General features: G+C 71.7%; 46 protein-coding genes, 2 tRNA genes and 1 pseudogene (2 of these 49 cut by a window edge). 32 read left to right on the top strand and 17 right to left on the bottom strand.

The window, feature by feature from the left end; genetic code table 11:
* On the top strand, positions 1-1,247 hold the 3' portion of the coding sequence (locus DEU36_RS06715) for an alpha-N-arabinofuranosidase (RefSeq protein WP_120263471.1). It extends 274 nt beyond the left edge of the window; only the last 1,247 of its 1,521 coding nucleotides appear in the window; the start codon falls outside the window, past its left edge; its stop codon occupies positions 1,245-1,247.
* 10 nt (positions 1,248-1,257) lie between these two features.
* On the opposite strand, the gene DEU36_RS06710 is transcribed toward DEU36_RS06715, so the two are convergent.
* Genes DEU36_RS06710 through DEU36_RS06695 form a run of 4 tightly spaced genes read right to left on the bottom strand, consistent with a single transcriptional unit; the run spans position 1,258 to position 7,109 of the window.
* Positions 1,258-4,209, bottom strand: a complete 2,952-nt coding sequence (locus DEU36_RS06710; RefSeq protein ID WP_120263470.1) for a glycoside hydrolase family 2 TIM barrel-domain containing protein — start codon at positions 4,207-4,209, stop codon at positions 1,258-1,260.
* Positions 4,206-4,964 carry a glucosamine-6-phosphate deaminase gene (locus tag DEU36_RS06705; RefSeq protein WP_120263469.1) on the bottom strand — a complete coding sequence of 253 codons (759 nt, stop codon included), beginning with the start codon at positions 4,962-4,964 and terminating at the stop codon, positions 4,206-4,208. Before DEU36_RS06705 ends, DEU36_RS06710 begins: the two co-directional genes overlap by 4 nt.
* Complete coding sequence (locus tag DEU36_RS06700) at positions 4,961-5,908, bottom strand: BadF/BadG/BcrA/BcrD ATPase family protein (protein WP_259455255.1); 948 nt, start codon at positions 5,906-5,908, stop codon at positions 4,961-4,963. Before DEU36_RS06700 ends, DEU36_RS06705 begins: the two co-directional genes overlap by 4 nt.
* On the bottom strand, positions 5,901-7,109 hold the full coding sequence (locus DEU36_RS06695) for an ROK family transcriptional regulator (RefSeq protein ID WP_259455254.1): 1,209 nt from the start codon (positions 7,107-7,109) through the stop codon (positions 5,901-5,903). The genes DEU36_RS06700 and DEU36_RS06695 overlap by 8 nt, the downstream gene beginning before the upstream one ends.
* 64 nt (positions 7,110-7,173) lie before the next feature.
* On the opposite strand from DEU36_RS06695, the gene DEU36_RS06690 reads away from it, so the two are divergent.
* From DEU36_RS06690 to DEU36_RS06660, 7 genes are all read left to right on the top strand, one after another.
* Positions 7,174-8,163 carry an aldo/keto reductase gene (locus tag DEU36_RS06690; protein ID WP_259455253.1) on the top strand — a complete coding sequence of 330 codons (990 nt, stop codon included), beginning with the start codon at positions 7,174-7,176 and terminating at the stop codon, positions 8,161-8,163.
* Positions 8,160-10,538: a glycosyl hydrolase family 95 catalytic domain-containing protein gene (locus tag DEU36_RS06685; RefSeq protein ID WP_120263467.1), complete on the top strand. Its 2,379-nt coding sequence runs from the start codon at positions 8,160-8,162 to the stop codon at positions 10,536-10,538. Before DEU36_RS06690 ends, DEU36_RS06685 begins: the two co-directional genes overlap by 4 nt.
* Positions 10,539-10,732: 194 nt before the next feature.
* Positions 10,733-11,857, top strand: a complete 1,125-nt coding sequence (locus DEU36_RS06680) for a Gfo/Idh/MocA family protein (RefSeq protein WP_120264405.1) — start codon at positions 10,733-10,735, stop codon at positions 11,855-11,857.
* A gap of 10 nt (positions 11,858-11,867) precedes the next feature.
* Positions 11,868-13,070: a dihydrodipicolinate synthase family protein gene (locus DEU36_RS06675; protein ID WP_120263466.1), complete on the top strand. Its 1,203-nt coding sequence runs from the start codon at positions 11,868-11,870 to the stop codon at positions 13,068-13,070.
* Complete coding sequence (locus DEU36_RS06670) at positions 13,067-13,951, top strand: sugar phosphate isomerase/epimerase (RefSeq protein ID WP_120263465.1); 885 nt, start codon at positions 13,067-13,069, stop codon at positions 13,949-13,951. Before DEU36_RS06675 ends, DEU36_RS06670 begins: the two co-directional genes overlap by 4 nt.
* 9 nt (positions 13,952-13,960) lie before the next feature.
* Positions 13,961-14,998, top strand: a complete 1,038-nt coding sequence (locus tag DEU36_RS06665; protein ID WP_259455252.1) for a LacI family DNA-binding transcriptional regulator — start codon at positions 13,961-13,963, stop codon at positions 14,996-14,998.
* A 1-nt stretch (position 14,999) separates the two neighbouring features.
* The gene (locus tag DEU36_RS06660) at positions 15,000-16,112 is read left to right on the top strand and encodes a glycerate kinase (RefSeq protein ID WP_120263463.1); all 1,113 of its coding nucleotides are present in this window, start codon (positions 15,000-15,002) and stop codon (positions 16,110-16,112) included.
* Between the two features lie 1,217 nt (positions 16,113-17,329).
* Here DEU36_RS06660 and DEU36_RS16405 read toward each other — a convergent pair.
* From DEU36_RS16405 to DEU36_RS06645, 3 genes and pseudogenes are all read right to left on the bottom strand, one after another.
* Positions 17,330-17,470: pseudogene (locus DEU36_RS16405) on the bottom strand (DapH/DapD/GlmU-related protein); the annotation flags it as partial.
* Positions 17,471-17,805: 335 nt separating this feature from the next.
* A complete protein-coding gene (locus tag DEU36_RS06650; RefSeq protein ID WP_120263461.1) occupies positions 17,806-18,921 on the bottom strand; it encodes a substrate-binding domain-containing protein in 1,116 nt (371 codons plus the stop codon).
* Entirely contained in the window at positions 18,918-20,801 is a 1,884-nt protein-coding gene (locus DEU36_RS06645; protein ID WP_120263460.1) for a heparinase II/III family protein, read from the bottom strand. The genes DEU36_RS06650 and DEU36_RS06645 overlap by 4 nt, the downstream gene beginning before the upstream one ends.
* A 165-nt stretch (positions 20,802-20,966) precedes the next feature.
* Between DEU36_RS06645 and DEU36_RS06640 the strand changes: the two genes are divergently transcribed.
* The 11 genes from DEU36_RS06640 to DEU36_RS06590 all read left to right on the top strand — a co-directional run bounded on the left by DEU36_RS06640 (position 20,967) and on the right by DEU36_RS06590 (position 32,231).
* A complete protein-coding gene (locus tag DEU36_RS06640) occupies positions 20,967-22,985 on the top strand; it encodes a DUF2264 domain-containing protein (RefSeq protein ID WP_259455251.1) in 2,019 nt (672 codons plus the stop codon).
* Entirely contained in the window at positions 22,982-24,265 is a 1,284-nt protein-coding gene (locus tag DEU36_RS06635) for an ABC transporter substrate-binding protein (RefSeq protein ID WP_120263458.1), read from the top strand. Before DEU36_RS06640 ends, DEU36_RS06635 begins: the two co-directional genes overlap by 4 nt.
* Before the next feature lie 92 nt (positions 24,266-24,357).
* Positions 24,358-25,293: a carbohydrate ABC transporter permease gene (locus DEU36_RS06630; RefSeq protein ID WP_120263457.1), complete on the top strand. Its 936-nt coding sequence runs from the start codon at positions 24,358-24,360 to the stop codon at positions 25,291-25,293.
* Positions 25,293-26,213 carry a carbohydrate ABC transporter permease gene (locus DEU36_RS06625; RefSeq protein ID WP_120263456.1) on the top strand — a complete coding sequence of 307 codons (921 nt, stop codon included), beginning with the start codon at positions 25,293-25,295 and terminating at the stop codon, positions 26,211-26,213. The genes DEU36_RS06630 and DEU36_RS06625 overlap by 1 nt, the downstream gene beginning before the upstream one ends.
* Positions 26,214-26,217: 4 nt before the next feature.
* The gene (locus tag DEU36_RS06620) at positions 26,218-26,889 is read left to right on the top strand and encodes a DUF624 domain-containing protein (RefSeq protein ID WP_259455250.1); all 672 of its coding nucleotides are present in this window, start codon (positions 26,218-26,220) and stop codon (positions 26,887-26,889) included.
* A 21-nt stretch (positions 26,890-26,910) separates the two neighbouring features.
* Positions 26,911-28,149: a glycoside hydrolase family 88 protein gene (locus DEU36_RS06615; RefSeq protein ID WP_120263455.1), complete on the top strand. Its 1,239-nt coding sequence runs from the start codon at positions 26,911-26,913 to the stop codon at positions 28,147-28,149.
* Positions 28,146-29,021, top strand: coding sequence for a fumarylacetoacetate hydrolase family protein (locus DEU36_RS06610; RefSeq protein ID WP_259455249.1), 876 nt, complete (start codon positions 28,146-28,148; stop codon positions 29,019-29,021). The genes DEU36_RS06615 and DEU36_RS06610 overlap by 4 nt, the downstream gene beginning before the upstream one ends.
* Complete coding sequence (gene kduD / locus DEU36_RS06605) at positions 29,018-29,782, top strand: 2-dehydro-3-deoxy-D-gluconate 5-dehydrogenase KduD (protein WP_120263454.1); 765 nt, start codon at positions 29,018-29,020, stop codon at positions 29,780-29,782. Before DEU36_RS06610 ends, kduD begins: the two co-directional genes overlap by 4 nt.
* Before the next feature lie 57 nt (positions 29,783-29,839).
* Entirely contained in the window at positions 29,840-30,679 is an 840-nt protein-coding gene (gene kduI, locus DEU36_RS06600) for a 5-dehydro-4-deoxy-D-glucuronate isomerase (RefSeq protein WP_120263453.1), read from the top strand.
* A complete protein-coding gene (locus DEU36_RS06595; RefSeq protein ID WP_259455248.1) occupies positions 30,676-31,614 on the top strand; it encodes a sugar kinase in 939 nt (312 codons plus the stop codon). The genes kduI and DEU36_RS06595 overlap by 4 nt, the downstream gene beginning before the upstream one ends.
* Positions 31,611-32,231 carry a bifunctional 4-hydroxy-2-oxoglutarate aldolase/2-dehydro-3-deoxy-phosphogluconate aldolase gene (locus DEU36_RS06590; RefSeq protein WP_120263452.1) on the top strand — a complete coding sequence of 207 codons (621 nt, stop codon included), beginning with the start codon at positions 31,611-31,613 and terminating at the stop codon, positions 32,229-32,231. The genes DEU36_RS06595 and DEU36_RS06590 overlap by 4 nt, the downstream gene beginning before the upstream one ends.
* 107 nt (positions 32,232-32,338) lie before the next feature.
* Here the strand turns inward: DEU36_RS06590 and DEU36_RS06585 are convergent, their stop codons facing one another.
* Positions 32,339-33,268, bottom strand: coding sequence for an NADP-dependent oxidoreductase (locus DEU36_RS06585; protein ID WP_120263451.1), 930 nt, complete (start codon positions 33,266-33,268; stop codon positions 32,339-32,341).
* 93 nt (positions 33,269-33,361) lie between these two features.
* Here DEU36_RS06585 and DEU36_RS06580 point away from each other — a divergent pair, with 93 nt between their 5' ends.
* Positions 33,362-33,850, top strand: a complete 489-nt coding sequence (locus DEU36_RS06580) for a MarR family winged helix-turn-helix transcriptional regulator (RefSeq protein WP_120263450.1) — start codon at positions 33,362-33,364, stop codon at positions 33,848-33,850.
* 118 nt (positions 33,851-33,968) lie between these two features.
* Here the strand turns inward: DEU36_RS06580 and pgm are convergent, their stop codons facing one another.
* Positions 33,969-35,609, bottom strand: a complete 1,641-nt coding sequence (gene pgm / locus DEU36_RS06575) for a phosphoglucomutase (alpha-D-glucose-1,6-bisphosphate-dependent) (protein ID WP_120263449.1) — start codon at positions 35,607-35,609, stop codon at positions 33,969-33,971.
* A 52-nt stretch (positions 35,610-35,661) separates the two neighbouring features.
* Entirely contained in the window at positions 35,662-36,588 is a 927-nt protein-coding gene (locus DEU36_RS06570) for a LysR family transcriptional regulator (RefSeq protein ID WP_120263448.1), read from the bottom strand.
* Between the two features lie 73 nt (positions 36,589-36,661).
* On the opposite strand from DEU36_RS06570, the gene DEU36_RS06565 reads away from it, so the two are divergent.
* Together DEU36_RS06565 and pheA are read left to right on the top strand one after the other, a co-directional pair.
* Positions 36,662-37,558, top strand: coding sequence for an EamA family transporter (locus DEU36_RS06565; protein WP_120264401.1), 897 nt, complete (start codon positions 36,662-36,664; stop codon positions 37,556-37,558).
* The gene (gene pheA, locus DEU36_RS06560) at positions 37,555-38,517 is read left to right on the top strand and encodes a prephenate dehydratase (RefSeq protein WP_120263447.1); all 963 of its coding nucleotides are present in this window, start codon (positions 37,555-37,557) and stop codon (positions 38,515-38,517) included. Before DEU36_RS06565 ends, pheA begins: the two co-directional genes overlap by 4 nt.
* 285 nt (positions 38,518-38,802) lie before the next feature.
* Here pheA and DEU36_RS06555 read toward each other — a convergent pair whose 3' ends face one another.
* The 3 genes from DEU36_RS06555 to DEU36_RS06545 form a co-directional block, all read right to left on the bottom strand.
* On the bottom strand, positions 38,803-39,849 hold the full coding sequence (locus DEU36_RS06555; protein WP_120263446.1) for an LLM class flavin-dependent oxidoreductase: 1,047 nt from the start codon (positions 39,847-39,849) through the stop codon (positions 38,803-38,805).
* Positions 39,850-39,939: 90 nt separating this feature from the next.
* On the bottom strand, positions 39,940-41,304 hold the full coding sequence (locus DEU36_RS06550; protein ID WP_120263445.1) for a deoxyribodipyrimidine photo-lyase: 1,365 nt from the start codon (positions 41,302-41,304) through the stop codon (positions 39,940-39,942).
* Between the two features lie 62 nt (positions 41,305-41,366).
* Positions 41,367-42,557, bottom strand: coding sequence for a diacylglycerol kinase family protein (locus tag DEU36_RS06545; protein ID WP_120263444.1), 1,191 nt, complete (start codon positions 42,555-42,557; stop codon positions 41,367-41,369).
* A gap of 116 nt (positions 42,558-42,673) precedes the next feature.
* Between DEU36_RS06545 and serS the strand changes: the two genes are divergently transcribed.
* The 3 genes from serS (at position 42,674) to DEU36_RS06530 (ending at position 45,016) form a co-directional block, all read left to right on the top strand.
* Entirely contained in the window at positions 42,674-43,939 is a 1,266-nt protein-coding gene (gene serS / locus DEU36_RS06540; protein WP_120263443.1) for a serine--tRNA ligase, read from the top strand.
* Complete coding sequence (locus DEU36_RS06535) at positions 43,936-44,880, top strand: HAD family hydrolase (RefSeq protein ID WP_259455247.1); 945 nt, start codon at positions 43,936-43,938, stop codon at positions 44,878-44,880. Before serS ends, DEU36_RS06535 begins: the two co-directional genes overlap by 4 nt.
* A 48-nt stretch (positions 44,881-44,928) precedes the next feature.
* Positions 44,929-45,016: transfer RNA gene (locus DEU36_RS06530), tRNA-Ser, on the top strand.
* Positions 45,017-45,074: 58 nt separating this feature from the next.
* On the opposite strand, the gene DEU36_RS06525 is transcribed toward DEU36_RS06530, so the two are convergent.
* Together DEU36_RS06525 and DEU36_RS06520 are read right to left on the bottom strand one after the other, a co-directional pair.
* Entirely contained in the window at positions 45,075-45,929 is an 855-nt protein-coding gene (locus DEU36_RS06525; protein WP_147374367.1) for a hypothetical protein, read from the bottom strand.
* 303 nt (positions 45,930-46,232) lie between these two features.
* Entirely contained in the window at positions 46,233-48,641 is a 2,409-nt protein-coding gene (locus DEU36_RS06520) for an acyltransferase family protein (protein ID WP_120263441.1), read from the bottom strand.
* 119 nt (positions 48,642-48,760) lie between these two features.
* Between DEU36_RS06520 and DEU36_RS16310 the strand changes: the two genes are divergently transcribed.
* The 5 genes from DEU36_RS16310 to DEU36_RS06500 all read left to right on the top strand — a co-directional run bounded on the left by DEU36_RS16310 (position 48,761) and on the right by DEU36_RS06500 (position 53,824).
* Positions 48,761-49,519 carry a hypothetical protein gene (locus DEU36_RS16310; protein ID WP_259455246.1) on the top strand — a complete coding sequence of 253 codons (759 nt, stop codon included), beginning with the start codon at positions 48,761-48,763 and terminating at the stop codon, positions 49,517-49,519.
* A gap of 4 nt (positions 49,520-49,523) precedes the next feature.
* A complete protein-coding gene (locus DEU36_RS06515) occupies positions 49,524-51,155 on the top strand; it encodes a RecQ family ATP-dependent DNA helicase (RefSeq protein ID WP_259455245.1) in 1,632 nt (543 codons plus the stop codon).
* A gap of 273 nt (positions 51,156-51,428) precedes the next feature.
* On the top strand, positions 51,429-52,739 hold the full coding sequence (locus DEU36_RS06510; RefSeq protein ID WP_259455244.1) for an LCP family protein: 1,311 nt from the start codon (positions 51,429-51,431) through the stop codon (positions 52,737-52,739).
* 91 nt (positions 52,740-52,830) lie between these two features.
* Positions 52,831-52,922 (top strand) — tRNA-Ser (locus DEU36_RS06505).
* Positions 52,923-53,020: 98 nt separating this feature from the next.
* Entirely contained in the window at positions 53,021-53,824 is an 804-nt protein-coding gene (locus tag DEU36_RS06500) for a sugar nucleotide-binding protein (RefSeq protein ID WP_120263439.1), read from the top strand.
* Here the strand turns inward: DEU36_RS06500 and DEU36_RS06495 are convergent.
* Positions 53,805-54,422: a TetR/AcrR family transcriptional regulator gene (locus tag DEU36_RS06495; protein WP_120264398.1), complete on the bottom strand. Its 618-nt coding sequence runs from the start codon at positions 54,420-54,422 to the stop codon at positions 53,805-53,807. The two genes, DEU36_RS06500 and DEU36_RS06495, sit on opposite strands and share 20 nt — an antisense overlap.
* A gap of 62 nt (positions 54,423-54,484) precedes the next feature.
* Between DEU36_RS06495 and DEU36_RS06490 the strand changes: the two genes are divergently transcribed.
* Complete coding sequence (locus tag DEU36_RS06490; RefSeq protein WP_120263438.1) at positions 54,485-56,542, top strand: beta-galactosidase; 2,058 nt, start codon at positions 54,485-54,487, stop codon at positions 56,540-56,542.
* Positions 56,543-56,561: 19 nt separating this feature from the next.
* Positions 56,562-57,551 (top strand): squalene cyclase, encoded by a 990-nt coding sequence (locus DEU36_RS06485; protein WP_120263437.1) that lies wholly within the window; start codon positions 56,562-56,564, stop codon positions 57,549-57,551.
* Here the strand turns inward: DEU36_RS06485 and DEU36_RS06480 are convergent.
* Positions 57,530-57,671, bottom strand: the 3' end of a protein-coding gene (locus tag DEU36_RS06480) for a glycosyltransferase (RefSeq protein WP_120264397.1). 1,148 nt of this gene lie beyond the right edge of the window; 142 of the gene's 1,290 nt are visible here — the last part of the coding sequence; its start codon lies beyond the right edge, outside the window; it ends in the stop codon at positions 57,530-57,532. The genes DEU36_RS06485 and DEU36_RS06480 overlap by 22 nt on opposite strands.

Here is a 57,671-nt window from a genome sequence, read left to right as displayed (position 1 = left end):
TCGACCTCGCGTGGCACTCGACCGAGACCAACGAGGTCGGGCTCCACGAGTTCTCGGACTGGCTCGAGCTCGTCGGCAGCGACCTCATGCTCGCGGTGAACCTCGGCACGCGCGGTACCCAGGAGGCGTTGGATCTCCTCGAATACGCCAACGTCGACGCCGACACCGCTTGGACCCGGAAGCGGGCGGAGCACGGTCGCCCCGAACCCCTCGGCGTGCGGATGTGGTGCCTGGGCAACGAGATGGACGGGCCGTGGCAGCTCGGTCACCGCAACGCCGACGACTACGGCAAGCTCGCTTCCCGCACCGCCAAGGCGATGCGGATGATGCAGCCCGACCTCGAGCTGGTCGTCTGCGGCTCGTCGGGGAGCGGAATGCCGACCTTCGGGTCGTGGGAGCGCACGGTGCTCGAGCACACCTTCGAGGACGTCGACTTCATCTCCTGCCACTCCTACTACCAGGAGCGCGGCGGCGACGCCCAGGAGTTCCTCGCCTCCGGCGTCGACATGGCGCGCTTCATCGAGTCGGTCGTCGCGATCGCCGACTCGGTCGCCGCGACCAAGCGCAGCGACAAGCGCATCATGATCTCGTTCGACGAGTGGAACGTCTGGTACCTCTTCGACGAGAACGGCGAGCAGGACGACAAGCCGGAGGAGGCGGGCTGGCCCGTCGCGCCCCGTCTGCTCGAAGACCGGTACCACGCGCTGGATGCCGTCGTCTTCGGTGACCTGCTGATCACGCTGCTGCAGCACTCCGACCGGGTGCGCTCGGCGTCCCTCGCGCAGCTCGTCAACGTCATCGCACCGATCATGACGGAGCCCGGCGGGCCGGCCTGGCGCCAGACGACGTTCTTCCCGTTCTCGATCACCTCGCGCCTCACGGGCGAGCGGGTGGTGCGTGTTCCGCTCGACGGTGCGACCGTGACGAGCTCGCGCTTCGGGGAGATCCCCGCGCTCAACGCCGTCGCCACGGTCGGCGAGCAGGGGACGAGCGTCTTCGTCGTCAACCGTTCCGTCGGCGAGGCGGCGACCCTCCGTCTCGATGTCTCCGCGCTGATCGCGGAGCTGGGCCGCGAGCCGCGCATCGTCGAGTCGCACCTGCTGCACGACGACGACATGTACGCCGCGAACACCCTCGACGACCCGGAGCGGGTCGGGGTCGTGTCGCTCGAGGATGCCGTCATCCGCGACGGCATCCTCGAGATCCCCCTTCCGCCCGTGAGCTGGGCCGCCCTGCTGCTGGCCTGAGCGCGACCGCTCAGGCGGGGCTGAACAACAGGCGCACGGATGCCGCGAAGGCGGGGACACGGTATCGGGGGAGCACTCCGGGGCCGCAGGTCGCCGTGCCGACACCCGACTGCGCGATGTCGATCGAGAGGTGGGTCGCCGTGGGCGCGGGCAGAAGGGATGCGTGCGTCGTGTCGGCCAGGGTGCGCCGATCCCACGGCGACACCGTGATGGCGACGCCGGCATCCGTGCTGCCGCCCTGGAGCACGCGTACCCGCACGTCTCCCGTCTCGGTGCGGATCGTCGCGTCGCGGACGCCCCGTCGCGAGCCGCTCTCCTGCGGGCGGACGTGCGGGGTGACGAGGTCGGGCGCGCCCACGCGATGCCACCCGAAGTGGACGCCCGAGTCGGTGTCCGGGTAGCTCGGCCCCGGCCCGTATCCCGCGAAGTCGAGACCGACCGGTGCCCCCTCCAGGGCGAGGTCGATGCCGAGCCGTGCCCAGTCGACCTCCCACGGGCCGTGCGGCTCGATGTCCAGGTGCAGCAGCATCCCGTCCTCGACCGCGCGCCACGCCCAGACCGCGTCGATCGCCGCGTCGTACGACGGCGTGCCGTCGCGGGTCCACGCGGTGAGCGCGAGGTCATCGCGCTCCGTTCCGCGCAGACGGGTCAGCATCCGGTCCATCCGTGCGGTCGCCCAGCGCTCGGCGTAGGGCGGCAGGTCGGGCTCGTCCCAGCCCGCAGCGCGGTCGTTGTCGGTGGGCGCGCGCCAGATACCCAGGCGCGGCGGGTCGACCACGCGGGCGGTGCCGAGGACGAGCGGCCGGGCGCGTCGGTCGAAGAGGTGTGCGGCCGGTGCGACCCCGTCCTCCCGCACCGGTGCACCGGCGCGTACGTGCTGTCCGCGGGCGACGACGTGGCCGGGCGACGCCCATGAGGTCTCGTCGCGCAGCGCCGCTTCGAGGGTGAGGACGTCGGCGACCTCCGGGGCGGCGCGGTCGTCCCGGGCTTCCGGGGGAAGCTCGACCACCACGCGTTGACGCGGGGCCGCCGCGATCTCCAGCTCGCCCTGGGCGATGACCGCCCCGTCGCGCTCGCGTCGCCAGCGCACACGCAGGTGCGACAGGTCGATGTGGTCGTAGCGATTGATCACGGCGGCCGCGCGCCGGTCGGCGGCGATCTCGAACACGACCGGCGCGATGATCGCCGCATAGTCGACGAGGCCCGGGCGCAGCTCGCGGTCGGCGCTGACGAGCCCGTCGATGACGAAGTTGTGGTCGTGCACCGACTCGCCGAAGTCGCCGCCGTATCGGATGAGGCGGCGCCCGGTCTCGTCGCGAACGGCGATGCCGTGCTCGACCCACTCCCACACGAACGCTCCGGCGATGCGGGGGTACCGCTCGACGAGCTCCCAATACTCCTTCACACCGCCGGGGCTGTTGCCCATCGCGTGCCCGAACTCGCACAGGATGAACGGCAGTCCGCGCCGGCGCACTTCGTCGGCGGTCGCGTCGAATGCGGCGGGATGCAGCGCCTCCTCGCCGATCCGTCGGACTTCCTCGTGCGAGGGGTACATGCGCGAGTAGACGTCGACATCGCGGCTGGACCAATCGCCCTCGTAGTGGATGAGCCGCGACGGATCGTGGCCGCGCACCCAATCGGCCATCGCGGTGATGTTCGAGCCGGCACCGGACTCGTTCCCCAGCGACCACAGGATGACGCTGGGGTGATTCCGGTCGCGCGTCACGGTGCGGCGGATGCGGTCCAGGAACGCCTCGCGCCACGCAGGGTCCGTGCTGGGGTTCCCACGCCACTCGACGTACTCGTACTCGTGGGTCTCGAGGTCGCACTCGTCGATGAGGTAGAGCCCGTACTCGTCCGCGAGATCGAGGAAATCGGGGTGCGGGGGATAGTGCGAGGTTCGTACCGCGTTGATGTTGTGCTGCTTCATCAGCTCGATGTCGTGGCGGGCCAGTGCTTCGGAGTGCACCCGTCCGTGCTCCGGATCGTGCTCGTGCCGATTGACGCCCCGCAGTGTGACGGGGCGACCGTTGACGGTCAGGATGGCGTCGGCCGACGCCACGCGCCGGAATCCGACGCGCAGCGAGACGCGTTCGGCGGCGGTGCTCAGGACGACGTCGTACAGGCGCGGCGTCTCGGCGGACCACGGCGAGACCTCGCCGGCCTCGACGAGCGCGGGGGCGAGCGCGGTGTCGACGGTTCCGGGACCGGTGCCGCGGACGACCGTGTCGATGCCGAGCTCGTGGATCCGGACGCCGACGTCGCCCTCGGCGGCAACGCGCACGGCCAGCTCGCCGCGGCCCGTGGCGGGGTCGTAGTCGGCCGTGACGAAGGCGTCGTCGATGCCGCCCGACGGACGCGCGAGCAGTTCGACACTGCGGAAGATGCCCGGCAGCCACCACATGTCCTGGTTCTCGAGGTACGTCGCATCCGAGAACTTCGCCACGCGCACTCCGACGACGTTGCCGGCAGGGCGGACGATGCCCGTCACGTCGAACTCGTGCGTCAGCCGGCTTCCCCGCGTCGAGCCGAGACGCTCACCGTTGAGGAACACGTCTGCCGCCGACTCGATGCCGTCGAACCGCAGCAGGATCCGCGAGCCCGGAACGGCGGCGGCCGCCGCGAGTCCGGGGTCGAGCGAGAACGCGCGGCGGTAGTCGCCGATCGGGTTGTGGTCGGGGGGATGCGGCGGATCGATCGGGAACGGGAACTGCACGTTCGAGTAGGCGGGCAGCCCGAAACCGTTGAGGTTCCAGTGCCCCGGGACCACGAGCTCCGACCACACCCCGGCCGTTCCGTCGAGCCACGTGTCATCCGGGATGTCGAGAACCGAGGCGCTCACACGGAACTGCCACGTGCCGTCGAGAGGTTGCGCGGGAGCGTCCGATCGCAGCCGTGTCCGCGGCGGCTCCGATCCCTCGCCGGGGCCGATGCGAGCGATGTCGAAGACCGGCGCGCTCATGCGTTCACCGGCTGGACGCGGACGGTCGGCGAGAGGCGGGAGGCCGCGGTCTCGTCGAGGAAGAAGGTCACGTCGGGATGCCGCTGCAGGAACGATGCCGGGACGGCGGCGGTCACCGGACCCGCGACGGCGCGGGCGACGGCCTCCGCCTTGTGCTCGCCCGTCGCGACGAGGACGATGCGCCGCGCCGCGAGGATCGTCCCGACCCCCTGCGTGAGGGCCCGCGTGGGTACCGGCTCAGCCGGGTCGGGGAAGAACCGGCTGTTGTCGGCGATCGTCCGAGCGGTCAGATCCACGATGCGCGTCCGGGAGTCGGCGGGGGACCCGGGTTCGTTGAACCCGATGTGCCCGTTGGTCCCGATGCCGAGGATCTGCAGGTCGACGCCGCCTGCCCGTGTGATGGCACGCTCATAGGCCTCGGCCGCCGCGTCGGCATCCGCTGCCGCGCCGTCGGGTACGTGCACGCTGTCGGGGTCGAGGCGCAGCGGGGCGGTCACGTCGCGGGCGATGACGGAGTGGTAGCTCTGCGGGTGCTCCGGAGCGAGGCCGGCGTACTCGTCGAGCGCGAAGGCCGTGGCCGACGACAGGTCGAGCCCGGCGCGAACGAGGATGGCGAGCGACCGGTAGAGCGGCTGGGGCGATGAGCCGGTCGCGACGCCGAGCACGAGGTCCGGGCGGTGGTCGGCCGCGGAAGCGACCGCGTGCGCGGCGGACGCGCCGGTCGCGACGGGGTCGGGGGAGACGATGATCCTCACGGGGTGCCTTTCGTTGCTGAGCGGGCGGCGAGACGGTGGGCGAGGGCGAGGGCCCCGAAAGCGGGCGCCGTGTCGAGGACCGTGACGCTCAGCGCCCCGTCGCGTGCGGCCACGGCCGCCCGCAGCCCGGCCGAGAGCGCGGGCTGAGCCGTCATCACCCCACCGGCGGCGATGACATCGTGGCCTCGGGCGCCGCGAGCGCGCACCGCCATCACGAGGTCTGCGAGATGCGCCGTTGCGCGTTCGACGACACCGCGCGCCAGTGGCGATCCTGCGCCGAGAGCTTCGAACACCCGTGGTGCCAGCCGGCCCCAGGCGTCTTCGCTCGCTGCGGCCTGGAAGCGCAGCGCCAGTTCGACGGTGTCGTGCGCGCCGAGCGCATCGAGCAACGACTGAGCGAGGGGGTCGCCGAGTGCCACGGGTCCGTCGCGGTCGACGGCGCGCAGGACGGCCAGCACCGCGCCGCGGGCGAGGCCGGGAGCGCTCGCATCGTCGGCGATGAGCCAGCCGTGCCCGTCTGCGGTGATGGGCGCTCCGTCCGGCCCGGTGCCCACGACGATCGAACCGGTGCCGGCGATGACGCAGATGGCGGTGTCGCGCCGCATGGCGGGCGCGAGCAGCAGGGCGTCGTTGACGACGTCGACGAGCCCCGGGAGCCTCTCGCCCAGAAGCGTTTTCGCGCGCCGCCGCTGGCCGGCGTTGTCGACCCCGTGGGCGCCGACGACCGTCACCGCCGGAGGCGTCCCGACAGCGGACAGCACCGCATCGCTCAGCCGGTCGAAGTTCGCGACGTCGTCGAACAGCGAGCCGAGCCGCCAGCTCGGACTGGGAACGACCACGTTGACGTCGGTGCCGCCACCGGAGGCGACGATCTGCGTCTTGGTCCCGCCGACGTCGACGCCGACCACCGGGCCGGATGCGGGGAGGGGGAGAAGATCAGGCAAGGTAGAGCGCTCCGTTCACGCGATCGATCGCGAGCTGCCCGATCCCCACGACGGCGGCGCGCTCGCCGAGCTCGCCGATGAGGATGCGCGGCGGCGCAGGGATGCGCCCCGTGAGCCGCCGGTCGATCTCGTCGACGAGCACGCCGGCGCGTTCGGGCAGGGCGCCGGTGAGGATGACCTCGCCGCAGTCGAGGACCACCGCCAGAGCCGCCACCGACATCGCGATGTAGTCCAGGAGCTCGGTGGCCGGCCCCCGCGCGGCGTCGGAGCCGTCGGCGTACTCGTCGAGGATGCCGAGGGTCGATTCCCGGCGGGCCAGCGGGGAACGGGACGCCCCGAGTTCGAGGATGCGGCTCTCGAGGTCGCCGCCGGCCGCGGGGGCGCGGGTGAAACCGGATCGATCGGCGATCAGGTGTCCGATCTCGCCCGCGGCGGCCCGTGCGCCGCGGAGCAGCCGGCCGTCGGCGACGATACCCGCGCCGAGCCCGACACCGAGCACGAAGGCAGCCAGGTTCGCGCTTCCGCGCCCGGCTCCGTGCGACCATTCCCCGACCGCGACGGCGTTGGCGTCGTTCTCGACGACGGTGGGCAGGCCGATCCGCTCGGCGATGAGGTCACGCAGCGGCACGTCGACCCAGCCAAGTTCGACGGAGTCGCCGACGTGGCCGGTGGGGGCGACGACGCCGGGGACGGCCACGCCGACCCCGTGGGCCGGGATGCCGCGCAGCGCGGCCGCCGTGCGGAGGTCGTCGACGAGTCGGAGCGTGCCGTCCAGGCGCGACGCGGGATCGAGGGCCCCGTCCGCACCGATGAGCGATCGCTCTTCGGTGTGGCGCACATCGCCGTTCAAGTCGATGAGCGCACCGCGGGCGCAGGTGTCGGTCACGTCGAGGGCGATGACGCTGCGGGTCTCGCCGGCGTACCGGTAGCGGTGGGTCGGTCGACCGATCGCGCCGCCGAGGTCGCGCTCGACCACGATGGCGCCGTCGTCGACCAAGCGCGTGCAGAGCCGGTGGACGGTCGCGGTGGCGAGGCCGGTGGCCTCGACGAGCTCGACGCGGCCCAGCGGGCCGCGGGTGCGCAGCGCATCGAGGATCGCGGTCTGATTGATCAGCGTCACGGTGCGCGTCGTGGCCGTCGCCCGGCTCGGGGCTGCCTCATCCGGCGTCATGCGTTCCTCGATCTCATGGTGTCCGACCATTGCAGAATATATCTCGCACTGATAAAAAAGCTCACGACCCCGCCCCGATGCTCCTGGAGGCACGATGACACCCGATGTGCGATCGAGGCCCGACCTCCTCTCGGCGATGGGGAGATGGGGGCTCGGCACCGGCCCGCTCGGCAACCTCTTCGCTGCGATCGATGACGACCGCGCTCGCCGGATCGTCGACGCGAGCTGGGACCGCGGCGTGCGCATGTTCGACACCGCTCCGCACTACGGCCTCGGGCTGGCGGAGCGCAGATTGGGCGACGCGCTGCGCGACCGACCGCGCGAGCAGTACGTCGTCTCGACGAAGGTGGGCCGCCTGCTCGTCCCGAATCCCGGTGGTGCCGCCCAGCGCGACCCCGGCGGGTTCGACGTGCCCGCGAACCTCGCCCGCCGGTGGGACTTCTCCGCTCGTGGCGTGCGCGAGTCGTGGGAGCGATCGCTCGAGCGCCTGGGGCTCGATGCGGTCGACATCCTCTACCTTCACGATCCCGACGACCATCTCGACGTCGCCGTGAACGAGGCGCTCCCCGCCCTCGTCGAGCTGCGCGAGGCCGGTCATGTCTCCGCGATCGGCATCGGGACGACGAATGCCGCTGCGGCGACGCGGGTCGTCGAGACGGGACTGGCGGATGTGGTGATGATCGCGGGCCGCTACACCCTCCTCGACCGCACGGCATCGGAGCGGCTCCTGCCGGCGGCGCTCGAGCACGGCGTCGCCGTCGTCGCCGCCGGCGTCTACAACTCCGGCATTCTGGCGACCCGGCGCCCCGGGCCGACGAGCTTCTACGATTACGCCCCCGCATCGCACGAGATCATCGCGCGCGCCACGCGACTGGGGGACGTCTGCGCCGCCCACGGCGTCGAGCTGTCCCGCGCGGCGCGGGTGTTCGCGCTGCGGCATCCCGCCGTCGTCTCCGTGGTCCTCGGCATCGGCGATCCCTCCCAGGTGCCGGGGTCGTTCGACGACGACGAGCCGCTGCCCGACGCGCTGTGGGCCGACCTCGACGCCGAGTCGCGCCGTGACCGGACCGGAGGCGGTGCGTGAGCGAGCACGTCCTGCGATACGCGGCGCCGGCACGGGAGTGGACCGACGCGCTGCCGATCGGCAACGGCTCCCTGGGGGCGATGTGCTTCGGTGACCCGGCCGAAGCGGTCTTCGTCCTCAATGAGGAGACGGCGTGGTCGGGCAGCCCCGCAAGCGAGCGGATGCCGCCGACCGTCGGCGCCGACGCGGCCGCCGCAGCCCTCGCGCGTGCCCGTGAGGCGATGCGGGACGAGCGGTTCGGCGATGCCGACGAGGCCGTCCGTCTCCTCCAGCACCGGCACACGCAGGCCTATCTGCCCGTGGCGACCCTGCGCGTGTCTGTCGCCGGCATCGGCGCGGACGCCCTGCGCGAGCATGCCGGGTACGAGCGTTCGCTCGATCTGCGCACGGCCACGCACACCGTCCGCACCGGACCCGTCGACGCGCCGTCGACGCAGCGCACCTGGATCAGCGCGCCGCACGGTGTGATGATCCACGAGATCGATACTCCCGGCCTGACCGACGTCGGACTCGCCCTCGAGACCGGTCTGCGCGAACTCGCTCGCGTCGAGAGCGATGACGCCACCACCCTGCTCTTCCGCCTGCCCTCCGACGTCGTTCCGCCCCACGACGAGTCCGACGAGCCGATCGTGTACGACGAGAGCGAGGTCGTCGAGGGGGCCGTGGTGGTGCGGGTCGTCTCCGACGCTCGCGACCCCGAGCGCCCACTGCGCGGCATCCGCACGCTCCGGCTCATCATCGCCGTCGAGACGACCTTCACCCGCATCGGCGTGTCACCGCGGGGGCGGGCGGAGGATGTGGCCGACCGCGCCGTCGCCCGTATCGAACGCGCGCTCGCCGACGGCATCGACCGTGTGCGCGCTGCGCAGCTCGGTGACCATGAGCGTCTCTACGGGCGAGTCGAGCTCGATCTCGATGCGCCGCCGCCTGATGCTCCCACCGACGTGCGGCTGCGGGCGATCGATGTCGGCGGCGACGCGGGGGAAGGAGCGGAACCCGCGCGCGACCCCGGCCTCGCCGCGCTGCTCTTCCACTACGGGCGATACCTGCTGATCTGCTCCTCACGTCCCGGAGGTCTTCCGGCGACCCTCCAGGGAATCTGGAACGGCGAGATGCGGCCGCCGTGGAGTTCGAACTACACGACCAACATCAATGTGCAGATGAACTACTGGGCGGCGCACACAACCGCCCTCGCCGAGACCGAGGAGCCGCTGCTCGACCTCATCGAGGCGCTCGCCGACAACGGCCGCGAGACGGCGCGTCGCCTCTACGGGGCTCGTGGCTGGGCCGCGCACCACAACACCGACGCGTGGGCGTACACGCAGCCGGTCGGAAACGGCGTCCACGACGCGCAATGGGCCTTCTGGCCGATGGCCGGATTCTGGCTGTGCCGACACCTCGAGGAGCGGCACCGGTTCGGCGGGGGAGACGCTGCTTCGCGCCGGCGTGCGCACCGCATCATCCGGCAGGCGTCGCTGTTCGCGCTCGACTGGGTGCATCGTGCTCCTGACGGCACGTTCACGACCCTCCTGTCGACATCCCCCGAGAACGACTACCGCACCCCGGACGGGGGACGTGCCGCGGTCACCACCGGAGCCGCCCTCGACCTGGTGCTGCTCCGCGAGCACCTCGCGGCCGACCTCGCGCTCGCCGCGGAGCTCGGGCACGACGCCCCGGCGGATGCCGACGCGGACCGCATCCGCGAGGTGCTGGACGTGCTCGCGCCGGTCCGCATCACCGCCTCGGGCAGCATCGCGGAGTGGGACGGTGACCCCGATGCCGTCGATCCGCATCATCGGCATGTCTCCCCGGTCGCGTTCGTGTATCCCGGGTCCGACGAGCTCGGCGAGGAGCATCGCCGTGCCGCCTCGCGCTTTCTCGACATGCGGGGCGACGACGCGACCGGATGGTCGCTCGCCTGGAAGCTCGCGCTCCGCGCGCGGCTGCGCGAGCCCGAGCGGGTCGATGCGCTGCTGAAGCTGGTGTTCCGCGACATGACGTTGCCCCGCGACGCGGAGGTGGGCGGGCTGTACCCGTCGCTGCTGGCGGCGCACCCGCCGTTCCAGATCGACGGGAACCTCGGCTACACCGCGGCGATCGCGGAGTGCCTGCTGCAGTCGCACCGGGATGACATCGAGCTGCTGCCCGCGGTGCCGGCCTCGATCGGCGGGGGCCGGATCCGGGGCCTGCGCGCCCGGCCGGGAATCGTCGTCGACCTCGCGTGGGCGATGTCGGATACCGGCGCGCGGCTGTCATCCGCGCGCCTGACGGCGGAGACGGATGCCGCTGTCGGCAGCCGGCTCGTGCGGTGGCCCGGTGGCTCTGCGCGCGTCGAGCTCCACGCCGGCCGCCCCGTCGAGCTCGACGGCGGCTGACCCGCGCCCCTCCCCGGAGGGGCGACGCGTTGCGGCTTGCGCGCGGACCAAGCCGCCATCTACAGTATGGGAAAGCGCTTACCATCTCACCGGTGAGCGGACGAAGAAAAGGAACGCCCGTGTCAGAGACGACCACCCTCAGCCCCGCGCCGGCCACGGCGACCGCCCCGCAGGTCCGCGAGATCGGCATCATCATGAACGGCGTCTCGGGCCGGATGGGCTACCGCCAGCACCTCGTCCGCTCGATCCTCGCGATCCGAGACCAGGGCGGCATCGAACTGCCCGACGGCACGAAGGTCACGGTCAAGCCGCTCCTCGTCGGCCGCAGCGAGGCGAAGCTCGCCGACCTCGCCGCCAAGCACGGCATCGAGGACTACACGACCGACCTCGACGCAGCCCTGGCCGATCCCCGCTGGGAGATCTACGCCGACTTCCTCGTCACGAAGGCCCGCGCGACGGCGCTGCGCAAGGCGATCGCCGCCGGCAAGACCATCTACACCGAGAAGCCCACCGCCGAATCCGTCGACGAAGCGCTCGAGCTCGCCAAGCTCGCCGCGGAAGCCGGCGTCAAGACCGGCGTCGTGCACGACAAGCTCTACCTCCCGGGACTGCAGAAGCTCAAGCGCCTCATCGACTCGGGCTTCTTCGGCCGCATCCTCTCGGTGCGCGGTGAGTTCGGCTACTGGGTGTTCGAGGGCGACTGGCAGCCCGCGCAGCGGCCGAGCTGGAACTACCGTGCCGAAGACGGCGGCGGCATCATCGTCGACATGTTCCCGCACTGGAACTACGTGCTCGAGAACCTCTTCGGCGACGTCAAGACCGTCTACGCGCAGGCCGCCGTGCACATCGCCGACCGCTGGGACGAGCAGGGCGAGCATTACACCGCGACGGCGGAGGACGCCGCCTACGGCGTCTTCGAGCTCGAGGGCGGAGTGATCGCCCAGATCAACTCGTCGTGGACCGTGCGCGTCAACCGCGACGAGCTCGTCGAGTTCCACGTCGACGGCACGCACGGCTCCGCCGTCGTGGGTCTGTTCGGCGCGAAGATCCAGCCCCGCAACGCCACCCCCAAGCCGGTGTGGAACCCCGACCTCGAAGACACGCACGACTACGACGCCGACTGGCAGAACGTGCCCACCAACGACGTCTTCCTCAACGGCTTCCGTCAGCAGTGGGAGGAGTTCCTCACCTCGTACGTGACCGAGACCCCCTACGAGTTCGACCTGCTCGCCGGCGCCCGGGGCGTGCAGCTCGCCGAGGCGGGCCTGCAGTCGAGCCGCGAGGGCCGCAAGGTCGAGCTGCCGACCCTCAGCATCTGAGCGCCGCACGATGACCGATCTCACCCTCCTCGGCGCCGACGGCGCCGTCACCTCCGTTCCGCTGGGCGAGGCCCCCGGCTTCGCCCGACCCAAGACCGCGCTGCGCAGTCGTGTCGCGTACGCGGCGGCCCATGTGGTCCCCGTCGTCTCGGCGGACAACACGCCTGGACAGCCGGCGCAGATCGATTGGGACGCCACCCTCGGCTTCCGCCGCGCCGTGTACTCGTGGGGGCTCGGCGTCGCCGACGCCATGGACACCGCGCAGCGGAACATGGGCCTCGACGCCGCCGCCACGCGCGAGCTCATCGCCCGCTCGGCAGAGGTCGCTCGCGAGGAGGGCGGCTCGGTCGTCGTCGGCGTCAACACCGACCACATCGATGACGAGCACATCTCGCTCGACCAGGTCATCGACGCCTACAAGAGCCAGCTGGCGTTCACCGAGGAGCAGGGCGCTGGGCCCGTGCTCATGGCGTCGCGGCACCTCGCCCGAGCGGCGTCATCGGCCGACGACTACCGCCGGGTGTACCGCGAGGTGCTCGCCGCGGCATCCGGCCCCGTCGTCCTGCACTGGCTCGGCACCGCCTTCGATCCCAGCCTCGCGGGCTACTTCGGCTCGCCCGACTGGCGCGCGGCATCCGACGTCCTCGTCGAGATCATCGGCGAGAACGCCGACAGAGTCGCGGGCGTGAAGATGAGCCTTCTCGACGCCTCGTCCGAGGTGTCGGTGCGCGAGCGCCTGCCCGAGGGCGTGCGCATGTTCACCGGCGACGACTTCAACTACGTCGGACTCATCGGCGGCGCCGACGTGCCGCAGGCGACCCAGCCCGACCGCGACCCCGCCTCGGCGCGCCAGCACTCGGACGCGCTGCTCGGCGCGTTCGCGGCCATCACGCCCGTCGCCTCCGCGGCCATCCAGGCTCTGGACGACGGCGACGCCGACCGGTATCTCGCGATTCTCGGACCGACCGAAGAGCTCAGCCGGCAGGTGTTCGCCGCGCCGACCTTCTACTACAAGACCGGTGTGGCCTTCCTGTCGTGGCTGAACGGTCACCAGGCGGCGTTCCAGATGGTCGGCGGACTGCACTCGGCGCGCAGCCTCCCGCACCTCTCGCGCATCGTCGAGCTCGCGAACGCGTCGCACGCACTCGAGCAGCCGGAGCTCGCCGCCGACCGCTGGCACGCGATGCTGCGTCTGAACGGGGTCGAGGCATGAGCGTCGACCCGCGCCTGTCGATCAACCAGGCGACGATCAAGTACGCCGATCTCGCCACCGCGCTGCGGGTCACGGCGGAGGCCGGGATCGAGGCGATCGGCCTGTGGCGCGAGCCCGTGCAGGAGGTCGGCCTCGCGACGGCGGCCGCCATGCTGACCGACTCGGGCCTGCGGTTCACCACACACTGCCGGGCGGGTTTCTTCACGATGCCGGAGGGGCCCGCCCGGCGCTCGTCGATCGACGACAACCGCGTCGCGATCGACGAGGCCGCCGCGCTCGCCGCCGCCGGGGCTCCCGGATCGACCGCGATCCTCGTGCTCGTCGCGGGTGGGCTGCCCGAGGGCTCGCGCGACATCGCGGGGGCGCGCGAGCGCGTCCGCGATGCGATCGGCGAGCTCGCTCCGCACGCGAAGGCGGCGGGGGTGACGCTGGCGATCGAGCCGCTGCATCCGATGTTCGCCTCCGACCGCTGCGTCGTCTCCACCCTCGGTCAGGCTCTCGACATCGCGGCGGACTTCGAGCCCGAGGTCGTCGGCGCCACGGTCGACACGTTCCACATCTTCTGGGACCCCGACGTCGTGTCCGCCATCGAGCGCGCCGGCCGCGAGGGGCGTATCGCGACCTACCAGGTGTGCGACTGGAAGACGCCGCTGCCCGCGGACGTGCTTCTCAGCCGTCACTACCCGGGCGACGGGGTCATCGACTTCGCGTCGCTGACCCGGGCCGTCGAGGCGACGGGATACGACCGTGACATCGAGGTCGAGATCTTCAACGCCGACATCTGGGCCGCTGATCCCGCCGTCGTCGTGCGCCGCACCGCCGAGGCGTTCGGCGCCGTCGTGACGCCGCACCTCGCCGGCGCGCGCACCCCCACCCCATAGACTCGGCTCGTGGGACAGACGGGGATGTCGCCGCGTGGCTCGGCCACGCTGCACGATGTGGCGAGAGAAGCCGGGGTGTCGCTCGCGACCGCCTCACGGGCGCTGAACGGATCGACCCGCAAGGTCGCCGACGCCTATCGCGAACGCGTCGAGCAGGCCGCGGCCCGGCTCGGCTACACCGCCAACCTGTCGGCGCAGGCGACGGCCCGCGGCACCGCCGCGATCGTGGCGCTGCTGGTGGCCGACATCGCCGACCCGTACTTCGGGCAGCTCGCGGCCGGCGTCGCGCGCGGCGCCGACGAGGCCGGACTCGTCGTCACCGTCGCCATCACCGAGCGCGATCCCGCGCGTGAGCTGCGGCTCGTGCGGGCGCTGCGCGGCCAGCGTCCCCGCGGCATCATCCTCGCCGCCTCCCGCACCTCGCGCGAGATGTCGGATGAGCTGAGAACCGAGCTCGACCTCATCGCCGCGAGCGGCGGAACCGTCGTCGCGCTGGGCCCGGGCGCCCCCGGCATCCGCAGTATCGCCATCGACAACCGCGGCGGCGCCCGCGAGCTCGGGGCCGCGCTCGCCGCGCGTGGATACCGGTCGGCGATCGTGCTCGCGGCCGCCGACGGCGTCGTGACCAGCGACGACCGCCTCGCCGGTTTCACCGACGGCTTCACGAACGGTGGCGGAGCAGAGCCGCGCGTCTACCGCGGCGGCTTCAGCCGCGAGGCGGGCGCCGAGGCGATGACGGCCGCCCTCGCCGACGGCGTGGAACCGGGAACGGTCGTCTTCGGCATCAGCGACGTCGTCGCCATCGGAGCCCTCACCGCGGTGCGTACCGCGGGACGCGAGCCCGGCGCCGACATCGCCCTCGCCGGCTTCGACGACATCCCGACCGGTCGCGACGTGACCCCGCCTCTGACGACCGTCCGGGTACCGCTCGCCGACGTCGGGTACAGCGCGTTGCAGGCCGCGGTCGACAGCGACGCCGACACGGCCGCGGCCGCGTTGCCGCTCGAGGTGCTCGTGCGCGAGAGCACCCCGCCACGGAGCGCGTGACGTGAGGCGGGTCGTCGTCGCGATCGACAGCTTCAAGGGGTCCATCGCCGCCGCGGCGGCCGCCCGTGAACTCGCCGCGGGATGGGCCTCCGCCGACGCCGGCGCCGTTCTCGAACTGCGCCCGATGGCCGACGGAGGCGAGGGCACGCTCGACGCTTTCGCGACCGCGATCCCCGGGGCGCGACGGATGCCGGTGAGCGTCGTCGGTCCCGCCGGAACGAGGGTCGAAGCCTCGTGGCTGCTGCTGCCCGGGATCGCCGCCGGCCGCGGCTCGGTGGGCGTCGTCGAGCTCGCATCGACGTCGGGCATCGAACTGCTGGGCGACCGGCGGCGGGGCCTCGACGCCGACACCACCGGGTTCGGCGAGGCGATCGCCGCCGCCCTCGACGCCGGCGTCGAGCGGCTCGTGCTCGGCATCGGATCGAGCTCGTCGACCGACGGCGGCGTCGGGATGCTGAGAGCGCTCGGCGCCCGGTTCACGGATGCCGACGGACGCGATGTCGCTCCCGGCGCCCGCGGCCTCGCCGATATCGCGTACGCCGACCTGTCGGGGCTCCGGCCTCTCCCCAGGGGCGGCGTCGACGTGCTCAGCGACGTGTCGAACCCCTTGCTGGGCGCGGGCGGAGCCGCCGCGGTGTTCGGACCGCAGAAGGGCCTCGACGCGGCTCAGGTCGCCGCCGCCGATGCCGCCCTGCGCCGGCTCACCGGCCTCGTGCCCGGGAGCGGCTCGCACGCGAGCACACCGGGGGCCGGAGCCGCCGGCGGCACCGGGTTCGGGCTGCTCGCGTGGGGCGCTCGCCTGCGCCCCGGCGCTCGCGAGGTCGCAGCGCTCATCGGCCTCGCCGAGGCCATCGCCGGAGCCGATCTCGTCATCACGGGTGAAGGGTCGTTCGACGTGCAGTCCTCGGCGGGCAAGGTTCCCGCGTTCGTCGCCGAACTGGCTGGCGCGGCCGGGGTGCCGGTCGCTCTCGTCGCGGGACGGATCGCGGATGACGCCGACACCGCGACGTTCGCGGCATCCGTTTCGCTGACCGAGCTCGCGGGGTCTCCCGAAGCCTCGCTCGCCGAACCCGCCCGCTGGCTCCGCGCGGCGGGCGCGGCGCTCGGTCGTTGACTCGCCCGAGTGAACGGCTTCGCCGCGAGCTCACGCAGGAAGGCCGTTCATTCGGCGCTTGGCCGTGCATTGAGTGAGTGATGCGAGGATGCCGCGGGCTCAGGCCGGTGGACGCCGCTGGGACGGTAGCCCAGGGCGTCCGAGACGCCGAGCAGGTCGGCGAGGTACCAGACGATCGCGAGCCACATCTCGGTGCCCTGCAGCCCCGGTTCCCTCTCGGCGAGCCGGAAGCTCATTCCCGCGCCCGGCTGCCAGCCTCCCAGCACCTGATCGAGGAGGCGCGTTGCGAGGTCATCGACCTCGGCGCGGCGGTATCCGGTCGCCCGCGTGAGCCAGAGCGGGTGCGCGATGTCGAGCACATTGCAGGCGTCGAGTCGTGACGGGGCGAACCACCGCTCGTCGCGGGCGTGCCGCAGCACCGTGTCGATGACGGCTTCGGGATGGGGAACCGGGATGCCGTGCTGCGCGAAGGTCCCGCGCGATGCCCGGTAAAAGCCGTTGACGACGAGCAGCAGGCCGCGGTCGGCGGAAGGTCGGCCCCACATGCCGCTCGCGGCATCCGCCTGCGTCACGAGCCATCCGAAGAGGGCCTCGGCCACGCCCGGCGCGATCCGGTCGCCCCGGCGCCGGGCCCACAGCAGGGCGGTGCCGATCGCATCGACGTGGTGTCCGGCGTTCCAGGGATCGGTGTCCCAAGGGAGCGCATCGAGTCTGGCGATCAGGGACTCGGCCGTCGCTCGGGTGACGAGCCCGACGGGGTGGGCGAACGCGGACCCCAACAGGTCGAGCGCGTACCCGACGGAGAGCACGTGATAGGCCGTGTCGCCGTCGTCCCAGCCGGCGATGTCGACCGAGCCGAGCGGGGGAACGGCGCCCGTCGCCGGATCCTGCCAGCGGCGCAGCCGCTCGACCAGCTCGGACTGATCGCTGCCCGGCGGCGTCGACCCCAGCAGGAGATCGGCGATCTCGACGGCATCGCCCTGCGCCCGCACCGTCGGCGCAGCGCCCGGCCGGTCGGCGTACAGCCCGGTGTCGGGGTCGAGCGAACGCCGGAGCACCTCGCCGGCCTCGGCGCGAGCGCGGTCGGCGAAGTCGGCCACACGCGCGCGCAGGCCGCTCGGCACCGAGACCCCGTCCTCGGGCGGAACCCTCCAGCGCAGCAGACGGGCGGGGTTGCCGCCGACGATCGCACCGGCGGGCACGTCCTTCGTGACGACCGCGCCTGCCGCGAGCACCGCCGACGCCCCCACGGTGACCCCGTCGAGCACGACGACGTGCGAGCCGATCCACACGTCGTCGCCGATGCGAATGCCGCGGCTGGTGAGCGGCTGCCGGAAGACCGGTGTCCCGGGCTCCATCGAATGGTTGAATCCGAGCACCGAACTGTGCGCGCCCATCCGGACGCCGTCGCCGAAGACCACGTCGCCGCGGACGACGGTCGACGGGTTCACCGAGCAATCCGCGCCGATGCGTACGGTGCCGGTCAGGTACGCACCCGCGGCGATGTAGGAGCGATCACCCAGAGTCAGGGTCTCGGCATCGAGCGCTGCGAGCTCGGAGACGAAGCAGCCGTCGCCGAACCTCCAGTCGGCGTGGGCCGCCACGAGAGTCGCCTGGTGCTCGCTCTGGCGCCGCCGGCTCTCACCGGAGGCGGTCGACCAGAAGTCCCAGGGCGAGTAGTCGTGGCGGTCGATCACGCCGTGCCTGCCGCGCGGGGAGCGACGGTCGACTCGCGCACCACGAGGGTGGGATTGAGCAGCACGCGCCGGGTCGGCCGGTCGGGGTCGGCCATCCGCGAGACCAGCAGCTCCACCGCGGTCTCGCCGACGCTGACGCGGGGCGGAGCGACGGCGGTGAGGGCGGGCGTGAACAGCTCGGCCACCTCGTCGTCGTAGGCGATGATCGACAGGTCTTCGGGCACCGAGATCCCGCGGTTCAGCGCGAGGTCGACGAACGCCATCGCCTCGGGATCCGAATGCACCAGAAGGGCGGTGACACCGCTTCCGAGCGCCCGGTCGAGGGTCGTGTCGACCGCTGCGGAGAACTCCGCGCTCGCCCGGTCGGGAAGCGTCGTCTCGATGTGCTGGGCGGGGGTGAGCCCGAGCTCCTCGCACGCGGCCTGCCAGCCGGCGGCGATCTTGCGCGAGGTGGGGGAGTTGCGTGAGAGCACCAGCCCGACCTTGCGGTGTCCGAGCGAGGCGAGGTGGCGGGCCGCGAGCACGGCCCCCAGGGCGTGGTCGGTCGTCACGGCCTCGACGGGCACTCCGGCGGGCTGGACGATCGCGTCGCGCTCGACGAGCACGCTCGGCGTGCCGCAGTCGGCGAGCCACTGGACGACGTCCTGTGAGTGCGGGGTGTCGGTGTTCGGCGCGACGATCAGGCCGCGGATGTCGCCGCTGGCGACGAGGCGCTCGAGCACGGGGCGCTCGTCCTGCAGCTCGTACGAAGCTCCCCGCAGATGTACTTTCAGGCCGTGACGGCGCGCGGCGGCCTCCATCCCGCGCACGACCCCGGGCCAGTAGAAGTTCAGCGAGGGGACGAGCACGGCGATCGACCCCGTGGATGCCTCGGAACCGCTGCCCGCGACCGGCGGGTGCGCGTGCTGGCCGGTGGCGGGGATGGCACCGCCGTGCACACGCTGGAGCAGCCCCTCCTGCTCCATCTGCGCGAGGTCGCGTCGGAGGGTCACGGTGGCGGCGCCGAGCTCGTCGGTCAGCTGCGAGATGCGCACGGCGCCCTCGCGCTCCATGGTCGCCAGGATGTGCGCGCGGCGCTCGGCGGCCAGCAGCGCCGGTGTGGGGTCGGTCATGGTCGCTCGTCCTCGTTCCGTTCCTGTTCTACCGTGACACGCAGCTCGGCACGACCGTCGACGTCGACGGCGAGCCGGCTGAGGCGCTCACCCCAGACGTCGGTCAGCATCGGATCGTCGAGCTCACGGACGACGAGGGTGTGCGGTGCCGCGGCGGGCCATGTGATCCGGACCGGGGTCGCTCCGTCGAGCGGTCTCACGCGAGCCCACCCGTCGCCTGTCGTCACCGAGCCCGCGAGAAGCAGGCGCACCTCGGTATCCGGTCCGGCGGCTTCCCAGCGGTCGTCGATCGTGACGTGTCCCGAGCGGTGAAGAGCAGCCCGGCGTCGCCACGAGCGTACCGACCCGGCGGGGTAGGCGCCGCCGATCTCGAGATCCAGCGCGCGCATCTCATCCGATCGGACGATGACCGGATCGGATGCCGCGAAGGCCGCGCCGTGATCTTGAGCCATCCCGGAGACACGAGGCACGCTGTGCCAGTCGCTCTGCATCGTCCAGATGTCGTACCGGTCGGGACCGAAGGTCTGCGCCGTGTACGTCGGCCGCCCGGCGTCGACGATGACGGGCACGCCGTCGGAGGCGACGATGAGAGAGCCGACGTCGTTGTGATTGTGGTTCTCGTCGTTGTGGCCGCCCTTGAGCACGACCGTGAGCCCGGCGGCGCTGCCCGCTCGTCCGCGTGCCAGCCAGACCTGCGTCGACGGCAGCCAGACCTCTGCGGGGAGAGGCCCCGGACTGGGAGCGGCGGCAACCCAGGCGTCGTCGGTCAGAGCGCGCAGCAGGCGGCCGAGCCCGGCATCCTCGGTGGCGGGCAGATCGGGGCGTCGTTGGGCGGCGGCGTGGCGGCGCGCGTCGTCGTCACCGACCGTGCGAGCCGCTCGGTGCAGGGCGTGCCACGGCTGGTCCGCGGGGGGACGGGCGGGGCCGTCGGCCGCGTTGACGTACCAGGGCCCGCCGAGATGCGAACGATGGGGGAACGCGACCGTCTCGCGCAGCGACGTGACGGCGGGAATCGGGTCCCACGCGCCGTCGGTCGCGTAGGCGAGCACGTCGAGGGCCTCGAGCGCCCGGCACGCGCCGTTCCACCAGTACGCGTAGCCCTCGTCGATCGCGCCGTCGGCCGGCAGCGCTGCGACGTAGCGATCGAGGCCCTGCGCGACGAGGGCGACGACCGCGTCGCGTTCGGCGCCGTCATCGCAGAGCACGAGCGCGGCCACCAGCACGTTTCCGTGGATCCACGGATTCCAGTTGTGGACGTGCCCGTCGAGGCCGAGCCAGTGCCAGTCGCGGCGCCGGAGGAAGGGGGCGATGACGCGCGACCGGGCTTCGTGACGCATGCGCTGCCGCAGTCCCGGGTAGCGATCGTCGAGGCGTCGCCCGAGCACGTGGTCGATCCACGCGAGCTGCCCGACGACCTCGCCCGCACCGAGATCGAGGAAGGGATCGGTGACGGTGGCCAGCACCGACCCATGCCGCGCGAAGGTGTCGTCGTGGGCTGGCCAGCACCACGTCGACTGCTCGCACAGCAGCCAGACGCCGTCCGCCACCTCGTCGAGGTATCGGGGATCGTCGTCCGACAATGCTGCGACCACCGCCCGGCTCAGCCGCCGCTGCCGCGCGAAGACCTGCTGCTCGTAGCCGTCGCGATCGCCGTCACGATGCACGCGCGCGGCCGCGCTCGCGCGGGGCTGCGGCCAGGGTTCGTCGATGTCGGCGCGTGCGAGGTCGACGAAATGTCGCGCGATGGACGGCTGGATGCGCCGGGTCCAGCCCTCCGCGGACGGCACGGGCAGAGCATCGGCGGGCGGGCGGAGGCGGGCCGGGATGCCGCTGCACACCGCCGCGAGCGGGCCGGCGAATCCCTCGGTGTTCCACAGCACGGCTGCTCCTTCGGGCGACGGCGATGTCGCCGGTCCAACAAATGAATCGATCAGAAACGATCATAAGGAAACGAAGAAGATCTTGCAATGATCGAATCAGGTTGCTAATCTCCGAATCGGTCGGGATCAACGATGACGACCGCGAAGCCCTTCGAAGGAGAACCGGTGACGTCCGAGCACCCGAACCCGCCCCACGGCGCGACTGCGCGTGACGCCTGGCTCGCCCGCGCCGACGTTCTGCTCGACGCCGCGCTCCGCCACGCGACGCCCGGCGCGGGCCGCATCCACTTCCCGGGCGCCGAAGGCGGCTACGGTCACGCCGTCGACGGACTCGAGGGCTTCGCGCGCACGTTCCTGCTCGCCGGGTTCCGCATCGCGGGGGCGCGAGGCGAGGGAGTCGACGAACTCATCGCGCACTACTCGCGCGGCATCGTCTCGGGAGTCGATCCGGACGCGCCCGACCGGTGGGTCCGGATGGCGGAGCACGCGCAGGCCAAGGTCGAGGCAGCATCCATCGCCCTCGTCCTCGATCTGACCCGTCCCTGGATCTGGGACCGCCTCGACGCGCTCACCCGACAGCGCGTCGTCGACTACCTCGCTCCCGTCGTCGGCGACGACACCTACCCGCAGACCAACTGGGTCTGGTTCCGCATCGTCGTGCAGACCTTCCTGCGCTCGGTCGGCGGCCCCTGGTCGCCCGACGACATCGCCGCCGACCTCGCCCGTCACGACTCGTTCGTGCGCGAGGGCGGCTGGCTCTCCGACGGTGCCGAGCGTTCGTACGACCACTACGTGGGCTGGGCGCTGCACGTCTACCCGATCCTGTGGGCGCGGATGGCAGGGGCCGCCGACCTCGCCGAGGGCCGGACGGACGCCGACGTCGCCCGACTCGACGCGTTTCTCCACGACGCCCTCGCTCTCGTCGGCGGCGACGGCTCGCCCCTGATCCAGGGCCGCAGCCTCATCTACCGCTTCGCCGCCGCGGCGCCGTTCTGGGCCGGCGTCATCGCGGATGTGCCCTCGCACACCCCGGGCCGCCTCCGCCACGCTGCCGACCGCATCGTGACCCACTTCGCCGAACACGGCGCCCCCGACGCCGACGGCATCCTCACCATGGGATGGCACGGCCCCTGGCGGGGCCTCGCCCAGTCGTACTCGGGTCCCGGCTCGCCCTACTGGGCGGTCAAGGGCTTCCTCGGGCTGCTGCTCCCCGCCGACCACCCGGTGTGGACCGCTCCGGCCGAGCCGCTGCCGACCGACGAGGGCGACGTCCTGCGAGCGATCGCCTCGCCCGGCTGGATCGTCGCGGGCACCGCCGGCGACGGCATCGTCCGTGTCGTCAACCACGGCACCGACCACGCGTTCCCGGACGCCCGCACGACCGACTCGCCGCTCTACGCGCGCTTGGGCTACTCGACCGCCACCTCGCCGATCGTCGACGACCGGGGCTGGCTCGAGCCTCTCGAACAGTCGGTCGCCCTCGTCGACTCCGACGGACAAGCGACGCACCGCACGGCGATGACCCTGCGGGATGTGCGCGTGCAGGACGACGCGGACGGACGCGTCGGCATCGCGGCATCGCGCTGGGACGCGCACCTCGTCGACCCCGCGCCCACGGTGCACCGTCACGGATCCGGGCTGGCCGGAGAGGCCACGTCCGTCGGCACCATCACGACCACCTCGATCGTCCGCGGGTCGTCGGAGGTGCGCATCGTCGTCGTCGACGCGCTCGCGCCGGGGCAGGATGCCGCGTCGCTGCGGCTCCGCCTGGGCGGCTGGCCGCTCTCGGGCGACGAGGTCGTCGGCGGCACCGACGACACCGGAGCCTGGGTGTCGTCGCGGGACCGCAGCAGCGGCATCCGAGCACTGTTCCCCGCGGGCGTCGCCGGGCTCGTGTCCCGTGCGCACGCCGATCCGCTCGGCGTCCGCACGCTCGTGCCCGTCAGCGAGCACGAGGTGCGCGTCGGCGAGCCCGTCGTCGCCCTGCTCGATCTCGCCGGCGGCGAGCACGCCGCGCCGCACGCGACCGTCGCCATCGACGGCGCCACGGTCACGGTCACCTGGCCCGACAGGGCCCGCACCGTGAGCCGACTCACCGACCCCGAATCGCCTGCCCCGGCGCTTCGGCACCACGAGGTCCGACGTGGGACCTCGCACGCAATCGCAAAGGAGCAGCACGCATGAAGCGCAAGTTCGCAGCCGCGGCGGGAATGGCGGTCGTCGCCACCCTGTCGCTCGCCGCCTGCGGCGGGGGATCCGAGCCCGCCCAGACCGCCGACGGCCCCGTCACCCTGACCCTCTCGGGATGGAGCCTCGACACCACGCCCGAGTTCCAGGTGCTCGCCGACGCCTTCCACGAGAAGAACCCCGACGTCACGGTCGAGCTCAAGCAGTACGACGCGGCCGAGTACAACACGCTGGTCACCGCCGACCTCGCGGCCGGTGTCGGACCCGACATCATCACCCAGAAAGAGGTGAAGTTCGTCACGACGTTCCAGGAGGGCGGCCAGCTCATGGACGTCTCCGACGTCGAGCTGCCCGACGGCGTCGGCGGCGCCTCGTCGTACGAGGTCGACGGAACCGCCTACGGCGTGCCCTACCGTCAGGACCGCTGGGTGCTGTTCTACAACAAGGCGCTCTTCGACGCGGCGGGCCAGGAGTACCCCGACGGCTCGTGGACCTGGGAGGACTACGACGCCGCCGCCGAGGCGATCAACACCGCGGGCGTCGCGAAGGGCGCCTACCAGCACCGCTGGCAGTCGACCGTGCAGGGCTTCGCCTCGGCGCAGGAAGACACCGACGTGCTCTCGGGCGACTACGGCTACTTCGCCGACTACTACGACCGGGTGCTCGCGCTCCAGGACGCCGGCGCTCAGGTCGACTTCAACACCTCGACGGCCAACCAGCTCACCTACCAGGGCGAGTTCGGCACGCAGAAGGCCGCGATGCTGCCGATGGGCACGTGGTACGTCGCGACCCTGATCTCGCAGCAGGCCTCGGGCGAGGCGAACGACTTCGAGTGGGGCATCGCCCCGATCCCGCAGCTCGACGCGTCGACGACGGGCATGGACAACACGCCGGTGACGTTCGGCGACCCGACCGGCTTCTCGATCAACGCCAACATCGACGGCGCCAAGGTGCAGGCGGCGAAGGACTTCCTCGCTTACGCCGCGAGCCTGGAAGCCGCCGAGGAGCTGGCGAAGATCGGCATCACGCCGGCCGCGTCGAACGACGCCGTCACCGAGGCGTACTTCGCCGTCGAGGGTGCGCCGACCGACGAGCTGTCGAAGTTCGCCTGGTCGACCGGTGACATCCACCCCGAGAACCCGACGTCGAACAAGACGGCGGCGATCCAGAACATCCTCAACGACATGCACAGCGCGATCCTGTCGGGCTCGACCCCGGTCGAGCAGGCCATCACCGAGGCCGAGGACCGTGTCGCCAACGAGGTCGGTCTCGACTGATCCCGTGTGCCGTCGCCTGACCGACGGCACCCCGCGGCCGGCGCGGCACCCCGCGCCGGCCGCATCCCCCGCCGTCCTCCCCAGGAGACACCATGACCACCACCGCCGCCTCCCCGAAGGCGCGCCGCCCCGAGCCGGCGCAGCGCCGCAGGAGATCGAAGCTGACCCTGCGCAACACGCTGCTGGGGTGGAGCTTCATCCTGCCGAACTTCGTCGGTTTCGCCCTGCTGACCCTCGTGCCGGTCATCACCCTCTTCTACATGTCGCTGACGAACTGGAACATCTTCGGCACGGCGAACTGGGTGGGGCTCGACAACTTCGAGCGACTGCTCGGTGACGGCAGCTTCCGCATCTCGTTCGTCAACACCCTCTACTACGCGGCGCTGCACATCCCGTTGACGATCGTCGCGTCGCTCGGTCTCGCGCTGCTGCTGAACAACAAGCTGCGCGGCGTCGCGTTCTTCCGCACGGCCGCGTTCTTCCCCTACATCACCTCGATCGTCGCGATCGCGGTCGTGTGGAACCTGCTCTTCAGCCCCGAGTACGGCCCGATCAACGAGATCCTCCGCGCCGTCGGCATCGCCAACCCGCCCGGCTGGCTCACCTCGTCGGAGTGGGCGATGCCCGCCGTCGTCATCGTCAGCACCTGGCGCGACATGGGCTACTACATGATCCTGTTCCTCGCAGGGCTGCAGACCGTGCCCCGCGAGCTCTACGAGGCCGCCCGCATGGACGGCGCGAACGCGTGGGAGCGCTTCGTGAACGTCACCCTGCCGTGCCTGCGACCCACGATGTTCTTCGTCACCGTGATGCTCACGATCAACTCGTTCAAGATCTTCGACCTGATCCTCGTCATGACCGAGGGCGGGCCGGGTCAGTCGACGCTCGTGATCTCGCAGTTCATCTACCGCAAAGGATTTGAGGAGAACCAGTTCGGCTACGCCTCCGCGGCCGCCGTGGCGCTCTTCTTCCTCTGCATCCTCGTGACCATCCTCCAGTTCATCTGGAACAAGCGGAGGAACGTCTGATGACGAATCTTCTCGTACCCCAAGACGACCGCCGGGCGCTGCGCAAGATCGCAGCCGACGGGTTGCCCGACGGCCATCGACCCGACACCGTGTCGCCGCTGCGCCGCGTGGGCCGCATCGCCGGCTACATCGCGCTCATCATCGCCGCCGCAGCGCTGCTGCTGCCGTTCTTCTGGATGATCATGAGCTCGCTCAAGACGGCGAACGAGGTCTTCTCGGTGCCGATCCAGTGGATCCCCGAGGTGTTCGTCTGGCAGAACTACGTCGACATCTGGAACCAGTCGGGGATGCTGACCTGGATCCGCAACACGCTCGTGCTCGCGGTCGTCGTCACCTTCCTGCAGGTGCTGACGGGCTCGTTCGCGGCGTACGGCTTCGCCCGCATCCGCTTCCCCGGACGCGACGTGCTCTTCCTCGCCTACATCGGCACCATCGCCGTGCCGTGGCAGTCGTACATGATCCCGCAGTTCATCCTGCTCTCGAACGTCAAGGTCTCGAACACGCTGTGGGCCATCATCCTCATCCAGGCGTTCGGCGCCTTCGGGGTGTTCCTGATGAAGCAGTTCTACGAGACGATCCCCGAAGAGCTCTCGGAGGCCGCGCGTCTGGACGGCCTGAGCGAGTACGGCATCTGGCGCCGCATCATGCTGCCCCTGTCGGTGCCCGCCCTCGCCAGCCTCACGCTCCTGACGTTCGTGAACACCTGGAACGACTACCTCGGACCGCTCATCTACCTGCGCAACCCCGACCTGTGGACCATTCAGCTCGGGCTGAAGAGCTTCGTCAGCAACCTCTACGACACCAACTACGCCCTGCTGTTCGCCGGACTCGTCATCTCGGTGGTGCCCATCGCGATCATCTTCCTCGTCGGGCAGAAGTACTTCGTCGAAGGCATCGCGACGAGCGGGATGAAGGGCTGAGGCCGTGAAGCGCATCTCGCACAACACGTACGCGACCCTCTTCGGCGTCGTCTACCTCGGACTCATGACGAATCTGCTGCTGCTCGCGTCGTGCCTGCCGCTCGTCGTGCTGCTGGTGATCACCGACCCCGCGCTGTCGTGGCCGATGCTGGCCGTCGTCGCGCCGCTGTGCGCGCCGGGGATCGCGGCGGCGTTCGCGACCTTCCGTGCTCACGGCGAGGGCGAGAGCCAGGTCGTCCGCGTATTCGTCCGCAGCTGGAAGCGTTCGTGGCGCAAGGCACTCGTGCTCGGCGCGGTCGTCGTGGCCGCCCTCGTCGTCGTGCTCGTGGACGTGCGCTTCTTCGCACCGCTGCAGGCGGGAGTAGCGGTCGTGCCCCTGCTGGGCGTGCTGACCGTGGTCCTGCTCGCCTCGGGTCTCGTCGCGTTCGCGGCGCTCGCCGAGGAGCCGGACGCCTCGCTGCGCTCGATCGCGCGGGCCGCGGTGCTCCTGAGCGTGCGCCGGTGGTGGCTGAGCCTGGTCTCGCTCGCCGTCATCGCGCTGCAAGCGGGCCTCTTCGCCGCGATGCCGGCCATCGCGATCGGTCTCACCTCGGCGCCGGCGCTCTACCTCGCCTGGGCCAACGCCCGCTACATCCTCCGTCCGGCGCTCGGCGATCCCGAGCCCCAGGCCGTCTGAACCCCGAAGGAACCCCTCGACATGACATCCCTCCCCGGCACCGACCTCGGCGCGCCCACGGGCGCCCACACTGCCGCCGACACCGCCGCCGACACTGCCGCGATCGAGGCGGCCATCGGGGCCGTCGTGGCCACGCTGCGCCGCAACATCGAGACGTTCGGGCTGCGCTACCCCGACGACACGACGCGCGACGACCGGTATCCGATCCGACCGGCGGCGAACGGGTTTCCCGCCGGGGCGAACCGCGGGTGGACGACCAGTTTCTGGCCGGGGATGATGTGGATCGCGTGGGAGATCACCGGCGACCCCTTCTTCCGTGAGGCGGGGCTCGCTCACGCCGCGGACTTCGCGCGACGGATCCGCGAAGAGGACGACCTCGACACGCACGACCTGGGGTTCCTGTACAGCCTCGCCTCGGTCGCGCCCTACCGGCTGCTCGGCGACGAGGACGCGCGCGAGACGGCCCTGGCGGCGGCCGATCACCTCATGCGCCGGTTCCTCGAGCCCGCGGGCATCATCCAGGCGTGGGGAGACCTCTCCGATCCCGCGCAGCGCGGACGCACGATCGTCGACAGCCTCATGAACATGCCGCTGCTCACCTGGGCGGGGGAGCAGACCGGGCAGGAGCGCTTCGCCGATGCCGTGCGTCGCCACACGACGCAGCTGCGCACCCACATCCTGCGCGACGACGACACGACCTTCCACACGTTCTACTGGGACCCCGAGACCGGCGCGCCCCTGCGCGGTGCGACCGAGCAGGGGGCGTTCGACGACTCGTGCTGGGCACGCGGGCAGGCGTGGGGCATCTACGGCTTCGCGATGAACCACCGCGCGACCGGCGATCCCGCCCTGCTCGACGCGTCGCGGCGCTGCGCCGAACGCTTCCTGTCGCACCTCCCGAGCGATCGGGTGCCGTTCTGGGACATGGTCTACACCGACGGCGCCGACGCGCCGCGCGACAGCTCGTCGGCCGCGATCGCGGTGTCGGGGCTGTTCGAGCTCGCCGGCGTGCTCGGCGAGGGGGCGGATGCCGATCCCGACGCCGCTTCCCGCTACCGGGCCGCGGCCCACGAGATCCTCGCGTCGCTCATCGAGAACTACACGCCCGAGAGTCCCGAAGCCGCCGATGCGGTGCTCCTGCACAGCGTCTACGACCTGCCGAAGTCGGTCGGCGTCGACGAGGGCACGCTGTGGGGCGACTACTTCTACCTCGAAGCTCTGGTGCGCGCCGCACGCCCCGACTGGAAGCCGTACTGGTGAGGCTCGTCCGCTACCGCCCTGCCCGTGCCGCCGAGGCCGGCGACGACGGCATCCGCTCGGGCGTCGTCGTCACGGTGGCCGGCGTCGACCGCGTCGTCGACCTGGGCGCGGCTCCGTTGCCCGAGCTGATCCTCGCCGGTCGACCGGCCCTCGACGCGGCCGTCGCTCGCGCCGGCGCCACCGACCCCGAGCTGTCGTCGGTTCGGCTCGAGGCGCCCGTGCGACCGGGCAAGATCCTGTGCCTCGGCTACAACTACCGCGGGCATGTGCCCGACGGCGTCGACCCGACCGCCGACGACCCCGCGTTCCCCGATGTCTTCGTGAAGACCCCCAACACCCTCGGCGGACCGGCCGACCCCGTCGTGGTGCCCGCGGTCGCGGACGACGTCGACTACGAGGGCGAGATCGCCGTCGTCATCGGGCAGCAGGCCAAGGACGTCGATGAGGCGACGGCGCTCGCGCATGTCGCCGGCTACACGATCCTCAACGACGTGTCCGATCGCTCGTGGCAGCGGCGGCAGAGCCAGTGGGCGATGGGCAAGTGCTTCGACGGTTTCGCGCCGCTCGGGCCCTGGCTCGTCACGCCCGACGAAGCGGGCGACCCGCAGGACATGCTCGTCGAGGTCGTCCGCGACGGTGTCGTGACCGTCTCGCAGTCCACCGCCACCACGATCTTCTCGGTCGCGCGCGTCGTGTCGTATCTCAGCAGCGTCATGACCCTCGAACCCGGCGATGTCATCTCGACCGGCACCCCGCAGAAGCTGCCCGACGCGCAGGCCGCGCATCGGCCGCTGCGCGGCGGCGACGCCGTCACCGTGCGCATCGAGCGTCTCGGCGAACTGACCACCACCTTCATCGGAGGCCCCGCATGATCCTCGATTCCTTCCGCCTGGACGGGCGCGTCGCGCTCGTCACCGGTTCGACCCGCGGCCTCGGCCAGGGGGCCGCCGTCGCGCTCGCCGAGGCCGGCGCGGATGTCGCGCTGCTCGACCGCGGCGACGCGGCCGAGACGGCGGAGGCGATCACCGCCCTCGGTCGCCGCGCGCACCGCATCCGCCTCGATCTCGGCACCGCGACGCCGGAGCAGCTCGCCGACGCGGTCGCCGAGACGGTCGCCGAGCTCGGCGGCATCGACATCCTCGTCAACAACGCCGGGATCATCCGTCGTGCCCCGGCCGCCGACCACCCGGCCGCCGACTGGGACGACGTGCTCGCGGTCAACCTCGACGCCGTGTTCCATCTGTCGCAGGCGGCCGGGCGCCGCATGATCGCGCAGGGCTCGGGGCGCATCATCAACGTCGCCTCGATGCTGTCGTTCCAGGGCGGCATCCTCGTGCCCGGCTATGCCGCCTCGAAGCATGCGGTCGCCGGTCTCACCAAAGCGCTCGCGAACGAGTGGGCCGCGTCGGGGGTGACCGTCAACGCGGTCGCGCCCGGCTACATGGCTACCGACAACACCGCGCCGATCCGCGCCGACGCCGACCGCGAGGCGTCGATCCTCGCCCGCATCCCCGCCGGCCGGTGGGGAACGCCCGGCGACCTGCAGGGCGCCTTCGTCTTCCTCGCCTCGGATGCCGCCGCCTACGTCACCGGGGCGATCGTGCCCGTCGACGGCGGCTGGCTCGTCCGCTGATCCGACTCCGTCTCACCCCCCCGGCACTCCCGCCGGCCCGCCCCAGAAGGGAACCCCATGCAGCAGCGTTACGCGACCAACCCCGCGCAGATCCCCGGCATGACCACCGCCGATCTGCGCGAGCAGTATCTCGTGCCCGAGGTGTTCGTGCCGGGTGAGATCACCGTCGTCTACACCCACCACGATCGCATCGTGCTCGGCGGTGCGGTCCCGGCCGGGCGCGAGCTGGCGCTTCCCGGCTACCCCGAGATCCGCAGCGACTACTTCCTGGAGCACCGCGAGCTCGGCATCATCAACGTCGGCGGCACCGGCACGGTGACCGCCGACGGCGAGGTCCACACGCTCGTGACGGGCGCGTGCCTGTACCTCGGTCGCGGCATCCGCGACATCGTGTTCGCCGACGCGGACGCGGCCGATGGCCAGCGGGGTGCGCAGTTCTACCTGTTCTCGGCACCGGCGCACACGGCCTACCCGGCGGCTCTGGTCTCGCCCGGCGAGGGCACCGTGCGCGAGCTCGGCGACCAGGCCACCAGCAACCGCCGCACGCTCAACCAGTACATCCACGAGAACGGCGTGAAGAGCTGCCAGATCGTGATGGGTGTCACGACCCTGCACGAGGGGTCGATGTGGAACACGATGCCCGCCCATACCCACGACCGCCGCACCGAGTGCTACCTGTACTTCGACCTGCCTGACGACGCCCGCGTCATCCATCTGTTGGGTGAGCGCGAGGAGACGCGGCACCTCGTCGTCGCCGACCGTCAGGCGATCATCTCGCCGAGCTGGTCGCTGCACTCGGGTGTGGGCACAGCGGCCTACTCGTTCATCTGGGCGATGGCAGGCGAGAACCAGGCGTTCGACGACATGGACGCCGCACCCGTCACGACCCTGAAGTGAGCGGTCCGGTGGGCGGTGTGCTGTTGACGGCGGGCGAGACGATGGCGATGGTCGCGCCCGCCGCTGCCGAGCGGCTCGAGCGCGCCGAGGTGTTCCGCATCGACGCCGGGGGAGCGGAGTCGAACGTGGCCGCGCACGCGGCCGCCGCCGGTCAGCCCGCCGCGTGGTTCTCGCGCGTCGGCGACGACGCCCTCGGCCGGCGCGTCGTGTCGCGGGTGGCGCGGCGCGGCGTCGACGTCTCGCGCGTGGTCGTCGACGCCGAGCACCCGACCGGGCTCTACCTGAAGGACCCCGGCCACGGCGTCGCGTACTACCGCGCGGGCTCGGCCGCCGCCCACCTCTCCGAGGCCGACGCCGACGCCATCTCGTGGAACGGTGTGGCGATGCTGCACGTCTCGGGAATCACGGCCGCGCTCGGCGGCACGGCGCCGGCGTTCGTACGACGACTCGTCGACCGCGCGCGAGAGGCGGGGGTGCCTGTCAGCGTCGACGTCAATCACCGCGCGCCCCTGTGGAGCGAGACCGCGGCATCCGGCCCGCTGCTCGACCTGGCACGACGTGCAGACGTCGTCTTCGTCGGACGCGACGAGGCCGAGACGCTCTGGGCCACGGCGGATGCTGACGCCGTCCGGGCGCTGCTGCCCGACGTCCCGCAGCTCGTCGTCAAGGACGGCGCCGTCGGGGCCACGCTCTTCGCCGGCGATGACGTCGTGTTCGAGCCGGCTCTCGTCGTCGACGTCGTCGAGCCCGTCGGGGCCGGCGATGCGTTCGCGGGCGGCTACCTCGCGGCGCTGCTCGCCGGCGCCGCGCCGCACGACCGACTGCGGTCGGGGCACGAGCGTGCGGCACTCACGATGGCCACGACGGGCGACTTCCCCGACCCCGCCCCGGCGCCCGACCAGAACGAACCACCCCGCGAGAGGACTCCCTCATGACCACCTTGCACACCGACGCGAACACGGCGCTCGACGACATCTTCGCTGGCGCCCCTCTCATGGCGATCCTGCGGGGCATGGGTCTCGAACGCTCCGTGCGGCTCGCGACCACCGCGTGGGACCTGGGTATCGACTCGGTCGAGGTGCCGCTGCAGACCGACGAAGACGAGCGGGCGCTCCGCGAGGTCGTGCGTCTGGGGGCCGAGCGCGGCAAGGCGGTCGGCGCCGGGACCGTCGTCACCGTCGACCAGGTCGCTCTCGCCGTCGACGCCGGCGCGGCCTACGTCGTCTCGCCGGGGCTCGACCCCGAGGTCGTGCGTGCGGCGCAGCGACACGGCATCCCGATCCTGCCCGGCGTCGCGACCCCGGGTGAGGTGCAGCGGGCCGTGGCACTCGGACTCCCGTGGCTCAAGGCGTTCCCGGCGCACTGGCTCGGGGTCGACTGGTTCCGGCACATCCGCGGGCCGTTCCCGGGTGTGCGTTTCGTCGCGACCGGCGGGATGGATGCCGCGAACGCGGAGGCGTTCCTCGACGCCGGCGTGCGCGTCGTCGCGGTCGGCTCCGCCCTGGAAGACGAGTCGCAGCTGCCCCGCCTGGCCGAGCTCCTCGCGCGCTGACTCGCCCGAGCGCACGGCCTCGCCGCGAGTGCACGGCCTGCTCACGCTCGAAGGTCGTGCACTCGGCGCTCGGCCGTGCATTGGGGGTGATGCGAGGATGATGTCGCTCAAGGCAGGACGATGACTTTGCCCGCGATGCCGCTCTCAGCCGCCTCGGCGTGCAGTGCGGGGAGCTCAGCCAGGGGGATGCGCCGCGTGACCTCGATGGTGAGCGCGCCCTCGTCGACCAGGCGGACCAGCTCGACGAGCCGGTCGCGATCGCGGCGGACGAACACCGTCGCGGCGTGGACGCCGCGCCCCTCGTCGCTCGGAGTGGACATGAACGCCGTCGTGCTGACCACCGCGCCGCCGTCGGCGACGGCCCCGACGTAGGTCTCGAACAGCTCGGGTTCGATCGGGGCGAGGTTCAGCAGCACGTCGACCGGTCCGTCGATCGCGCCCAGCACGTCGGTCGCGGTGTGATCGATGATCTGGTCGGCTCCGGCCGCGCGGACGGCGTCGACGCTGCGGGGGCTCGCGGTGGCGATGACGTGGATGCCGGCGCGCTTGGCGAGCTGGACGGCGTACTTTCCGACGACACCGCCGGCGCCGACGATCAGCACCCTCTGGCCCGACTCGAGGCGACCGTCGTCGACGAGGGCCTGCCACGCGGTCAGCGCGACGGAGGGCAGCGCGGCGGCATCGGCGAGGGGAATGCTCGTGGGCGCGGCGGCCACGGCGTCGGCGGGAGCCAGCACGAACTCCGCCGCTCCGCCGTCCTGCTCCATCGGGAGGAACGCGATCACCGCGTCGCCCACGGCGAGGCCGGTCACGCCCGGGCCGACCGCATCGACGCGCCCCGAGACGTCGTAACCGGGCACGTGGGGCAGCTCGATCGGGATGGGGAGGAAGCCCGCGCGCATCCCGCCGTCCGCCGCGTTGTACGCCGACGCGGCGACGCGGATGCGCACCTGGCCCGCCGCCGGCTCGGGGCGGTCGATGTCGACGATCTCGAGGACCTCGGGGCCACCGGTCTGAGAGAACTGCACTGCATTCATGATCTGATCCTTCGCGTCTATTGCTTCGAATTCGAAGCGATACGAGGAACGTAACACTACTTCGAATGTGAAGCAACAGATAGGATCGAGTCCATGACGAACGCGCCACGCTCCCTCACGTCGACGCAGCTCGAGGCCTACCTCGCCTTCACGGAGGTGGGCAGCCTGCTGCGTCCCGCCGTCGAGGCGCAGCTGAAGGATGCCGGCGGCCTGAGCTACGTCCAGTTCCAGCTGCTGGCGCGGCTGAACGACGCTCCAGGCGGCACCCTGCGCATGACCGACCTCGCCGACGGCGTGGTGTACAGCCGCAGCGGACTGACCTACCAGGCAACACTGCTCGAGCAGCGCGGATACGTCACGCGGTCACCGTCTCCGGAGGACGAGCGCAGCACCGTGGTCGCGCTGACGGGTGCGGGGCGCGACGTTCTGGCCGCCGTGTTCCCCGGTCACATCGAGACCGTGCATCGGCTGCTGTTCGCGCCGCTATCCGATGCGGATGCCGCCGACCTCGCGCGCATCCTTCGCAGCGTGACGGCGCACCTGCGCGCGGCGCCGCCGCGTTCGGCATCCCGGCGTCGCTGACCGCGGCATCGCCCGAGCGCACGGCTTCGCCGCGCGTGCACGGCCTGCTCACGCTCGAAGGTCGTGCACTCGGCGCTCGGCCGTGCATTGGGGGTGATGCGAGGATGCCCAGCGTGGATCAGGCGCCGAGCGCGGCCGCGACCACGGCGCGGGCCTCGGCCTGCACCTCTGCCAGGTGCTCCGGGCCGCGCAGGCTCTCGGCGTAGAGCTTGTAGACGTCCTCGGTGCCCGACGGGCGCGCGGCGAACCACGCATGCTCGGTCTGCACCTTGAGACCGCCGATCGCGGCGCCGTTGCCCGGGGCGTGCGAGAGCTTCGCCGTGATGGGCTCGCCCGCCAGCTCGGTGGCCGTCACGGCGTCGCCCGAGAGCTTGCCGAGGGCGGCCTTCTGCTCGGGCGTGGCCGGGGCGTCGACACGCTGGTAGGCCGACGAGCCGAACTGCGCTTCGAGCTCGGCGTACCGCTGCGAGGGGGTCTTGCCGGTGACGGCCAGGATCTCGGCGGCGAGCAGGCACAGCAGGATGCCGTCCTTGTCGGTCGTCCACACGCTGCCGTCCTTGCGGAGGAACGAGGCCCCCGCCGACTCTTCGCCGCCGAAGGCGACCGAACCGTCGAGCAGGCCCGGCACGAACCACTTGAACCCGACGGGCACCTCGAGCAGCGCGCGGCCGAGCGACTCGGCCACACGATCGATGATCATCGACGACACGAGTGTCTTGCCGACCGCGGCATCCGTCGGCCATCCCGGACGGTTCGCGAACAGATAGTCGATCGCGACGGCGAGGAAATGGTTCGGGTTCATCAGGCCCGCGTCGGGCGTCACGATGCCGTGACGGTCGGCGTCGGCGTCGTTCCCGGTGAGGATGTCGTACTCGTCGCGACGGGCGACAAGCGCGGCCATCGCCGACGGCGACGACGGATCCATGCGGATCTTCTCGTCCCAGTCGAGCGTCATGAACTTCCAGGTCGGGTCGACCTCGGGGTTCACGACCGTGAGATCGAGGCCGTAGACCTCGGCGATGAGCGCCCAGTACTCCACCGAGGCGCCGCCGAGCGGGTCGGCCCCGATGCGCACGCCCGACGCTTTGATGGCGTCGACGTCGATGATCGTGGCGAGGTCGCGCACGTAGGCGTCGCGGAAGTCGTACTGGCCGAGCGTGTCGAGGTCGATGTCGGCATGGCGCGTGCGGTGTACGCCCTCGAGGCCTGCGGCGATCAGCTCGTTCGCGCGGTCGGCGATCCACGATGTCGCATCGGTGTCGGCGGGCCCGCCGTGCGGGGGGTTGTACTTGAAGCCGCCGTCGCGCGGCGGGTTGTGCGAGGGCGTCACGACGATGCCGTCGGCGCGGCCTGCGTCATCGAGCGCGCGACCGCGGTTGTACGTCAGGATCGCGTGGCTGAGCGCGGGTGTCGGCACCCACGAGTCGCGGGAGTCGATGCGGACGTCGACGCCGTTCGCGACGAGAACCTCGATGGCGCTGCGCTCGGCGGGAAGGGACAGCCCGTGCGTGTCGCGCCCGAGGAAGAGCGGCCCCTCGATGCCCTGCGCGCGCCGGTAATCGACGATGGCCTGGGTCGTGGCGAGGATGTGGTCTTCGTTGAAGCTCGTCGACAGCGACGAACCCCGGTGCCCGCTCGTGCCGAACGCCACGCGCTGCCCGGGGACCGCGGCATCCGGCTTCCGGTCGTAGTAGGCGGCGATCAGCTCATCGATGTCGATGAGGTCGGATGCTTCTGCGGGCGCTCCTGCACGGCTCATGATGCTTAGTCTGCCCGCTTCCGGGCTCGGCGGTGGCGGATTGACACGGCACTCACGGCCGGTCGTGCGCGTTCGCCGCGGTGAGCAGCGCGGCGAGGACCGCGCGCAGCGCCGGGGAGTCGGCCTGCGAGCGCCGGTGGACGGCGGCGATGTCGCGCGTCGACGCGGGGGCCGCCGTCGGCACCGCGACGAGATCAGGCCCCAGGTCGCCGCGACCGAGGCGCGGCACGAGCGCGACGACGGCGCCGGTGCGGGCAAGCTCGATGTGGTTCTCGAACTCCATCGATTCGTAGAGCACCCGCGGTGCTCCGCCGATGCCGTCGAACAGCCGTCTCAGCCACTGCCGGCAGATGGTCGTGTCGAAGGTGGCGACCCAGCGCTCGTCCGCCAGGTCGGCAGGGTGCACGACGTCGCGCCCCGCGAGCGGGTGATCGCGGTGGAGGATGACGTCGGCGACGTCGGTGAACAACGGCGTGACGACGACGTTCTCGGGGATCGCGAGGGCGACGCCGCCCCACTGGTGGACGATGCCGAGGTCGCGCTGCCCCGACGCCACGAGCGCCACGGTCTCCCACGGCTCGCTCTCGCGGACGGGGAGGCGCAGGTCGGGGTGATCGGCGGCCAGCTCGACGAGCACGGCGGCGAGCATGCCGCGCACCACGGTCGAGAAGGCCGCGATCCGCAGCTCGCCGGTGACGCGGCCGTCGTCGCCCGCGACGGCGCCGGCGTGCAGATCGGCGCGCAGCCGCTCGAGGTCGGCGAGGATCGGTGTCGACCCGACGACGAGCTGCGTGCCGGCCGATGTGAGCGCGACACCGCGGCCGACGCGCTCGAGCAGCGCGACCCCGGTCTCGCGTTCGAGTCGCTTGATCTGCTGCGACACCGCCGAGGGCGTGAATCCCAGGGCGGATGCCGCGGCCGCGACACTGCCTTCCCGCGCGACGGTCCGCAACGAGTGCACGGCATCCAGATCGATCATGAAGCAATGCTACTGATTCGAGTCGAGAAAACATCGCTTGTCGTTCATTATCCCGCGCGGTGGACTGAGCCTCGTGAACCGACGCGACATGATCCTGGCAGCCACGGTGGCGACCCTCTGGGGATTCAACTTCCTCGTCATCGATTGGGGCATGGCCGGCATCCCGCCTCTGCTCTTCGTGGCGATCCGGTTCGCGGCCGTCGCCGTCTTCGCGATCGTCGTGCCGCCTCCCCGGGCCCGCTGGACGGCGATCGTCGGGGTCGGGCTCTTCATGAGCCTCGGCCAGTTCGCGCTGCTGTACCTCGCCCTCTCCCTCGGGCTCCAGCCGGGGCTCGCGGCTCTGCTGATGCAGGCGCAGGCGGTGTTCACCGTCGTCATCGCGGCCGGAGCACTGCGAGAACGCCCCACGCCGGGACAGGTGATCGGCGTCGGCCTCGGCATCGCCGGACTCGCCACCGTGGCCGCCGGCCGCGGGGGAGACGCCCCCGCCCTCGCGGTCGTGCTCGCGCTCGGCGCCGCACTGTCGTGGGCCGTCGGCAACGTGATCGCGCGTCGAGCGGGCGTCGTCACGGGCCGCGGACCGCTCGGGGCGCTCTCGCTCACCGTCTGGTCCGCCCTCGTCGTGCCGGTGCCCGCGCTCGGGCTGGCAATGATCTTCGAGGGGCCCGAGGCGATCGGCGCCGGGCTCGCCGGCTTCGGCATCCGCGCCCTCGTCTCGACCATCTACACCGCGGGGCTGTGCACCCTCGTCGGCTACGCCATCTTCAACGGCCTGCTGGCGCGCAACCCCTCGGCGGCCGTCGTTCCCTGGGTGCTGCTGGCACCGGTCGTGGCGATGGCGGCCGCCGCGGCTCTGCTCGGACAGATCCCCGCCCCCGCCGAGACCGTCGGCGGAGCCGTGCTCGTGGTCGGCGTGCTGGTGACGACGGTGCGCGTGCCACGGGTGCGCCGGTCTAGGCTCATTGCGTGACGCCCGAGCACGACGACCAGCCCGCCCGCCGCACCTACAGCTATCTCGGGCCGGCGGGGACATTCACCGAGGCCGCCCTCGCGCAGGTGCCCGAGGCGCGCGACCAGATCTGGCGCTCGGTGCGCAACGTCGGCGAAGCCCTCGCGGACGTCGTGGACGGACGCTCGGACGCCGCGATGATCGCGATCGAGAACTCCGTCGACGGCGGGGTCTCGACGGCGCAGGACGCGCTGGCCACGATGCCGGGCCTGCGGATCGTCGGCGAGTACCTCGTGCCCGTGAACTTCGTGCTCGTGGCGCGCCCCGGCACGCGGATCGAGGACGTCTCGCTCATCGCCGCGCATCCCGTCGCCTACGCGCAGTGCCTGCAGTGGCTGCTGAAGGCTCGGCCCGAGCACGCCCATCTGCCGGCCGCGAGCAACGTGGCCGCTGCGGTGGGACTGCTCGACGGGGTCAGCGACGCCGATGCGGCGATCGCGCCCCCCGGCATCCTCGAGCATCACGACCTCGAGCTGCTGGCGTCCGACATCGGCGACAACGAGCACGCCGTCACCCGGTTCGTCCTCGTGAGCCGCACCGTCGCCCCGCCGTCGCCGACCGGGGCCGACAAGACCTCGCTCATCGCGGAGCTGCCCGACGACCACCCGGGTGCACTGCTCGAGCTGCTCGAACAGTTCTCGACCCGCGGCATCAACCTCTCGCTCATCGAGTCGCGGCCGATCGGTGACGCGCTCGGCCGGTACCGGTTCGTCATCGACGCCGACGGGCACGTGGCCGACGAGCGCATGGCCGACGCTCTCATGGGTGTGCGGCGATTCAGCCCGAAGGTGCTGTTCCTCGGGTCGTACCCGCGCGCCGACCGGGCTATCGTGCGGTACCCGCAGCGGTACTCCGACGACGTCTTCGTCGAGGCGCGCGACTGGCTGCGTGCCCTGATCTCCGGCGAGCCCGAGGCCTAACACGCCCCGTCTGCTGCGGTGGGCTGGGGAAGCTGAGCGCTGTGTGCCGCGAACAGGCTGAGCGGCGTGATGCGGGCCCGCCGCCGGCTTGAGCCGGTGCTCAGCCTGTATCCGGCACGGGGTCCGTCCCCGGCGCGAGTCCCGGCGCCCGGCGCCCGGCGGCCGGCGGCCGGCCCCGGCCGGCGCCACGCGCGGTCGAGTCGCCAGAAAGTGCGGGTGGCGGGGGTGCGGGATCCGCGGTTCGTGGCGACTCGACGGGGCGGTCAGGGGGAGCGGCGGGCGGGGTCAGGCGGCGAGGAGTTCCAGGGTGCGGATGCGGGCGGGCGCGGCGTCCGGCTGCTCGCCGTCGTGCGCGGCCGAGACCGGCGAGATCATGACCTCGTCCACGCCGTGCTGCGCGGCGAACGCGGTGAGGGCGGCCTGCGCGTCGGGCCCGGTGCCGACGAACCAGCGCGAGCGCAGAGCGTCGAGCATCGGGGTGGCGAGGTGATCGGATGCCTCGGCGGCCGCGGCCTCCTCGACGGTTTCGAGCGCCACCAGCGGGCGGTTTCCGCGCAGCCGCGCCATCATGCGGGCCTGGGGAAGCATGAGGGCTTCGGCCTCGGCCTCGCTGTCGGCGACGACGGCGTTCGCGGTCAGGAACGTCCGCGGCGCCTCGAGCGTCTCGGACGGCCGGAACTGGTCGCGGTAGAGCCCGAGCGCTCGGTCGAGGCCCTCGCCCGAGAAGTGATTTGCGAACACGTAGGGCAGGCCGAGGGCGGCGGCCAGCTGCGCCGAGTAGTCGCTCGATCCGAGCAGCCACACATCCGGGGTCGTCGTGGCCGCGGGCGTCGCGTGGACGTCGTACGTCCCGCCCGAGGTGAACCGCACCGTCGCGCCGTCGCCGGTGACGAGGGCCAGGATGTCGCGGACGTTGTCGGGGAAGCGGTCGACGTCGCTCGTCGTGCCCGACTGGCGCAGGAGCTGTGTGATGACGGGATCGCTGCCGGGGGCGCGCCCGATGCCCAGGTCGACGCGTCCGGGGGCGATGGCCTCGAGCGCGGCGAACTGCTCGGCGACGACGAGCGGCGAGTGGTTGGGGAGCATGACGCCGCCCGAGCCGACCCGGATCCGCGAGGTGCGCGCCGCCGCGGCGGCGATCAGCACCGGCGGGGTCGTCGAGGCGACGGCGGGCATGTTGTGGTGCTCCGCGAACCAGTAACGGCGATATCCGAGCTCGTCCGCCCGCTGCGCGACGGTGAGCGATGCGGCGATCGCTTGCGCACTGGTCTGTCCCGTGCGCACGGGCACGAGGTCGAGCACGGACAGGGCGGGGCGGGATGCATCAGACATATCCCTCGGCTCAACCTCGCGGCATCCGTCCGCATTCCCCGCGCCCGCCTCACGGCCCCAGGTCGCCGCGCCACCCTCACCGCGCCGCCCTCACCGCGCCCGCTTCACCGCCTCGTACGCCTGCAGCGCGGCCTTGCGGGTCGCGGCGAGGTCGACGATCGGCTCGCGGGCGGCGCTGTCGGGGGCCCACTGGCTGACATACAGCCCCTTCGGATCGAACTTCTCGGCTTGACGCTCCGGGTTGAAGATGCGGAAGTACGGCGACGCATCGGCCCCCGATCCGGCGACCCATTGCCAGTTGAAGGCGTTGCTGGCGCCGTCGGCGTCGACGAGGGTGTCCCAGAACCACTGCTCACCCAGCCGCCAGTCGATCAGCAGGTTCTTGGTGAGGAAGGATGCCGTGACCATCCGCACCCGATTGTGCATGTATCCGGTGTGCCAGAGCTCGCGCATCCCGGCATCCACCATCGGCACCCCGGTCTCGCCCTTCTCCCACGCCGTCAGGTGCGCGGGGTCGAGGGCCGGCCAGGGGAAGGCGTCGAAGCCTCTCCGCCAGTTCTTCGTCGCGAGGTCGGGGAAGTGGTACAGCGTGTGCCAGGCGAACTCGCGCCACCCGAGCTCGGAGAGGAAGCGCGAGGCGGAGGTGGCGTGGGCGCCGGTTCCGCCGCCGGTCTCGACACCTGCATGCCAGACGGTGTGCGGGCTCAGCTCGCCCCAGCGCAGCCGCGGTGACAGCAGCGAGGTCGCCCCGGCGCTGGGCTCGTCGCGTGCGGCGTCATAGGTGCCGAGGTCGTCGTCGAGGAACTCGCGCAGGCGGGCACGCGCCGCCGCCTCGCCGGGCTGCCAACGCTCGCGCAGACCGCCGGCCCAGTCGGGAGCGGTGGGCAGCAGCCCCCAGTCGTCGAGGTCGTCGCCCGCGGGTGCGGTGCGCAGGCCCGGGATCTCGCGGGGCCGGGGGAGCGGTTCGCGCGGAGCGGGCAGGTTGCGTGCGGCGTTCCAGAACGGGGTGAATACCGAGAAGGGGGTGCCGCTGCCGGTCTTCACCGTCCAGGGCTCGAACAGCACGTTGGCGGCGAACGACTCGACCTCGACGCCGTCGGAGCGCAGGCCATCCTTCAGCTCGGTGTCGACCGCGCGCTCGGGCCCGCCGTAGCGGCGGTTCCAGTAGACCGCGCCCGCACCGATGTCGTCGACGAGCGAGCGGACGACGGATGCCGCGGCTCCGCCCCGCAGCACGAGGTGCGACCCGCGTTGACGCAGATCGTCGGCGAGCGATGCGAGCGAGTGGTGCAGCCACCAGCGCGCCGCGCCGCCGAGCGGGCGGATGCCCTCGGACTCCTCGTCGAGCACGTAGAGGCCGACGACCGGTTCGCCCCGGTCGAGCGCGGCTCGGAGCGCGGGGTGGTCGGCCAGGCGCAGGTCGTCGCGGAACCAGACGATCGAGGGCGAGCTCATCCCGTCATCCTGTCGGGCCGCCCGGTCCACGGCGAACGGTTGACAGGGTGTGCCGGGCCGGCTCAGTCGCCGGGCAGCGTGTGGCCGGCGGGCACGGCGACGATAAGGCCCCGCGGATCGATGCGGGTCTGCACGTGCTTCGCCTCGCCGAACTCGTCGCCGTCGAGCTGCACGGGGTGCGGCTCCTGCGGGGCGAGCGCGACGCCACGGCCCCGCGAGTAGACGACCGCGTTGTCCTTCGTCCGCAGCGCGAGGACGCGGCGACCGGCGCGGAACTTCCTCAGGAAGCTGTTGTCCCACGCGACGCGGCGCCACACGAGCAGCCAGCCCCACAAGCCCTTGGGCTGCATGATCACGACGTCGAGCTGGCCGTCGGTGATCGAGGCCTCGGGAATGAGTGCGATGCCGGCCTGCAGCGACCCGCAGTTCGCGAAGAGCACGCTCTGCACGCGAGCCGCGTGCATGCGGTGCCCGTCGAGCTGGTACACCACGCGGAACGGCTTGGCGTTGACGAGCGAGCGCGTCGCGCCGTCGACGTAGGCGACCCAGCCGACCGACTTCTTCAGCTGCGGGTTGGTGTTGGCGATCATGGCCGCGTCGAGCCCCATGCCGCCCATGACGACGAACGCGTGCTTCTCGACCTCGCCGTTCTCGCGGGTGATCCGCGCCCAGCCGACGTCGATCGCGGTCCGGTCGCCGCTGAAGGCCGCCTCGATCATGGTCTCGGGCTCGCTGAGAGGCAGTCCGAGGTTGCGGGCGAGCAAGTTGCCGGTTCCACTGGGGACGATGGCCAGAGGGATGCCGCTGCCGCTCATCTCGCCCGACACCGCACGCACCGTGCCGTCGCCGCCCGCCACGAGGACGACGTTGACGCCGGATTCGAGCGCTTGACGTGTCACGTCGTCGCCGAGGTCGTCGACCGTCGTCTCGTAGAAGAGCGGCTCTTCCCACCCGGCGGCCTCGGCGGCGCGGAGCACCTGCTCGCGCAGCGCATCGCCGTCGACCTTGATCGGGTTGTAGACGAGCGCGGCCTTGGGGTTCGGCTTCTCCGCGCCGCCCGCCATCGGCTCCGTCTCGCCCTCAGGGCCGACGCGGCGTGCCTCGCCAGTCTCGCCGTCGGTCGTGTCGGGGGCGACGTCTTCGGGTTCGCGGATGACCTCGTCGGGGGCCGCGGCCTGCGCGGGATCGGGGGTCGTGGCCGGGGGATCGTCGGAACGCTCGCGCGAGGAGGTGTCGTCGGATTCGGTCGCCATGGCTACACCATAGGCGCGCCCGTCGATACGAGATTGCCTCTTGCGCCGGGGCGCGTTGCGGGTACGGGGGCGCGCTGGTCCGGCTGCGCGGATGCGCGCGACCCTAGACTTGACGCGTGATCGACCTCGCATTGCTCCGTGAACAGCCCGACCTGGTCAAACTCTCGCAGGTGAAGCGCGGGAACTCGTCGGAGAGCGTGGATGACGCCATCGCCGCCGATCGCGAGCGCCGCGAGGCCATCACGACCTTCGAACGGCTCCGTGCCGAGCAGAACGCTCACGGCAAGAAGGTCGCGCAGGCGCCGAAGGACGAGAAGGCCACGCTCGTCGCCGAGGCCAAGCAGCTCAGCGAACGGGTCAAGCAGGCCCAGCAGGCCGTCACCGCCGCCGAGGAGGCCGCTGAGGCTGCGCTCGCCCGCATCGAGAACATCGTCATCGACGGCGTGCCCGCTGGCGGCGAAGACGACTTCGTCACCCTGCGCACGCACGGCGAGCCGCCCTCGTTCGACTTCGAGCCGCTCGACCACCTCGCCCTCGGCGAGAAGCTCGGCGCGATCGACATGGAGCGCGGCACGAAGGTCGCCGGCAGCCGCTTCTACTTCCTCAGCGGCATCGGCGCGCGCCTCGAGATCGCGCTCATGATGCTCGGCCTCGACCGTGCGCTCGCCGCCGGGTTCACGCCGCTGATCCCGCCGACGCTCGTGCGCCCCGAGGTCATGCGGGGCACCGGGTTCCTCGGCGAGCACGCCGCCGAGGTCTACCACCTCGAAGAGGACGACGCCTACCTCGTCGGCACGAGCGAGGTTCCCCTCGCCGGGTATCACATGGACGAGATCCTCGACCTCGAGCGCGGCGCCAAGCGTTACGCCGGATGGTCGACCTGCTACCGGCGCGAGGCCGGCTCGTACGGCAAGGACACGCGCGGCATCATCCGGGTGCACCAGTTCAACAAGCTCGAGATGTTCGTCTACACCACGCCCGGCGACGCGGAGGCCGAGCACCTGCGGCTCGTCGCGATGCAGGAGCGGATGCTGCAGGACCTCGGGTTGTCGTACCGCGTCATCGACGTCGCCGCGGGTGACCTCGGGTCGAGCGCCGCGCGCAAGTACGACATCGAGGCGTGGGTGCCGACGCAGGGCGCGTACCGCGAGCTCACATCCACCTCGAACTGCACGACCTACCAGGCACGTCGCCTCGACATCCGTCACCGCCCCGACGGCGGCAAGACCGAGCCGGTGGCAACCCTCAACGGCACGCTCGCCACGACCCGGTGGATCGTGGCCCTCCTCGAGACGCACCAGCGGGAGGACGGCTCGGTCGTGATCCCCGAGGTGCTGCGCCCCTACCTGGGGGGCCTCGAGGTCGCGGAGCCGCTCGCATGACCGGTGGTGCCGACGGCGGGATGACCGCGGTTCCCGACGCGCTTCCGGACGAGGGCGGCATCGAGGTCGTCGCCCCGCGTGACGCGGTCGAGATCGTCGAAGACGTCGCAGACGGGATGCCGGCCGTCGCCGGTGCGTCGCGACTGATGATCGTGCTCGACATCGACGGCACCGTGCTCCTGGAGGACGAGACCCTCAGCCCCGGGGTGGTCGAGGCCGTCGCCGAGGCCCACGCCGCAGGCCACGAGGTGATGCTCGCGACCGGGCGCTCGTGGGAGGGCACGCACGGCATCCTCGCTTCGCTCGCGCTGAACCCCGACTACGTCGTGTGCTCGAACGGCGCCGTCATCCTCAAGCGGGTCGACGACGACTTCGCCGATGTGCTCGCGTACGAGCGCTTCTTCATCGAGACGTTCGACCCGACCGAGGTGCTCGGCCTGCTGCGCCAGCATCTCCCGCACGCCCGGTACATGGTCGAGCTGCCCGACGGGCGCCGCCGCTACACCGAGGAGCTTCACGACTGGAACCTCCACGACGCCGACAAGGTCGCCTTCGCGATGCTGTCGGAGCAGGAGGTGTGCCGCGTCGTCGTGGTCTCTCCCGACGAGACCGACTCGGACTTCGTCGAGCTCGTCGATCGCATCGGGCTCAACAAGGTGTCGTACGCCGTGGGCTGGTCGGCCTGGCTCGACATCGCTCCGCAGGGCGTCGACAAGTCCACGGCGCTCGAGCGCGTGCGCACGTGGCTCGACATCGAGCCGGCCGACGTGCTCGTCATGGGCGACGGTCGCAACGACATCGGCATGTTCCGGTGGGCGCGAGAGCGCGGCGGTCGAGCGATCGCGATGGCGCAGGGCGCGACCGAGCTGCTCGCCGAGGCATCCGAGACGACCGTGTCGGTGCAGGAGGGCGGCGTCGCGGCCATCCTCCGCTCGCTCTGACCGCGGTCGCGGGCGGCTAGGATCGAAGCTCAGCGGTTCGCGCCGCTGGGAGGGTTGTCCGAGCGGCCGAAGGATCCAGTCTTGAAAACTGGTGGGCAGCAATGTCCCGTGGGTTCGAATCCCACACCCTCCGCCAGAATCGCCCCTGCTCGACTGGCCGGGATCGCTGATGTACCCGGCCAGTCGGTCAACGGTTACGGCAGCTGGAAGTAGACCTCGTCGGCGAGGATCCCCGGCGTCACACGGATGAGGCCGTCGAGCGACGACGGCACGAGGTACACCTGCTTGCCGGTGTCGGACGCCCCTGCCAGCAGGCTCGCCGTGCCGAAGGTGGGCTCCACCCCGGAGACGAAGTTGTCCCAGGTAGAGATGACGGTGCCGTCCGCGGCGACGTACTCGACCTGAACGAGCGAGGAGGCCCCGTCACCGCTTCCCTTGTAGGTGGCCGTCATGTCGAGGATCACGTACTGGGTGCCCTCGCCGGGTTCCGTGTTGAACGGGTTCCCGGCCATCACGGCGTCGTTTCCGTTGCGCTCGAACGAGTTGAGGGTCACATCCCACTCGCGGTTGCTGATCGAGGCGCTGAACGGCAGCGGGTCTTCGCGCGTGCCGGTGGGGCCGTCGCTCGTGGCCTCGTCGACCGTCTCGTCCTGCGGCGCGGCATCAGCCGGAGCCTCATTCACGATCGTGCTGCCGCCGCTTGCCTGATCGACGGCATCGGACACTGCCGCTGCGACGACGAAGGTGAAGACGAGGAATCCGACGGCCGTTCCCACGACCGAGACGATGATCGCCGTCAGACCCTGCCACTTCGTCTTCCCCGACAGGCAGACGGCGACGATGCCCACGATGAAGCCGGCAGGTAGGAGGATCCAACCAAGGATCAGCGCACCGGGCACGCACGCGAAAATGAATCCGACGGCGGAGATCGCGAGCGCGATGATGCCGACGATGTTGCGCTGCCTCGTCGGCGCTCCGGCAGGCTGAGGCGGGTAGTACGGGGCGGGCTGCGTTTCGGGCGCGCCGAACGGCGGCGGAGTGGTGGTCATGCGGATCTCCAGATCGAACGGTGTGATGCACGCGGACACGACGATCGTCGTCAGGTGGCGCCCCCAGAGCAGCCACGTCGAGCGGGCACCTCAAGCTAGTCCTCCCGCGAGATCGCGCCGCACGCGCGAATCGGTCCTGCCTGTCCTCGCCCGGGCGATCCGGTGACCGCGACAACCGGAAAGCCGGGCGGAATCGCGGATGTTGTCTCGTTGCCGGACGTGCCGTCGGTGGCAGCTGAACGTCATGTTCCCGGGGAAATTCATCCAAACGGATGAAGCCGTGTGCCCCCGGCTGCCCGCAGGCTAGAGCAGCCCGCGTGCGGCGAGTTCGGCGCGCAGCGCGGCGACGATGTGCTCGGCGTACGCCACCGTCAGGTGCGTGCGGTCGTAGCGCGTCGGGATGTCGCCCGCGAAGGCGGGGCACACGAGCTCCCAGCAGGTGAGAGGCAGCGAGCTCACGGCGTGGTCGCCGGATGCTGCGGCCACCCGTTCGGCGGCGGATTCCATCTGGCCCCACGTGCTCGAGACACCTGCGGCGCATCCGTACGGCGAGGCTGCGGGGGAATAGCAGCGCCCGAGATCGGCGCCCTCGGGCGGCGGCGCCAGGTGGACGATGCGCCCGGGCATCCCGTAGGTGGCGGCCTCGGCCGCCTGGCCGGCGAGCAGGGCATCGGCCGAGAGGTCTGCGCCCTCGGGCGTGTGGCCGAGCGTGTACGCGTTCGACATCACGACGAGAGTCGGCGCGTCGGCGCGGATCATGGCGCGCACGTCGGCTTTCCGCTGCGGGCACGCCGTCATGACGCCGGCGCCGTCGTTCTGCACGGCGACGTCGGTGAAGCGGCATCCGTAGAGGCCGACGGTCGTCACGCGGATGCCGCCGTCGCTGTCGTCGGCGAGCTTGCGGAACGCGGGCGCGTAGGCCATCGCGGTCGAGTCGCCGACGAGGTAGATGTGCGTCGGGGCATCCGGATCGCCGGTGCTGCATCCCGCCGCGGTCGGAGTGGTGTCGGGTGAGAAGCAGTCGCGCGCCGGGTTGCTCGCCGACGACCGGGTCATGACCTCGTCGAGGGAGGGGTGCAGCTCGGGCCACGTGGTCGCGGTCGCGGCCTCGGCGAGCTCCGCCTGCAGGGCGGCGACCGGGTCGCCGGGGTCGGCTGCGGCGGCGTCGCCCGCGGCGTCTGCCGCGCCCGCGGGAGGGAAGGCGACGAGCGATGCCGTGAGGCCGCCGAACACGTTCTGGACGACGAGCACGACGGCGAGGGCGGCGATGCCGAGACCGGATGCCGCGAGCGCAGCCGGCGGGCCGAAACGGGCGCGCCACGCAGCCCAGGGCGTGAATGCGGGTTCCGGCTCGGGGCTCGGAGGAGCCGGGGGCGCTGCGAGCCCGTGCGCCACGGGCGAGACGGCGACCTCGAGCGCCGCAGGAGTCTCGCTCGACGGGCTCGGGGATGCGGGCAGGCTCGCTCCCGGGTAGTAGCGCGTCCCGGGTGTCCAGCCTGCGGGACGGGTGCTGAGCGCGCGCGGGGCGGGTACGGCATCCCGAATCGGCGCGGCAGCGGGAGCCGGAACAGACGCGGGGGCCGACACGACCTCCTCGGGCGGCGCCTGCACCCCTCGTACCGCTGAGCCCCCGTACGGCGCGAACCGGAAGGGCCGTTCGACCAGGTGGTACGAGGCGACGGCGAGGACGGCCGTGATCGCGAGCACGAGCGCCGTCGTGGCGTCGCGGGCGGGCAGCAGCACGGCGGCGAACACGATGACCGGGAAGTGCCACAGGTACAGCGAGTACGACACGTCGCCGGCGAAGACGCTCGCGGGGTTCGTCAGCGGGAAGAGGTGCCGGTGCCGCGGATCGCCCGGCACGCCGCCGGCCAGGACGAGCGCCGTCGCGGCGACCGGGAGGGCTGCCCACGGAGCCGGGAACCCGCCCGCCTCGGGATCGATGACGGCGAACGCTGCGACGAGTCCCGCGAGACCGGCCCACGACGCGAGCCCGCCGACGACGGGCGGGATGCGTCGCAGCAGCGGCACTGCCGCGGCGATGAGCGCCCCGGCCGCCAGCTCCCAGGCGCGGGTGAGCGTCGAGAAGTAGGCCGGGACGGCGGCATCCGCGCTCTGCACCAGCGCCCAGGCGAACGACACAGCGACGACGACCGCTGCCAGCGTCGCCACGGCACCGGCCGCCGCCCTACTGCGCCGCCGGGCGGCGGGCAGCAGCGAGACCACCAGCAGGAGCAGCAGCGGCCACGCGAGGTAGAACTGCTCCTCGACCGCGAGCGACCAGAAGTGTTGCAGGGGCGAGACCGCGTCGTCGGCATGGAAGTAGTCCGTGCCCACCGCGGCGAAACGCCAGTTCGCCGCGAAGCCCGCCGACCACAGCCCGTCGAGAAGCGTCTGCTCGGCCCGCGGGCGGTTGAAGGCGAGGAATGCGCTCGCGGTCGTGGCGGCGAGCACGACGACGGCGAGCGGCAGGATGCGGCGGGCGCGCCGGCCGGCGAACGCGGCCAGGCGGATGCCGCCGGTCAGCTGCACCTCGCGCAGCAGCGCTCCGGTGATGAGGAAGCCCGAGACGACGAAGAACACGTCGACGCCCACGAACCCGCCGCGCGGCCACCCGACCGCGTGCGCGCCGATGACCGCGAGGACGGCGAGGGCCCGAAGGCCTTGGATGTCGCGTCGCGGCGTCGGGTGCGGGAGCGTCGGGCTGTTCACATGGCGTCCGGAAGGGCGACCCCGAGTGTAGTGGGAGCGGTCTCACCACCGCGATAGCGCATCGACGTGTCAGCGCAACCCCTGTGCGCAGAAACCTGCGGACCGGGTTCGATCGTGTCATGACTGCTCTTCGTCGAGCGCCTGTCGCCCGCATCGCCGGGACGCTGCTCCGCGGGCTCTTCGCCGCGTCGCTGGCCGTGCGGCGGCCCCGGCCCATCCACGTGCACGGCACCATGTTCAGCGGAACGCTGCGCTGGGTGGGACCCGTGCGTCGCTCCGGCATCTCCTGGATCGACGATCCGCCACCCTCGGGCGAGACACCCGTCGTCGCCCGGCTCTCGCGGTCGCTCGGGTTCCCCGACGCCGTGCCGGACATCTTCGGGCTCGCCCTCCGCATCCCGGGCGATCCCGCAGCGCCCGAGACCGATGCGGCCGACATCGAGTTCGCATCGACGGGGCGCGGGGTGCCGCTCCGATACGCCCTGTTGCCCCTGCGCCGACCCGAGCGCGCGCGTTTCGGCATCCTGCTGCCGTACCGGGGGCGCCGCGGGCCCGTGCTCCTGTCGGCGACGACCGTCGACGGCGGTCCGGATGCCGGCGGCTGGAGGCTCGTGCTCTCGTTCGCCTCGCCGCTCGGCCCCTGGCGGCCGTTCGCGCTGCTGGGGCTGCGCCGTGACGTATGGCCGGGCGATCAGCCCCGATTCGACGCCGGACGACGGGTGTTGCCCGGAACCCGGGTCTATCCCTGGGTGCGCGCCCTGCGGCAGCCCTCGTACGACCGCGTGCAGCGGCACGCGTCGCCAGGCCGCGTCGCGTCTTCCACACCGGAGGCGCCGGCGCAACCGGCATGCGAGGTCGCGGCCCCCGCGATGGACTGAGGACGTGCAGCCCGACGAGATCGCCCGTGTCGCCCGTGAGTCCTTCGGCATCGACGAGCTGCGACCGCAGCAGCTCGATGCGATCGAGGCGGCGGTGGCCGGGCGCGACGTGATGGTCGTCTGGGCGACCGGCGCCGGGAAGTCCGCGGTCTACCAGGTGGCTGCGGCCCTCCGCCCCGGCCTCACCGCGATCGTGTCGCCCCTCATCGCGCTGCAGGAGGATCAGCTCGCGCGCATCGAGGAAGCGCCCGACGCCCCCGACGGCGTCGCCCTGAACTCGAGCCGCGGCGCGCGGGCCCAGCGCGAGGCGTGGGACGCGATCCGGTCGGGAGAGGCCTCCTACGTCCTGCTCGCGCCCGAACAGCTCGCGAAGGACGATGTCGTCGCGGAGCTCGCCGAGGCCGGGGTCTCACTTCTCGTCGTCGACGAGGCGCACTGCATCGCCGCGTGGGGGCATGACTTCCGCCCCGACTACCTGATGCTCGGTGAGGTCTCCGAGCGTCTGGGGCGACCGCCGATCCTCGCGCTCACGGCGACGGCCACGAGCCCCGTGCGCACGGAGATCACTGAGCGGCTCGGCATGGACGACCCCGCCATCCTCGTCGGGGATGTCGACCGTCCGAACATCGAGTTGAACGTCAGGCGTCATGCCGACAAGTCGGGCAAACGCGACGCGGTGCTCGACGAGGTCGCCGGCCTGCCGACGCCGGGACTGTTGTACACCGCGACACGGCGCGGCGCCGAGGAGTACGCCGAGGCGCTCCAGGAGCGCGGGATCGATGCCGTCGCCTACCACGCCGGCCTGTCGTCGAAGGATCGCAACCGCGTGCACGAGGCCTTCCACGACGGTGAGGTCGACGTGGTCGTCGCCACCTCGGCCTTCGGCATGGGGATCGACAAAGCCGACGTGCGCTTCGTCGTCCACGCCGACATCCCCGACTCCATCGACGCGTACTACCAGGAGCTGGGTCGCGCCGGTCGCGACGGCGAACCCGCGACGGCCACGCTCCATTACCGGCCCGAGGACCTGTCGCTGCGACGCTTCTTCGCGGCATCCGCTCCCAAGCGCGGCGAGCTCACGCGGCTCGTGGAGGCGATCGCCGGTTCGAAGAAGTCGCGCGCCGAGCTCGCGGCGGCCGGTGGGCTGTCGGCGCGTCGCGTGACCGCTCTGCTCACCGTGCTCGTCGACGCGGGGGCGGTGCGCACGAGTCGTGCCGGGGTGGCGCTGCGGCGGGGGATGACGGTCGAGCGCGCGGTGGACGCGGCGCTGGAGCGGTCCGCGGAGCGGGAGCGCATCGACGCGTCCCGTATCGAGATGCTCCGCAGCTACGCCGAGACCCGGCGGTGCCGGCGTGCGACATTGCTCGGGTATTTCGGGCAGGACTACGTCGAGCCGTGCGAGAGCTGCGACACGTGTGCGGCATCCGCGAACGACCGCGCCGCGCGCGAGGACCACGGGCGCGACCATGCGGACGCGCCCTTCCACGTCGACGACGTCGTCCGCCACCACGAATGGGGCGAGGGGACGGTCATGGCCGTGGAGGACGACCGCGTCACGGTGTTCTTCGAATCGCAGGGGTACAAGGTGCTCGCCACCGAGCTGGTCGCCGAGCGCGGTCTGCTCGAACCCGCCTGACCGCCGTCGCCGTCTCGCCCCCTGGGAGCGGCTACCAGTTTCGAGACGTTTCGGCCCGCACGCGGCGTGTGGCTCGTTAGCGTGCACATGAGCGACCAGCACGCCAGGCGGCGGCGACTGAAAATGGGGGGCGTCGCCGCCTCGCGTGTCCGGGGCGCTCACGGACTTTCCAGACATCCGTCCCTATGATGAGTCGGTCACCCGGGAGTGTCCGTACGACGCGAGCAGCGTCCACCCGAACGCACTCCTCACCGGCCCGTCGAGAGGACACCCGTGAGCGCACGTTCCGATGCGAAGGCGTCGCGGCGCCGTCGTCGTCCCGTCGCCCGGCACGGCCAGCTGCGGTCGCCGAACCCGCTGACGCAGATCCTCGCGGTGCTCGGTGTCATGGTCGCCGTCGTGGTCGTCAGTGGTGTCGCCGTGAGCGGCTTCTACGTGTGGAACGCCACCCAGGTCGTGGCCGACGCCGGCGTTTCGATCGGTGACGACGACACGCAGCTGCCCCCGACCATCGGCGAGATCGAGGGCGGCGTGAACATGCTCGTCGTCGGAACGGACTCGTGCGAGGGCGCCAACGCCGAACTCTCGTCGGCCTGCAAGAACAAGGACACCGAGGGCGAGCGCAACGATGTGACGATGCTCGTGCACATCAGCGACGAGCCGCGACGAGTGACCGTCATCTCGTTCCCGCGCGACATGGTCGTGCCCATCCCGGCCTGCACCGGCGAGGACGGCACCCAGTATTCAGCGATGAGCGCGCAGATGCTCAACGTCTCGTACATGTACGGCGGCCTCGCGTGCTCGGTCAGCACGATCGAAGAGCTGACGGGCATCGACATCCAGTTCGCCGCGGCGACCCGCTGGACCGGCGTCATCAACATGTCCGACGCTATCGGCGGGGTCGACGTCTGCGTCTCCGACGACGTCAACGACGTGCACACGGGTCTGAGCCTCGCGAAGGGGAACCACACCCTCCAGGGCACGGAGGCGTTGCAGTTCCTGCGCACGCGATACGCGATCGGCGACGGCTCCGACCTCGGTCGCATCTCGAACCAGCAGCAGTTCATGAGTTCGATGGTGCGCAAGCTGCAGTCCGACGGCGTGCTCGGCAACCCGGCCGCGCTGCTCAACCTCGCCACCACGGCCGTCGACCAGGTCGCCACCGGACAGATCAAGCTCAGCTCGTCGCTGTCGAGCCCGCAGCGGATGGTGCAGATCGCTCTCGCCATGCGCAGCGTGCCCTACGAGGACATCGTGTTCGTGCAGTACCCCACGGCCTACGTCAACGGGGGGTCGCGCGTGCAGCCGGTCGAGAGCGCCGCGAAGGTGCTGTTCGACGCGCTCGCCGCCAACCAGCCGGTGCAGCTGAGCGGCTCGACGAGCGACGGCTACGGCACCGAGGTCGTCGGTGAGGCCGCTCCGCCCGCCCCTGCTCCGACGGATTCCGCGGCGCCCGCCGACCCGGAGGCGACCACGGATGCGCCCGCGACAGATGCGCCCGAGGCCGGTGCGCCGGTCGTGCTGCCCGAGTCGGTCACGGGCCAGACCGCGGCGCAGGTGACGTGCACCGTCAGCTCGCGCTGAGACGGGGGCTTTCCGGCGCTCGATTCGGAGCCTGCGTCGGAGCGGGCTATGATTGCCGGGTGCATCCGCGCCGTCTCGCGTCGGATGCCGTGGAGACGTCGCATAGTCAGGCCTAGTGCACCACCCTGCTAAGGTGGAGTCCCCGTAAGGGGACCGAGGGTTCAAATCCCTCCGTCTCCGCCATGACAGAAGCCCCGGTTCGCCGGGGTTTCGTCGTTTCACGGACGCTAGCGCCCCGGAACCCCGGCCCCGCCCGCGCCGCGCCCTGGGAGGATGGGGGCATGACTGCTCGCACGCTCCTGGTCGGATCCGGCAAGGTCGCTACACGTCTCGGCGAGAGCCTGGTCGACGCGGGGCAGGAGGTCGTTGCGATCCGGCGGAGCGCCGCCGGCATCCGTCCCGCGTTCACCCCGATCGTCGCCGATCTGGCGGCGCCCCTCGACATGGCGTTGCCGGCCGTCGACGCGATGGTCGTGACGCTTCCGCCGGGGGATGACCCCGGCTTCTACCGCACAGCGCTCGAGCGGATCGCGCGGGCCCTTCCGAAGCCGCCCGAGCGCACCGTCTTCGTGTCGTCGACGCGCGTCTTCGAGGGCTGGGGGCCCGAGCGCACCCTCGACGAGGAAGACGAGCCCCGGCCCACCAGCGCGCGCGGCGAACAGCTCGTCGACGGCGAGAATGCGGCACGCGACCTCTTCGACGCGATCGTCGTGCGGCCCGCGGGGATCTACGGTCCCGGGCGCGAACGCCTCATCCGCCAGGTCGTCGCGGGCGAGGCGGTCGACTACGATCGCCGCACCAACCGCATCCACGAGGTCGACCTCGTTCGTGCCCTCGCGCACCTGCTCGATGCCGACGCGCCGCCGTCGCTGTTGCACGGGGTCGACCGGCGACCCGCGACCCTCGGAGAGGTGGTCGAGTTCATCGCCGACCGCCTCGGCGTCGCCGCACCGCCACGCGCGGAGGCGGGGCCGGACGCGGATCGCGGCAAGGTGCTCGACGGCTCGCGCCTCGCAGCGATGATCGACTTCACGTTCCCGACGTTCGTCGAGGGCTACGGACAGGTCATCGCCGACCGCGGCTGATCGTCGGGCGGGGCTGCAGCAGGCCGACGAGCAGCAGGCGCATCGCCGCAACCGGGTCGGTGTCGTCGGTCAGCCAGCGGATCTGGATGCCTTCCCATCCGCTGATCACGAGGTCGGCGAGGGCGCGGGGGTCGTCTCGCGCCTCCAGGCGGCCGCGGGCGCAGTCGTCGGCGATGGCCGCGGCGTAGGTCTCGGTGACCGCGCGGTAGCGCTCGAGCAGCCACGCGTGCGCCTCGTGCTCGGGGTGCGTGGCCTCGGCCGACACGATCGAGAACATGCGCACGAGCTCGCGCCGCGCGAGGTTGCGTTCGACGATCGCCAGCACGCTCGGGATGAACCCGTCGCGCGCGGCGCGCGCGGGGAAGTCGGTGTCGGCGGCATCCTCCTGCTCGAGTACCGCCGCCAGCAGCGAGACCTTCGTGGGGAAGTGGTGCATCACGGTCGTCAGGCTCAGGTCGAGTTGCTTGGCGATCTGGCGGAGCGACCCGCCGCGGTACCCGTGGGTGCCGAACACGACGGTCGCCGACGCCACGATCTCGGCGCGGCGAGCGGCGCTCTTCGCGTACGGCCCGCGAGGGTGGGCGGGGTCGGATGCCATGACCCGAGCGTAGAACACGCCAATCCCGTGCATCTGCACGTGTTTGGGTCTACGCTGATCGCATGGCAACGGATGACACGACGTACCGCTGGGTGAAGGACGGGGCGCTCGGCCCGGGACGCATGCGCTACGGCGCCGATTACAACCCCGAGCAGTGGCCCCGCGAGGTGTGGGACGAGGACGTCCGGCTGATGCGCGAGGCCGGGGTCAACATCGTCTCGCTGGGCATCTTCTCGTGGGCGCTGCTCGAACCGCGCCCCGGCCAGTGGGACTTCGGCTGGCTCGACGAGGTCATCGAGCTGCTCCACACCAACGGCATCGACGTCGATCTCGCCACCGCGACCGCGTCGCCGCCGCCGTGGCTCGCCAAGCTGCACCCCGAGATCCTGCCGCAGGCGATCGACGGGACGACGCTCTGGCCGGGAGCGCGGCAGCACTGGCGGCCGACATCGCCGGTGTTCCGCGAGTACGCCCTGCGGCTGACCCGTGCGCTCGCCGAGCGCTACGCCGACCACCCGGCTGTCGTGGCCTGGCACATCTCGAACGAGCTCGGCTGCCACAACCTCTACGACTTCTCGGATGACGCCGCCCGCGCGTTCCGGGTCTGGCTGCAGGAGCGTTACTCGACCCTCGACGCGCTCAACGAGGCCTGGGGCACGGCCTTCTGGTCGCAGCACTACGAGGAGTGGGACGAGATCCTGCCGCCGCGCGCCGCCCCGACGCAGCGCAACCCCGGGCAGCAGCTCGACTTCGAGCGCTTCTCGTCGGATGCCGTGCGCGACCACCTCCGCGCCGAGAACGCGGTGCTCGCCGAGGTGACCCCGGGCATCCCGCGCACGACGAACTTCATGGTCGCTCAGAACGTCCGCGACATCGATTACCCCTCGTGGGTCGGCGACGTCGACTTCGTCTCGAACGACCACTACCTGCGTCCCGGCGAGCTCGGGCGCGACGACCTGTCGTTCTGGTCGAACCTCACGGGCAACATCGCCGGCGGCCGGCCCTGGTTCCTCATGGAGCACGCGCCGAGCGCGGTGAACTGGCGTGCAGTGAACCCGCCCAAGCGTCCCGGCGAACTGGTGCGCGATGCCCTGACCCATGTCGGGCACGGTGCGGACGCTGTCTGCTACTTCCAGTGGCGGCAGTCGCGCGCCGGGGGCGAGCGCTACCACTCCGGCATGGTCCCGCACGCGGGCGCCGAGAGCCGGGTGTTCCGAGACGTCGTCGACCTCGGGTCGCAGCTGCGCGACCTCGCTCCCGTCACCGGAAGCCGGCGCGAGCGGGCCCGCGTCGCGCTGGTGTTCGACTACGAGTCGTGGTGGGTCAGCGGACGCGACTCGCACCCCTCCGAGTCGCCCGCGTACGACGACGAGACCCTGCTGTGGTACCGGGCGCTCCTCGACCTCGGTGTGCGCGTCGACGTCGTTCCCGTCGCGACCGACCTCGCCGGCTACGAGGTCGTCGTCGCCCCGATGCTTCACGTCATCCCGGCGGCGCTGCGCGAGCGTCTGACTGCTTTCGTCGCGGCGGGCGGGCACCTCGTCACCACCTACTTCTCGGGTGTCGTCGACGAGAACGACCGGGTGTGGCTCGGCGGCTACCCGGGTGCGCTGCGCGATCTGCTCGGCATCACGATCGAGGAGTTCGTGCCGATGCTGCCGGGCGAGACGGCATCCCTCGCGTCGGGCGCGGTCGTCCGCGACTGGAGCGAGCGCATCGCGCGTGTCGAGCCGGATGTCGACGTGCTCGATGCGTACGTCGGTGGCGACCTCGAGGGCGCCCCCGCCGTCACGCGCCGCCGAAGCGGCCGGGACGGCGGCGCCGGGAGCGCCACGTACGTGTCGGCGGCGATCGGGCGCGCGGGGGCCGCTGACGTCATGCGGCGCTTGGCCGGCGACATCCCGGCGCTCGCGGCAGACCCGCTCGCGGCAGACGGAGACATCGACGTGATCGTCCGCCGCCACGAGGACGGACGTTACGTGTTCCTGGCGAACCGCACGGATGCGGAGGTCGCGGTGACCGTGCCCGGTGACCTGCTCGCCGGTGCCGCCGAGCGCGGTGCGTCGGACGCGGTCACGATCGCTCCCCGCGGTGTCGCGGTGCTCGCGCAGGAGGGCTGAGCCGCGCGACAATGACCGCATGACCGACACGGACGGCACGCTGGCGTGGCTTCTGGACACCGACCCGTCGCTGCGCTGGCAGGTGGAGCGCGACCTTATCGGCGCTCCACCTGCGGTGTGGCAGGCAACGCGTGCCCGCGTCGCCACGGAGGGCAACGGTGCGCGCCTGCTTCGCGAGCAGGGCGAGGACGGCCAGTGGGAGGGCGGCGCCTACTTCCCCGCGGGGTTCTTCGACAGCCCCGAGGCGCGCGCGCCGGGACAGCCCTGGACGGCGACCACCTGGACCCTGAAAGACCTGCGGGAGTGGGGTCTGGATGCGGCCGTCCTCGGCGACACCGCGGAACGGCTCCGGCGCAACAGTCGGTGGGAGTACGACGACCTGCCCTACTGGGACGGCGAGATCGATGTGTGCATCAACTCGTACACGCTCGCAACCGGTGCCTGGCTGGGCGTCGACGTGAGCCGGCTCGCGCGGTGGTTCCCCGAGCATCAGCTCGCCGACGGCGGGTGGAACTGCGAGGCGGAGGAGGGTCGGTCGACCCGCGGGTCGTTCCATTCGACGCTCAACGCGCTGCGGGGCATGCTCGCGTGGGAGCAGATCACGGGCGATCCGGCCCTCCGCGAGAGCCGGCACCGGGGCGAGGAGTACCTGCTGTCACGACGGTTGGCCTTCCGTGCCTCGACCGGCGAGCCGGTGGGCGACTTCGTGACGGAGTTCGTCTACCCCCACCGCCACCGCTACAGCGTGCTCGTCGCCCTCGACCACTTTCGCGCCGCCGCGCTCGTTGAGGGTGTGGCCCCCGACCCGCGGATGGCGGAGGCGATCGAGATGGTCCGCGCCGCGCGCGCGGCCGACGGCACGTGGCGCCAGGGGAGGCCTCTGGCCGGGCGCGTCTGGTTCGACATCGACGTCGCCGAGGGGGAACCGTCGCCGTGGCTGACGTTCATCGCGTCACGCGTGCTGCACTGGTGGGATGCCGCCGCCGCTCAGCCCCAGCCGCCGAGGTAGGCGGCGAGGTCCGGCTCGTCGGTGACGACACGGATCGCCGAGGTGGTCGCCGACGCAGCGGGGAAGAGGTCGGAGCGCTGCCAGCGCTCCGCGCGGGCTCGGGCGCGCACCGAGGTCATC

Source organism: Microbacterium sp. AG238 (assembly GCF_003610405.1).
In the GTDB taxonomy this organism is placed as follows: domain Bacteria; phylum Actinomycetota; class Actinomycetes; order Actinomycetales; family Microbacteriaceae; genus Microbacterium.
This window is presented reverse-complemented; position numbering and strand designations above follow the sequence as displayed.

Bases quoted from the DNA above. Each gene is read 5' to 3' on its own strand.
- DEU36_RS06710 (WP_120263470.1), bottom strand. From the start codon at position 4,209: ATGAGCGCGCCGGTCTTCGACATCGCTCGCATCGGCCCCGGCGAGGGA.
- DEU36_RS06695 (WP_259455254.1), bottom strand. From the start codon at position 7,109: ATGGTCGGACACCATGAGATCGAGGAACGCATGACGCCGGATGAGGCA.
- DEU36_RS06690 (WP_259455253.1), top strand. From the start codon at position 7,174: ATGACACCCGATGTGCGATCGAGGCCCGACCTCCTCTCGGCGATGGGG.
- DEU36_RS06680 (WP_120264405.1), top strand. From the start codon at position 10,733: ATGAACGGCGTCTCGGGCCGGATGGGCTACCGCCAGCACCTCGTCCGC.
- DEU36_RS06675 (WP_120263466.1), top strand. From the start codon at position 11,868: ATGACCGATCTCACCCTCCTCGGCGCCGACGGCGCCGTCACCTCCGTT.
- DEU36_RS06670 (WP_120263465.1), top strand. From the start codon at position 13,067: ATGAGCGTCGACCCGCGCCTGTCGATCAACCAGGCGACGATCAAGTAC.
- DEU36_RS06650 (WP_120263461.1), bottom strand. From the start codon at position 18,921: ATGACCGACCCCACACCGGCGCTGCTGGCCGCCGAGCGCCGCGCGCAC.
- DEU36_RS06635 (WP_120263458.1), top strand. From the start codon at position 22,982: ATGAAGCGCAAGTTCGCAGCCGCGGCGGGAATGGCGGTCGTCGCCACC.
- DEU36_RS06630 (WP_120263457.1), top strand. From the start codon at position 24,358: ATGACCACCACCGCCGCCTCCCCGAAGGCGCGCCGCCCCGAGCCGGCG.
- DEU36_RS06625 (WP_120263456.1), top strand. From the start codon at position 25,293: ATGACGAATCTTCTCGTACCCCAAGACGACCGCCGGGCGCTGCGCAAG.
- DEU36_RS06615 (WP_120263455.1), top strand. From the start codon at position 26,911: ATGACATCCCTCCCCGGCACCGACCTCGGCGCGCCCACGGGCGCCCAC.
- kduD (WP_120263454.1), top strand. From the start codon at position 29,018: ATGATCCTCGATTCCTTCCGCCTGGACGGGCGCGTCGCGCTCGTCACC.
- kduI (WP_120263453.1), top strand. From the start codon at position 29,840: ATGCAGCAGCGTTACGCGACCAACCCCGCGCAGATCCCCGGCATGACC.
- DEU36_RS06590 (WP_120263452.1), top strand. From the start codon at position 31,611: ATGACCACCTTGCACACCGACGCGAACACGGCGCTCGACGACATCTTC.
- DEU36_RS06585 (WP_120263451.1), bottom strand. From the start codon at position 33,268: ATGAATGCAGTGCAGTTCTCTCAGACCGGTGGCCCCGAGGTCCTCGAG.
- DEU36_RS06580 (WP_120263450.1), top strand. From the start codon at position 33,362: ATGACGAACGCGCCACGCTCCCTCACGTCGACGCAGCTCGAGGCCTAC.
- pgm (WP_120263449.1), bottom strand. From the start codon at position 35,609: ATGAGCCGTGCAGGAGCGCCCGCAGAAGCATCCGACCTCATCGACATC.
- DEU36_RS06570 (WP_120263448.1), bottom strand. From the start codon at position 36,588: ATGATCGATCTGGATGCCGTGCACTCGTTGCGGACCGTCGCGCGGGAA.
- DEU36_RS06555 (WP_120263446.1), bottom strand. From the start codon at position 39,849: ATGTCTGATGCATCCCGCCCCGCCCTGTCCGTGCTCGACCTCGTGCCC.
- DEU36_RS06550 (WP_120263445.1), bottom strand. From the start codon at position 41,304: ATGAGCTCGCCCTCGATCGTCTGGTTCCGCGACGACCTGCGCCTGGCC.
- DEU36_RS06545 (WP_120263444.1), bottom strand. From the start codon at position 42,557: ATGGCGACCGAATCCGACGACACCTCCTCGCGCGAGCGTTCCGACGAT.
- DEU36_RS06535 (WP_259455247.1), top strand. From the start codon at position 43,936: ATGACCGGTGGTGCCGACGGCGGGATGACCGCGGTTCCCGACGCGCTT.
- DEU36_RS06525 (WP_147374367.1), bottom strand. From the start codon at position 45,929: ATGACCACCACTCCGCCGCCGTTCGGCGCGCCCGAAACGCAGCCCGCC.
- DEU36_RS16310 (WP_259455246.1), top strand. From the start codon at position 48,761: ATGACTGCTCTTCGTCGAGCGCCTGTCGCCCGCATCGCCGGGACGCTG.
- DEU36_RS06500 (WP_120263439.1), top strand. From the start codon at position 53,021: ATGACTGCTCGCACGCTCCTGGTCGGATCCGGCAAGGTCGCTACACGT.
- DEU36_RS06495 (WP_120264398.1), bottom strand. From the start codon at position 54,422: ATGGCATCCGACCCCGCCCACCCTCGCGGGCCGTACGCGAAGAGCGCC.
- DEU36_RS06490 (WP_120263438.1), top strand. From the start codon at position 54,485: ATGGCAACGGATGACACGACGTACCGCTGGGTGAAGGACGGGGCGCTC.
- DEU36_RS06485 (WP_120263437.1), top strand. From the start codon at position 56,562: ATGACCGACACGGACGGCACGCTGGCGTGGCTTCTGGACACCGACCCG.